Source organism: Polaromonas sp. A23 (assembly GCF_002001015.1).
GTDB lineage: Bacteria > Pseudomonadota > Gammaproteobacteria > Burkholderiales > Burkholderiaceae_C > Polaromonas.
Genome location: NZ_MUNO01000004.1, coordinates 53,968 through 109,738 on the forward strand (window position 1 = coordinate 53,968; position 55,771 = coordinate 109,738).

Consider the following 55,771-nt stretch of genomic DNA (forward strand, 5'->3'; position numbering starts at 1 on the left):
TTTGCCAGCGGTGCTTTGGGCACCTTCACGCTGTCGGATACGGCGGCTTCACCGCGCAGCTGGGAGCAGACCTCGGGCGAGGATCCTGCCTATCCGCGCTACGCCACGGAAGACTGCTACTTCATTGCAGGCACCCAGGGCTCCCTGGCCGTGCCCACGCTGCGCACCTGGACCTACGACGCAAGCGGGGCGGCGCCGGGTTGGTGGACGCCATTTACAGAAGAAACGCTGGCCCTCGATGCCGTAGACCCATTGCGGGCGCAACTGGATCACTTCTGCGATTTGATCGCCGGCAAGACGGCGCCGATAATCACGGTTGCCGATGCGTTGCAAAGCCTTTGTGCCGTGGAAGCGGTGCGGCGGTCGATGGCTACAGGCCAGACCGTGGCTTTGCGCGACGTGGTCTGATGCCTGAACGGCACGCCGAGGCAGCAATAGAACAACCGAAACTTGCGGAGAGATTTTGTCCTGAGCCGTCTGCTCAGTAACCCATCATGGTCACCTTGCTGAAATTTCCAGTGGACGAACGCGAGGTCGAGTTCAGCGCAATCAGGGCGCAGGGTGCGGGTGGGCAAAACGTCAACAAGGTGTCCAGCGCGATTCATCTGCGTTTCGACATTGCCGCCTCTTCCTTGCCTGACGTGATCAAGGAGCGCTTGCTTGCGCTCAGCGACAGCCGCATCACGCAGGAAGGGGTGTTTGTGCTCAAGGCGCAGCAGCACCGTACGCAGGAGATGAATCGCGCTGATGCGATGGCCCGCCTGCAAGAGGTGATTGACGGAGTGTCGGCGCCGCCCAAACCCCGCCGCGCCACCAAGCCGACCTATGGTTCGAAGCAACGGCGCCTGGCAGGCAAAAGCCAGCGCTCGGAGATCAAGGCTTCGCGCGGGAAGGGCGGCGACAGTGACTAGCCGGCTGAAAACTTTCTCGTTACCTCAGGGCCTGGCCCGGAAACTACGCAGGAAAAACCAGAGCTCTACCAGCACCACCGCCCAGAACAGGCTGTTAACCAGCAGGGGCAGGTAGCCCCAAAGCCCGGTGAACCAGCCCGGGACCAACTGTGCGAGATGCATGAATGGAAAGTACAAAACCTGTACAGCAGCTTCTGCAATCGTTTCCGGCAAAGTGGGGGCTGCGGCTGTCTCCATCCGCGCCATGCCCCTGCCAAAGGTGAAGAGAAACAAGCCAAAGCTCAGTGCCGCGTGCAGCACAGTGAAGACGAGAATCGCGATGGGTTTTTTCACTGGAGCCTTGGGCGCCGCAGCGCGTTGAAAGCAGTTGAAGGGTCAGTCGACATGTCAGGCGCGAGTGTCAGGCCTTCTGGCCCGGAGAAGCTGCGCCGCCAGCAGATAAAGAGTGACGGGCAGTAAAAAAGCCGCAGCGGCGACTTCTGAAAGGATGGTGACGTTGGATGCCAGCGTGTGCAGTTCAAGCGGTGCAAGTGCATAGTGGCCCAGGCCATCAAACCCAAGCGCCGCATAGATGGCCACCAGCAGCAGGCCCACAGTCACGTATTGCTTTCGGATCAGGAAAAATCCGAGCACGCCCACCGAGGTGATGGCAGCCCACGCGGCATAAACCTGCGTGCGGGTCAGCCAGGCGGGCAGGTTGGGGTACTCGCAGATGAACTCTGCGTTGTGGCTGAAGTGCCCCAGGCTGGTGAAGAAGTAGGCCGCAGCCAGCGCGAGAAACAGCTTCGGAAGGGCGGTGCGGTGACTGTTGGGGTGCATGAGCAGTTGGGGTCGGGAAGCAAGGAGGGCGGTTGGGTCACGACTGTAGCCCAAGCGGGCGCGGTCTTGTTCATTCTTCAGGTGGAGGGCCATCCGGTCCATTCGTCAGCACAGCCAGGCCCCGGGACCTCTGGTATTGCGCGGATTTGCAACGCAGCCATGGCACAAAAGACGCGTTTTGTGATCCGGATGGCCTGCAACACTGCACTAAGTGATCAAATCGGCATTTTGCCCTTTAACGACGGGAATAGTGTGCTATTTAAATAATAGCAGATGAGAGTGCTCGACTTCCTCTGGCTGGTCATCCCGGACCCCCGGATCGAGTCAGGGCAGGCCTGATCCAGAATCCGGGCCGCGCCAAGGCATGGAAGTTTCCAACTTGCATACCCATGACTGGAGCGGAACCGCAATTTGCCGTGCCCTGCGCCCGGGGGTACGATGCGTGAATTGTTCACTCCGTCGGTGGTTCCATGGAGTCACTTGTCGCACAATTCGATTCGCCCCGCCGGTTGCATCTAAGAGCCAGTGAGCGGCCGCATGATTGGCTTGGCACAACGCCGCTGCTGGACCTGGACGACCCCAAGCTGCGCCTGAAAGCCCGCTCGCTTGTCCAGCTGTGTCGCACCGACCGTGACAAGGCAATGGCCATCTATGGCTTCGTCAAGCGCCTGCCTTATACCAAGCGAATCAAGCTGGCCTACCCGACGGCCCGCGACGTGCTCGAGGCGCGCGGGGGCGACGGCGACGACAAGGCGACGCTGCTGATCGCACTGATGCGTTCGGCCGGTATCCCGGCGCGATTGCGCTACATGGAGATGCGCGGCGAGATGCTGCGCGGCCTGATCCCCAGAGCCACGCCGGCGGCACGCCCGCTGGCGGAATTCTGGCTGGGTCGTTGGGTGCGTACCGACACCTACATCTTCGATGGCGAATACGTGGCTGCCGCCCTCAAACGCCTGGAGGCGAACGGCTGGACGTGCGGCTGGGGCATCCACATCAATGCCCAACTTCTGTGGGACGGGAAGAACGACGCTTTCCTCGGCGGTCTGCCTACCGACCAGGACCCCATGCTCACGCGGCTACTGTGCGTGGTGAGCGATCCCCTGGAACTGGTGTCGGCGTCCCTGCGGAGCAACGGGTTGCGTTACCGTCGGTCATTGCGGGCGTTGCAATGGAACATGCTGGCGCCCACCATGATGCGGGCCATTCGCGAACTACGGACTGGCTACCGTTCCGATTGAGATGCGCAGCGCCTAAGGAAGCGCTGAATAAGTCCTTGCGGAAGTGCGGCAGCCGGATCGGGATGGGATTGCCAAGGCGGATTTCGCAGTCAATAGCCGGCTATTGGCAAGAAATTCAACGCCGCAGACCGCCCGAGTCCGGATGATCGCGCGCCGCAGGGGACTTGTTCAGCGCTTCCCTAACTTCAGTTTGTGGCGCCTCACGCACAAATCCGCAAACAAGTCCGCAACGGCAAGTTCTGAGGTTCCTCCCTCATCCCGGGATCCATGCCCCAAGGCACAGAAGTTGCTCGCACCTCTCCCATGTTGTCTACCAGTCCCCTGCGCTACTTCGCCTCGCTGAGCACGGGCAAAACCGTGCTCTGGTGTTACCTCATCTGGTACCTGGTCACGGTGGTCTACCACTTTGACCCATCACCGGCCATCTGGCTGAACTCTTTGGGCATCAGCGTGGTGATTGGCGTGGCCTTGCTCTTGAGCGTGGGAGCGGGTGGCAAGGGAAAAACAGATCGCTGGCAGACCTTCCGCCTTTTCCTCATGCCGTTTGGCGTGTCCAGCTTCTCGTCACTGATCAAGGGCCGCGGCTATATCCTCATCGTGCCGCCACAACTGGACGAGCAGCTCATGTCGGCGGGGCTGTGCGCGGCGTTTGTGTTGGGGGTTCTCACCCTCAAACGCCTCCTGCCACAGCCCGCCACGTGAATGCCGGGCACAATGCCCGCAGGAGTTTTGCCCATGCTTGATCTGCCTCTTTCCTTTTTGCACCGTCCCGCAGATGCGGCAAGTGCTGCCCCCTGGCTGCTGGTGCTCATGCACGGCGTCGGCAGCAACGAAGAAGACCTGTTTGGCCTGGCGCCCTATGTGCCGGCGCAGTTCCACGTCGTCAGTCTGCGCGCTCCGTATGTCATGGGTCCAAGCGCTTACGGCTGGTTCGAGTTCGCCGTCAACCGCGTGGGCGACCGCATCATCAACGAGCCGCAAGAGGCCGCCAGCCGCGCAACCGTGGCAAAAACCGTGACCTTTGCCGCGCAGCAACTGGGCATTCCGCCCGAGCGCGTGGTGGTTGGTGGCTTCAGCCAGGGCGGCATCATGTCACTTTCGCTGCTGCTGACACAACCCGCGCTGTTGAAGGGGGCGATGGTGATGCACAGCCGCCTGTTGACGCAGGTGGTGCCGCTGGTGGCAGCGCCTGAGGCACTGACGGGGAAGCAACTGTGGGTCAGCCACGGCATGCACGACCAGGTAATTCCGCTGGTCAGTGCACATGCAATTCGTGCGCTGGTGGAGACGCTGCCGATAGAGTTGAGTTACTCGGAGTACCCGAGTGCGCATGAGCTGATTCAGCAGGAGCTGGTTGAGGCTATGGGGTGGTTGCAGCGCCTGGCTGCCTAGGCCGTCATCCCGGACCCCGGGTCAAGCCCGGGGCAGGCCCGATCCGGGATCCTTCTCCGCAGTGCGAAGAATGCCGCACCCGATTGACAGAACTAAATCAGATGGGGCGTGACTTTCAATTTGAGTAGCTTCACCAGCGCAGGGTCCATGAACTGGTAGTTGTCCGGGATACCCAGGCACACGACCCTTTTTCCTGAAAGTTCGGACTTGAATCTTGCGGACAATTTGGTTTTGTGCGTTGTTTCCATCACAAAGATCAGCTGAGCCCATCCAACAAGTTCAGCAGATATCGGTGTGTTCGACTCCGGGCTCAAACCGGCTGAGGCGCATTCAATTCCCGGATGCTCAGCAAACATTTGCTCAGCCGTGGGGCTGCGCCACTTGTTTTTGCCGCACACGAAGAGGACGCTTTTCACGTCAAGAATTCCAGCAATCGGTTAACCGTCATTGCGCACGTGCTGTTTGTCCATGAATTCATTTTGCAATCACGTCTACTCAGGAATTTTCACCAGGTACCGCCAATGGACAGCCCTTTGTTTGGCGACGTCAATAAGGCCCATTGTCAGGGTGTCTTTCGGAATGCTCTTCCCGTCGAACTGCATGTCACGTTGAGTGAATGTTGAAACCCAACCGGTCGTCTGATTCGGGTCTTTTCTGACCAGAACAACGATGCCTGGCTGAGTAACTTGGTAGGCGATAACTTTTGGCAGTTCGGCGAATGCCGCTCTTAACTCTGCAGACTTGCCCTGAATAGGAATCGTTGAGTCGACGGTTCGCAAAGTCCCATCGGGTTCGAAGCAGAACACTTGATATCGAGCCTCGCGGTAGTCGATTTCGTTAATTTTTGACTTGGCCTGATCCGTGAAATCGACCTTGGACCAACATCCAACCAGATCACCAGTTGACGTGACTTGACGATTGTCCTGCGCGGCTGCGGAAAGCGAAAAGGCGACAAGGAGCAGAGCGATGGTTTTTGACATAGCGTGTGAGAATAGGTTTGACTCCGCGCGATTCTAGGGGGCGTTCGAAGGCGCGTCTATCCTGTAAATGGATGAGACACCGTGACGCCGCACTCAACCCAGTCGCCGCAACAAGCCCGGCACCGAAGAAGCCAGCAGCGCCACCCCGGTACACGTCAGCAAACTTAACACCAGCTTGCGAAAAGCCGTCTCGCTGATCCCGATGTACAGCCGCGCGCCCAGCAGTGAAGGAATCAACAGCGCCGGCGCGACGATGGCGAGGTAGGGCAGGGTGGCGGTGGTGATGATGCCGGTGGCAACGTAGGTGACGAAGGTAACCAGCAGCATCGACAGATTGAAGTTCTGGATGATGGCGCGCTGGGCGTCCTTGTCCATGCCGCGCAGCGTGCACCACAGTGTGGGCAGTACGCCGGTGAATCCGCCAAGCGCGCCCATGACGCCACCTCCAGCGCCAACCAGTGCATCAGCTACCCGGCCGCCGCGTGTGATGCGTGGCAGTTGCGCACTGAACAGCATGGCAGGGCACCAGACAGCGAGCAGGGTGCCAAGAAAGGCTTTGAACACCTGCACGTCCACTTGTGGCAACAGGAGCATGCCAAGCGGAAGGCCCAGCAAGCCACCCAGCACAAAAGGAGCGAGTTGCGTGAGGTCAAAGCCGCGTCGCACTGTGATGGCGGCAATGATCTGCCCGGTCAGCGCACCAAACACCGCCATGGCTGCAGCCAGGCGCGGATCAATCGTCCAGGCCCAGAAGGACATGGCGACCAGACCGAAACCAAACCCCGACAAGCCCTGTACAAAACCGGCGGCGACAGCGCCGGCGATGATGACCAGCGTTTGCGCTTCCATGAACTACCGCTCAGGCGGCGTAGTCGCTCACGGGCACGCAGCTGCAGAACAGGTTGCGGTCGCCGTAGACGTTGTCTACTCGGCCGACCGGCGGCCAGTACTTGACCTGCTTGAGTGTGGCCAACGGAAAGGCGCCGGTTTCGCGCGAGTAAGGTCTGTCCCACTCGGCGCCCAGCAGGCTGGCTGCGGTGTGCGGCGCGTGTTTGAGCGGGTTGTTGTCCTGCGGCCAGTCGCCGGCCTCGACCTTGCGGATCTCTTCGCGGATGGCGATCATCGCGTCGATGAAGCGGTCCAGCTCGGCCAGGGTTTCGCTTTCGGTCGGTTCGACCATCAGCGTGCCGGGCACGGGGAAGCTCAGGGTGGGCGCATGGAAGCCGTAGTCCATCAGCCGCTTGGCCACGTCTTCGGCGCTGACGCCACTGGTTTCCTTCAACGGCCGCAGGTCCAGGATGCATTCGTGTGCCACATGGCCGTTAGCGCTTGCGTAGAGGGTCGGGTAATGGTCTTTCAGGCGCGCGCTGATGTAGTTGGCGCTGAGGATGGCGACCTCGGTGGCCTGCTGCAGGCCTTCCGGGCCCATCATGCGGCAGTACATCCAGCTGATCGGCAGCACGGATGCATTGCCCAGCGGCGCTGCTGAAATGGCTCCCACGCCATTCGCCGGAATCCCTGCCGTCGTATGCCCTGGCAGGTAGGGCACCAGGTCGGCCACGACACACACCGGACCGACACCCGGGCCGCCGCCGCCGTGCGGGATGCAGAAGGTCTTGTGCAGATTGAGGTGGCTGACGTCGCCGCCAAACTCGCCGGGAGCCGCCACACCGACCAGCGCGTTCATGTTGGCACCGTCGACATAGACGCGGCCGCCATGTGAATGAACCAGGGCGCACAGCTCTTTCACCTGCGTCTCGAACACGCCGTGTGTGCTGGGGTAGGTGATCATCACGCAGGCTAATTTTTCGCTGTGTTGTTCGCACTTGGCTTTCAGGTCGGCCATGTCGACATTGCCCTGGGCATCGCAGGCAGTAACAACCACCGTCATGCCGGCCATCTGCGCGCTGGCCGGGTTGGTGCCGTGGGCCGACGATGGAATCAGGCAGATGTTGCGATGGCCCTGGCCCTGTGCCTCATGGAAGGCCTTGATGACCAGCAGGCCGGCATATTCACCCTGCGAGCCGGCGTTGGGTTGCAGGCTGATGCCGGCGTAGCCCGTGGCCTGGCACAGCCAGTCGCGCAACTGCCTGTCGAGTTCGGCGTAGCCCTCGAGCTGGTCTTGCGGCGCAAACGGGTGGATGTTGGCAAACTCCGGCCAGGTGACGGGAATCATCTCGCTGGTGGCGTTGAGCTTCATGGTGCAGCTGCCCAGGGGAATCATGCTGCGGTCCAGCGCCAGGTCCTTGTCGCTGAGCATGCGGATGTAGCGCAGCATGCCGGTTTCGGAGTGGTGCGTGTTGAACACCGGATGCGTGAGGAAAGGCGTGGTGCGGCGAAGATCTTCAGGAATCAGCGGCTCGATGCCTTTCTCAAAATCACTCAGGCGCGGCATGGGTTTGCCCGGCTTCACGAAGAAGGACCAGAGCATCTCCAGGTCTTCCCGCGTTGTGGTTTCGTCGAGCGACACACCCAGGTGATTGTTCAGACGATATCGAAGGTTTGCCCCCGATTGGCGGGCGCGATCAGCTATCGAATTGGTAGCGTCACCGGTCTTGATGGTGACCGAGTCAAAGGCGCTGGCATTGGTGATTTCGTAACCCATCTGCTGCATGCCGCGCACAAAAATCGCGGTGTAGCTGGCCACGCGCTGCGCAATGCGCTTGAGGCCCTGCGGGCCATGGTAGACCGCGTACATGCTGGCCAGCACGGCCGGCAGCACTTGCGCGGTGCAGATGTTGGAGGTGGCTTTTTCGCGGCGGATGTGTTGCTCGCGCGTCTGCAGTGCAAGGCGGTAGGTCGGGTTGCCGTGTACGTCCACGCTGACGCCGACCAGCCGGCCGGGCAGGGAGCGTTTGAACTCGTCGCGGCAGGCGAGGTAGGCCGCATGCGGCCCGCCGTTGCCCATGGCCACGCCGAAGCGTTGGGTGTTGCCCAGCACGATGTCGGCGTCCCATTCGCCGGGAGGGGCCAGCAAGGTCAGCGCCAACAGGTCGGCGGCCACGCACAGTGCGGCGCCGTCCACATGGGCCTGGCCGGCCAGGGGACGCAGGTCATGGATGCTGCCGGTGGTTGCCGGGTACTGGGCCAGCACACCGAAGTAATTGCCTTCGGCCATCAGCTGCGGCACGGTGATGGCAGCGGTGCTGACCTTGACTTCGATGCCCAGCGGTTTGGCGCGTGTCTGAATCACTTCGATGGTTTGCGGGTGGCAGTCACCGGCAACGATGAAGACATTGCTCTTGCTCTTGACGCTGCGTTTGGCAAGCGTCATCGCTTCGGCGGCGGCAGTGGCTTCGTCGAGCATGGAGGCGTTGGCAATCGGCATGCCGGTCAGGTCGCAGACCATGGTCTGGAAGTTGACGAGTGCCTCCATGCGGCCCTGCGAAATTTCAGCCTGGTAGGGCGTGTAGGCGGTGTACCAGGCGGGGTTTTCAAGAATGTTGCGCAGGATCACGCCGGGCGTGTGGGTGCCGTAATAACCCTGGCCGATGAAGCTCTTGAAGACCTTGTTCTTTGCGGCCATGGCTTTCAGTTCGGCCAGAGCCTGTGCTTCGGTGACAGGTGCCGGAATGGCCATGGCCTGGCTGCGGGCAATGCTGCGTGGCACGATGCCGTCGATCAGCGCGCGCCTGGAAGCGGAGCCCACTGCGCTGAGCATGTGGGCCTCGTCGGCATCGTCAATGCCGATGTGGCGGGCTATGAATTCGGAAGTATTTTCAAGCTCGCGAAGCGGCTTGGCGGTTGGCATCAGCATGGCAGGTTCCAGAATTCGTTCGCCCTGAGCTTGTCGAAGGGTCGGTGAACAATGAGGCAAGGCTTCGACAGGCTCAGCCAGAACGGTGTGGCAGGTAGGTTAATTTAGGCGGAGGCAGAAAAAGCGGTGTAGCTTGTCTCGTCCATCAGCGCGTCAAGCTGGCCCTTGTTGGACAGCTTGACCTTGAAGAACCAGCCGGCTCCCAGCGGGTCGGTGTTGGCCAGTGACGGGTCGTCGCGCAGCGCTTCGTTGACTTCAGTCACTTCACCGCTGACGGGCATGTAGACGTCTGCCGCAGCCTTCACGGATTCCACCACACCGGCGACTTCCTTCTGCGCAACTGTGCTGCCAACAGAAGGCAGGTCCACAAAAACAACATCACCCAGCGCGTCCTGGGCATGGTGGGTGATGCCCACGGTGGCGACGTCGCCTTCAACTTTGATCCATTCGTGGTCTTCGGTGTACTTGATCATGGGGTTCTCCAAAATAATAAAAATTCAACCGCGGAAATAGCGATTCGGGACAAAAGGCATGGCGCTGACTTCCATGGGCACGGGCTTGCCGCGCACGATGGCGTTCACGCGGGTACCGATGGCCGAGAACTCGGGCTTCACATAGCCCATGGCCACAGGCTTGTCGATGCTGGGGCCCAGCAAGCCGCTGGTGACTTCGCCAATCGGCGAGCCGTCCATGCTTTGCAAGGGTGTGTGGTCCCGCACGGGGATGCGCTCCAGCGCAACCAGGCCCACGCGCTTGCGCGTGAGGAGGGCCGGAGAAGCCAATTGGGCCAGCACTTTGTCGGCGCCCGGGAAGCCGCCGGCCCGTGCACCACCAGTGCGGCGCACTTTCTGGATGGCCCAGTTCAGGTTGGCCTCGACCGGTGTGGTGGTGGTGTCGATGTCGTTACCGTAGAGGCAAAGCCCTGCTTCCAGCCGCAAGGAGTTGCGTGCGCCCAGGCCGACCGGCTTGACCTCAGGCTGGGCCAGCAACGCCCTGGCCAGGGTATCGGCCTGCGCCGCAGGCACGGAGATTTCAAAACCGTCTTCGCCGGTGTAGCCGCTGCGTGTGAGGAAGCAGTCGCAGCCGGCCACGGTAAAACGCCCGCCGGTCATGAAGACCAGTTTTTCGACGCCGGGCGCCAGGCGCGACAGCGCGTTCACTGCCTGCGGCCCCTGCAGCGCCAGCAAGGCCATGTCGGGCATGGGAATGACCTTGCAGCGGCTACCGATTTTTTGCTGGATGTGCGCGATGTCGCCGACCTTGCAGGCGCCGTTGACGATGACGAATATGTCACCGCCGTTCAGGTAGTCGCGGTTGAAAAACATCAGGTCGTCGATGATGCCGCCGTCTTCATTGAGCAGCAGGCCGTAGCGCTGCTTGCCGGCGGGCAGGTCGATCACATCGACCGGAATCAGGGTCTCCAGCGCGGTTGCGGCGTCGGAGCCCACCAGGCGCAGCTGGCCCATGTGCGACACGTCGAAAAGCCCGGCGGCGCTGCGTGTGTGGTGGTGTTCGGCCATCAGGCCGGCCGGGTATTGCACCGGCATGGAATAACCGGCAAACGGCACCATGCGCGCGCCCAGTTCCATGTGCAGGTCGTACAGCGGTGTTTTCAGCAGTTCAGGGGCAATGGCGGACAAGGCGTTCTCCGGGGCAAACATACAACATGGCCATAAGCCACGGGCTGCCCCTGCTGTCCTCTTTACCTGAGAGATTCGCCTGGCGATGCAGGTTTGCTCCTTCGGTGGGCCGCCTCGAGGGGGCCTCTCTCCAGTAGGGAACGCCGCCTGGCAGGTGTTCGGCCGGGCGGCGGTTGCCAGTCCTTTTGCCTGAGCGTTCAGAGCACCATTGGGGTGCCGCATGCGCCTTCGGCGGTTTTCTCGGGGAAAACTCTCTCCTGACGGGCTCAAGTGTAGCCCAAGGTTCCGATAGTGGCCTGAAGCCAGCCGGCTCCAATAACCTTCGCTAGCGAAGGAGGATGAAGTGGCTCTTATTCAAGCAGGGGCCGCGGGCCCGGCTTCGCCGGCCCGCAGGCGCAGCGGCCCCCTCGGGGGGGGCAGGGCGCTACACGCAGTGAGCAACCGTGGGGGCTCTATATTTGTTCTATTTGTTATAGACCAGGTCCCGCAAAGTCAGCGAGATGGCCGGGAAGTAAGTGATCAGCATCAGGCAGGCAATGATCACGAGCACAAAGGGAATCAGGTGTTTGACAATTTGATCCAGTGATATTCGTGCCACCGTACACGCCGCAAACAGATTCACGCCAAAGGGCGGTGTGATCATGCCCAGCGCCAGGTTCACCACCATGACCATGCCGAAATGCACCGGGTCAATGCCAAAGTGCATGGCCACCGGGGCCAGGATGGGCGCCAGCACAATGATGGCGGCACTGGTTTCGATGAACATGCCGATGACGAAGAGCGCGGCGTTCACGCCCAGCAGAAAAAGGGCAGGCGACTGCAGCACGGCTTCCAGCCAGCGGCCGATGGCGTCAGGCACGCCGGCGCGCGTGATCAGGAAGGCAAACAGCCCGGCATTTGCAATGATGAACATGATGACGGCACTGGAAATCACCGACTTGCGCAGCACCACGATCAGGTTCGGCAGGCTGATTTCGCGGTAAATCACCACGCCCACCACCAGCGCATAAAACACCGCAACAGCGGCGGCTTCCGTGGGCGTGAAAATACCGCCGTAAATGCCGCCGAGGATGATGACCGGCATCAGCAATGCCCAGCCGGCCTGCCAGGTGGCCTTGAAAAACCCCAGTCGGCCATCGCCATCGTTCTTTCCCCAGCCTTTGATCCTGCAATAGACGTAGACGAAAGCCATCAGGGCGAGGCTGATCAGGATGCCGGGGCCGACGCCGGCGATGAACAGTTCGCCAATGGAGACTTCGGCGCTCACCCCGTAAAGAATCATGGGAATGGACGGCGGAATGATGACGCCCAGCTCGGCGCTGGTAGCTTGCAGGGCTGCAGCGTAACTCGTGGGGTAACCGTGCTTGATCAGCGCGGGAATCAAAATGGCACCGACAGCAAAGGTGGTGGCCACCGACGAGCCTGAAACCGCGGCAAAAATCATGCAGGTGAGCACGCAGGTCATGGGCAGTCCGCCTTGGACCCCACCCACAATGCTTTTTGCAAACTCGACCAGCCGGCGCGAGATCCCGCCGGTTTCCATCAGGTTGCCGGCCAGGATGAAAAACGGAATGGCGGCCAGCGGAAACTTGTTGATGGCGTTGAACATCTCCTTGACGGAGATCAGCATGTGGGCATTCGACGCCTGGATGCCAAAAACGGCTGCGAGGCCGATGGACACGGCAACAGAGATCGTGAGTGCAAAACACACGATCATGGTGGTCAACATGACGGCGGTCATTGCGCTGTCTCTAGTTCGTGGCGCTGGGGGTCGATCAGGTTGCCGATGATGCCGATGACGCAGAACATGGCGCCAATCGGCATGGCTACATAGCCCCAGAACATGGAGACAGACTCCAGGCCGGCCATGGACTGCACGCGCCCGCGCAGGGCGTAGTCCCAGCCCCACCAGATGATGACGCCAATCAGGATCAGGGCCGCCAGACAGACCAGCCAGTCCAGCACCCGCCTGACCTTGGGCGGGCTCCAGCGGTACAGCACGTCCACGCTGACCATGGCACCCTGGCGAAAGGCGGCCGGTATGCCCATGAAGACCATCCAGATCAGCGACAGGCGGATCAGGATTTCGGTCCACTCAGCGGGCTGTTCGAGCACGAAGCGCGTGACGATCTGGAACATGCCAAGCGAGGAAGCGATCACCAGCATGAGGCAGGCGATGAGGAGGGATAGCCCCGTGGTCCAGCGTTCCAGTTTGAGGAAGGTGTTTTTCATGGGAATACCGGTTCTACAAGGAAAACGCCCGCAGGCCCAATGGCTGCGGGCGTGTTAAGCTATAAAAAAAGTAGCGAACGAAGCGGTTTATTTGACGCTGCGAATTTTCTCTATGTTCGCTTTGCCGAACTGCTTCTCGAACTCGGCATTGACAGGTGCCAGGGCGGCAACGAACTTGCTTTTGTCCACGTTGTCGATCACGGTCATGCCCTTGGCGCGCAGGTCGGCGACACCCTTGGCATCGTCTTCGTCGACGCGAGCGCGGTTGGCTTTGGTGCCTTCTGCGGCTGCTTCGAGAAAAGCCTTTTTGTCGGCAGCGCTGAGCTTCTCAAAGACCCCTTTGTTCATGACCCAGATGCAGGGTGAATAAACGTGGCCGGTCAGGGACAGGTGTTTTTGAACCTGGTCGAACTTGGCCGCAATGATGACGGACAGCGGATTTTCCTGGCCGTCAACCGTGCCCTGCTGCAGCGCGGTGAACACTTCGGGGAAAGCCATGGGCGTGGTGACAATGCCGAAACCCTTGTAGGCCGCGATGTGCACCGGGTTTTCCATGGTGCGCATTTTCAGACCCTTCAGGTCCTCAGGCGCTTTCACGTCGCGCTTGCTGTTGGTCATGTGGCGGAAGCCGTTCTCTGCCCAGCCCAGCGCCTTGAAGCCTTTGGCGTCGAACTTGGTCAGCAGGTCCTGACCGATAGGTCCGTCCAATACGGCGCGTGCATGGGGCTTGTCGCGAAACAGGAAAGGCACATCCAGGATTTTGGTGTCGGGCACAAAGTTGGGAACGGGGCCCGTCGACGAGAAAGCCAGTTCCTGGGTACCGAGTTGCACAGCTTCTATGGACTCGCGTTCACCGCCGAGCGAGCCGTTGTAGAAGGTTTGAACCTTGTAGCGGCCACCGGTGCGCTTTTCCACTTCCCGGGCGAAGGTATCAATGGCCACGCCCTGATGGGAGTTTTGTGCCGTCGAGATGCTGATTTTCATCGTCGTCTGCGCGGCGGCACCAGCCACCAGGCCAAGCGCGAGGGTGACGGCCATTGCAACCCCGGAAAGCGTGGGTTTTAAAAAAGTCATTGATGTCTCCTTGGTGAAAAAGGGTGGCGCTAAAGTTGTCATACAACTTTCAATTTTCACCGTACTGGCACTTTCACCGCATAGGGGTTTTCGCTGACGTAGGCCCGAATAATGTCGTCAAAGCTCTTTTCGGGCAGCAGTCCAAGGCCTGCGGCGCGTGCGGCGTGGATATGCGCAGGCCAACTCGTCACGATGCCGGCAATGGCCGGATCGGGCGTCCAGTCGATCAGGGCTGCCACATCGTTTCCGGCAACCCGCTCAAGGGCGGCGGCCATTTCACCGGCCGTGGTTTTGATGGCCGGCAAGTTGATGGCGGTTCGTGCACCCCAGTCGGTGTCGCTGGCTTCGATCGCACGAATCAGGCCGGCTATGGTATTGCCCGGCGAGGAAAGGGCAACAGGTGTTTCAGGGGTGACGGGACAGACCGCTCGCACACCTGCCAACGGCTCGCGGATCATCCCACTGAGGAAGCTGGAAGCGGCGCCATTCGGCTTGCCCGGCCGAACACTGACTGTCATCAGTTGTACATTGCGCCCTCGCACAAAACCTTTGCGCGCGTAGTCGGCCACCAATTGTTCACCGATGAATTTCTGGATGCCGTAGCTGTTTTGCGGCGTGGGAAGCGTGGTGTCTTCAATGACCTCCGGCAGAGGTTGTTCCGGCGAGTTGCCAAAAACAGCCAGAGAACTGGCGAAAAGCAGCATCGGTCTGGTTTTCAGCCGGCGGCAGGCCTCAAGCAGTGCGCGCGTGGCGTCCAGGTTGCTGCGCATGCCCAAGTCGAAATCGGCTTCGCATTCACCGCTGACGGCAGCCGCAAGATGAAAAACGACATGCGCGTCACCGGCGATCACGGCGCTGGAGAGGCTACCTGCCTCAAGAAGCGCGTTCAGATCACCTTCGATGACGTGCACCCGACTGTCTGCCACGAGATCCGCAGGGGGTGCTGCACGGTCAACCAGCGTCAGACGGGAAATCGCTTGCGCCGGGCTCCCAGCCAATGAGATTTCGCCCCGCGAGAGAAGCGTGCGCGCAAGACGAACGCCCAGAAAACCGGCGCCGCCGGTGATGACGATATTCATGAGTTGATGGCTTTCATCTGTGTGTTGAACGATCTCGCTTCGTCGAAGGATCATCTGTGCGGCACAGTCTATCGCGAGGGGGCTATTTTGGTGCGTCGTGGATTTGCGCCCTGGTCGAATTTGGTGCCGGGGACTGCGCTAGACGCTTCGCGAAACCTGGGAGTCTGCGCGGCAGAAGGAGCGCCGGCTGTAAAGCGGCCGCGACGACCCATTTTTCACAGGCCTTTTGCTGCGCAGATTCCTAGGCGGTTGCTTGCCTGCCGGTGGGTAACGCCGTCTTCACCCTGGACGTGCTTCCCAGCAACCAGAGATTCAGGGTTTCGCTGCGGCCGATGAGCTGTGCACAAACGATGGGGCCGAAAATTCCAGCGAAAGCGCCAGGGACCAACAGGGCGTAAATATCGTTGATGCCGGCTCTTTGTAGAAAGATGCGGCTGCCAGCGGTGAAGAAAACATGCAACAGATAAATGGCAAAAGAGTAAGCACCGATGTAGGCGAGAGGCCGTGACTGCCAGCCGCTCCTCAAAAGCAGCAAACCTGCGGAGACACCAATGGAAACAGAAGCCAGGGCCGCCAGAGTGTTCTGCTTGCCCATCTGCTCGGGAAACAACACAACGATGGCGAGCCCCCCCACCAATGCCGCAGCAGCCAGAAGAAGAGCCGAAGGCTGCACGATTTCAAAACGCTTGCAAGCCAGTCCTGCCAGGAAAAACGGCATCAGGTAAACCGCGCCCCGCGCTCCAAAATAATTGGTGAAATCAACCAGGCCAAACAAAACAGCACTCGCGATCCACACGGCCGAAAACCCGGCGACGGTGGAAAGGGCCTTGAAGTGTTCAAGAAGAATGATCACCAGGAAAATGATGAAGAGCGCTTCGAGAAACCAGAAGTGGCCTACCGGCATGATGTGCAACAACCACCAGTTCTCAACGCTGGCATTGGCGCCCGGTGTCAATGCCTGCACGATCGCGTAGAAAGTTCCGACGGTCAGCAAAGGAAGCAACAGGCGCCTGACTTTGCCCTTGACGAATCCTTGTGGATTGCCCTGGTAAGGGCGGAAAGCGTAAACGTACCCTGAGATAAAAGAAAAGAGCGGCATCCGGAAATAAACAAGGAATTCGTTGAATGTCCGCAACCAGTGTCCTTCTGCGATCCTCAGTCCTTCGGTCGGTGTGCTGCCCACTGCATGAAAAAAAACCAGCAGGAGGCATGCAATGCCCCGCAAGGTATCAACTTCCATGCTTCGTTTCATCTTCGCGCTTGCCATCGGATATGTGCCTATTCCTGAAATCAATCGTCTAGCGTAATCGCCAGAAGCTGGATTTGTCCTTTCTGTGTGGTGATTTGCTGATTCAAACTGTTGCAAGTCGTATCGTGTTGCAAATGGTATCGGCCGCAGCCGGCTGGCCTGCTTTTGTCTGACACCGAGGTCGCTTTCTCTCCTACGTAGAACGGCCAGCCAAGCCACTACGCTCTCCATGGAGTTCAGGTTTTCAGTCCTGAATGGTTACGCCGTCATGCGCTTTATCGCCAAGAATGAAAAACGGGATCTCGATACACAACAATGAACATTCATCTTCAGCCGCCGCCCATGGACGCCGCGCGTTATCTTGAACTTGCAGCGCATACCCCCATGCTCGAGCGGCATGCCGACTTGTTGCATTGGCTCCAGGGAGATGTCCAGCAGTACATCCCGCATGACATTCTTCTCGCGGGATGGGGCGACTTTCAGGAAGGCACGGTTCGGCATGACATTCTGTCGCCGCTGCCGGGTGCACGGTCTTATAGCGCGGGTACCGACAGCCTGCCTTTTATTCTGGGCAAATTTCACGACCACTGGATTGCGGCGGGCAGACGTCCCTGCATGCTGGATTTCCGGACTTTTGAATATCTGCTTGGCAGCGCCAGTCTGCCGGGTTCGTTTCCCAGCGAGCTGCGCAGGATGCGCTCGGTGTTGATTCACGGTCTATGCGACGAGCGCAGTGGCCACGATTGCCTCTATGTTGTTTTGAGTGCAGAAAATATTCCGCCGGAGCCCGCCAGTACCGCTTTCAGGGTGTTGATGCCCTTTATTGACGCTGCGTTGCGTCAGATGACGCACTTGCCACAACAACGCAACGCGGCTGCAAAGCCCGCGAAAAATTTACCGGAAGACACCTGCGGCCTGAGTGAGCGGGAGACACAAATCATGGCCTGGGTTGCAATGGGAAAAACCAACTCCGAGATCGGGACCATCCTGAACATCAGTGGTTTCACGGTGAAAAACCATATGCAGCGCATCTTCCAGAAGCTGAATGTTTATAGCCGCGCGCAGGCGGTTTCCAAAATGACAAGGGTGATGGTCGATGGCTGATATAGAACAAACCGTTTCCGCTTCTGCCTGGCTGAATCGGCGCGAGCCCCGCTCCGTCGGGCTGGGGCGGAGTAATGTTTTTTCAGTCATAGAAGCAGCGCTCGATCCGCTGGTTCTGGTGTTTTCGCTTTGGGGGCTGGCCTTTTATTTCGAGGACTCGGTCAGCCCCTCTTACCTGATTCTCTCGATCATTGTTTTTTCGCTGGCATTTCCTGGAAGCTCGCAACTTCGCGCACCTGTCTGGCGGGTACTGTTCAACATTGCTTTTCAGTGGATATGGATTGCAGGATTGTTGGTCTTGACAGGGTACGCAACGGACTACATTTACAAGTTTTCTCCGGCTGTGGTGGGCAACTGGTTGTGGCTGGCGCCCGTTACCCAAGCTGGCGCGCATCTGGTTCTTCGGGCTGCTGCGCCCCGGTTGCTGAAGTTGCAGGGCTCCGCCTCCCAGGCCGTGATTGTCGGAATGAATGACCAGGGCTTGTCGCTGGCGCGCCATATTTTCGACTCCAAATACTCCGGCATTGAGTTGATGGGATTTTTTGACGATCGCGGAGAGGAGCGTCGGGGAGAGCAGGCGGAGCACACGCTGATTGGAAAAATTGAGGATCTGCCAGCGTACGTGAAACGCCACAGGATCCAGTTCATTTATCTTTCCCTGCCCATGGCTGCACGCCCGCGCATTCTTCAGGTACTCGATGGGCTGAAAGACACCACAGCATCGATTTATTTTGTTCCCGACATGTTCATCACGGACCTGATTCAGGGCCGCAGCGATTCAGTGTGCGGCGTAACCGTGATCTCTGTTTGCGACACGCCGTTTCGTGGCGTTAACGGGTTTCTCAAGCGTGGTAGCGATGTTGCCTTGTCGCTGCTGATTCTTCTGCTTGTGTTTCCGGTCATGTTATTGATTGCGTTATTGGTAAAGCTGGATTCGCCCGGGCCTGTCATTTTCAAGCAGCGGCGCTATGGCCTGGATGGGGAGGAAATCCTTGTCTACAAGTTTCGGTCCATGGCGGTCACAGAAGATGGTGGATCGATCAGGCAAGCACAAAAAAACGACATGCGGGTGACACGGCTGGGAGCTGTTTTGCGCAGGACCTCGCTCGATGAACTCCCGCAATTTGTGAATGTGCTGCAAGGCCGAATGAGCATCGTGGGCCCCCGGCCTCATGCGGTTTCGCACAACGAGATGTACCGGACCCTTATCAAGGGTTACATGGTTCGCCACAAGGTCCGGCCGGGGATCACGGGCTGGGCGCAAGTCAATGGCCAACGCGGGGAAACAGACACGCTGGACAAGATGCAGGCAAGGATCGATTGCGATCTGGACTACCTGCGCAACTGGTCTTTGAGGCTTGATTTTTTCATTATTTTCAAAACAGTGCGCTTGATCTTCAAAGACAGTTCTGCGTACTGAAATCATCACCGAGTCACCCAGTATTAGGGCGAAAGAGCTATTGCTCCTAAAGCCCTCCAAAAACTACCATCAATGATGTCTGCACCTCAGTTCCAAAACGGTTTTTCCAGAGTCCATGTGTCGCTTTGCCAAGTGCAGAAGAAGGGGCGTTGATGACCTGCCGCAAACTTGCTCCTTTTCCTTTGGCGGCTGTGTGGCTTCTTTCGTGCCTTGCGCATGCAGATCAGCTCGACACCCTTCAGTTTCAGGCGGGGCAGTCGGTTGAACACGACAGCAACGTGTTTCGGCTTTCCGACTCTGCCAACGCGCAGGCGTTGATCGGGTCTTCAGATCGCTCGGATACCGTTGCTGTCACTCATTTGGGGCTGAAGCTGAACAAGCCTTATGGACTGCAGCGGTTCGAGCTTGATGTCAACGCTCAGGACCATCACTACCAGCGGTTTTCGAACCTGGATTTCACAGCATTCAACTATGCAGCTGCCTGGCGGTGGAGCTTCACGCCAAGGCTTCATGGAAATCTGACCTCGGACCGGCGCGAGTATGTGGACACAACGGCTGATGTGCAGAACTTTGGGCAGGTGAGCCGTCGGACCACGCGCTCAACCGTATTCGACGCGGAGTACGAAATCGACGGTGCCTGGCGGCTTGTGGGCGGCGTGTTTGACCGCAGCAGTACCAGTAGCCAGGCGTCTACCTTCGAGGCAGACACCAAAATCTCAGGCGCGGAAGCTGGCGTGCGTTATGTTTTCCCTTCCAACACTTCCATGGCCTACCGCTTCAGAAACGGCAACGGTGAATATCCCGGTCGTTTGCCATCCCCCTTGTTTGCCCGGAGCTTTACTGATCGTGAGCACGAGTTCCGGCTCGATTGGGCCCCGACCGGAAAAACAGCAATTCGGGGGAAGCTCTCTCATTTCGAGCGGTCGCATGATGATTTCGCCGCGCGAGATTTTTCCGGATTCACCGGGCAGGTAGACGCCACCTGGACCATCACCCCTAAAACCAGTCTCGCGGGAGGCGCCGCCAGGGAGCTGGGAAGTTACCAAGCGGTCACAGCGAGCCACTATGAGGGCTACCGCCTTTTTGTCGCGCCGACATGGAAACCGAGCGAAAAAACTGCATTACGCGCGAACTACAGCCACGGCGTGCGTACCTATAGCGGCGCACTTCCTGGCTTCGTGGAGAGCAACCGCCGCGATACCACCCGACTCGCATCTCTTGCGTTTGACTGGCTGCCCTGGCGCGCACTCAAGTTAACCGCATCCCTGGAGCGGGACAGACGCACTTCCACGGAGCCCGGCTTTGACTACAGGAGCAACCGTATCGGGCTCTCCGCTCAAGCCAGTTTTTGATCTCCCGCGGGCAGTTTCTGCCACGCACTTTTCATGAGGCCTTTCGATGAAACACGCGACTTCCTATCTGTTTGCAACATGTTTGCTTCTATTCTCAACACTGGGCTTTACGCAGCCCGCTCCAGCGGTGCCATCACCGGTAGCCGCAGCCACGCCGTCGGGTAACCAGCCGGTGATGCAAGCCAGTCAGGACTATCGACTCGGTCCTGGCGATGCGATCGGTGTGCAGGTGTATCAGAGCCCTGACCTTTCGGTGGACGCCCGCGTTTCCGAAAGCGGGGTGATCAGTTACCCATTGGTGGGTAATCTGCAGCTGGGCGGGCTAACCATTGCTGAAGCCGAAAAGAAGATCGCTGATGCCTTGCGCAACGGCGGCTTTGTCAAGGTGCCCCAGGTCAACATCGTTTTGCGCCAGGTGCGGGGCAATCAGGTTGCGGTGCTGGGGCAGGTCAGTCGCCCCGGACGTTTTCCGCTGGAGACTTTCAATACTCGCGTTAGCGACATGCTGGCGGCCGCTGGCGGTACGACCCCGACCGGGGACGATGTGCTGATTCTCACGGGTCAGCGTGACGGCAAGCCGTTTCGCAAGGTCATAGATATTCCGGCTCTGTTTTTGAACGAAAAATCTGCCGATGACGTGATGGTCGCAGGCGGCGATACGCTTTATGTTGCCAAGGCCCCCATGTTCTATATCTACGGTGAAGCGCAAAAACCCGGCCCCTACCGGATTGAGCGCGGCATGACGGTGATGCAAGCCCTGGCCCAGGGGGGCGGGCCTACGGCGCGCGGCAGCCAGAACCGGCTGCGCATTCATCGGCGGGATGCAAACGGCAAAGTGGTGGAAGCAGTGCCGCAGCTGACTGATCTCGTGCGGGCCGAAGACGTGATTTATGTTCGTGAAAGCATCTTTTAAATCATGACTTTCCATCAATTTCTTCTGATGCTTCGCGCCCGGTACCAGGTCGCGGTCCTGATTTTTCTTCTCACCATGCTCGCAGCGGTGACTGTCAGCCTGCTGCTTCCTAAAAAATACACAGCCGAGACGGCGGTGCTGGTGGACATGCGCTCGCCGGACCCGGTGGCTGGAAGCAATGTGATGCAGGGTGTTATTGCGCCCAGCTACATGGCGACGCAGGTGGACATCATTGGCGGCGACCGCGTGGCGCGGCAGGTGGTCAAATCCCTGAAGCTTGATCAGGCGCCTGGGATCAGGGAAAAATGGCAGGAGGCAACGGACGGCCGCGGCGAACTGGACGCATGGCTTGCCGGGTCCTTGCAACAAGGTCTGGACGTACGACCGGCCCGTGAGAGCAATGTCATCAACATCACCTACAAGGCCAACGATCCCGAGGCTGCTGCCGAAATAGCCAACGCATTTGCACAGGCCTACCTCGACACCACGTTGACACTGAAAACCGAACCGGCCCGGCTTTATGCGGAATGGTTTGACGAGCAGACCAAAACCTCCCGCGCCAAGCTGGAAGACGCCCAGGCACGCCTGTCGGACTTCCAGCAGAAGGCCGGGATTGTCTCGAGTGACGAGCGTGTTGACTATGAAACAACCAAGCTCGCTGAAATTTCTTCGCAATTAACGACGGTTCAAGGTGAGACCACAGACAGCCACAGCAAGCGCAATTCACGCGGAGATACCGTTGCAGAAGCCATGCAAAGCCCGTTGATCAATGGATTGAAGACCGACATTGCACGCCTGGAGGCCAAAGTTCAGGAAACCAGGGTGCGCCTTGGTGCCAATCACCCGGAACGCCAAAGCCAGGAGTCTGAGCTGGCCTCCTTGCGCAGCCGCCTGGCCAGCGAGGTGGGACGCATCTCCAGCTCCATCGAAACAACCTATCGTGTGGGCAAGGATCGCGAACGCGAACTGCAGGGAGCGCTGGCCGCCCAGAAGGAACGCGTCATGCAGTTGAACAAGCAGCGTGACGAACTCAGTGTCTACAGGCGCGATGTGGAGTCGGCACAGAAGGCGTACGAAACCGTTACCCAAAGCGCATCGCAGACCCGCTTGCAAAGTCTGTCCAATCAGACCAATGCGGTCAGGTTGAACACGGCCACGCCGCCTACGGCGCCGTCCAGTCCGAAAATGCTGATGAATCTCCTGATTGCTGCTTTTGGCGGCACCTTGTTGGGCATTGCATGTGCCCTGCTACTCGAACTGGTTAACCGGCGCGTGCGATCCGCAGAGGACCTGGTCCAGATGCTGGATCTGCCAGTCCTGGCCAGCATTACTTCAGCGGGCCCTGGCCGACTGCCTGGCTCGCACCGCCTTACCCTGGGAAGGTCCACATGAACAGAGCGTCTCCGCAAATTGTCAGGTCAGTACCGCTGACAGTCCCCAGCAAGCCGGCGGTCGGTGCCGGACGCTCCATTGGCACCATTCTGGTTGATTCAGGTCGCCTCTCACCGACAGATGCCCAGCGTGTGCTGGATTTTCAGCGGGAGCGGGGTGTCCGTTTCGGGGACGCTGGCATTGCCCTGCGCGTATTGAGCGACGACGATGTCCGGTACGCTTTGTCCATCCAGTTTGGCTATCCTTATCTCGCACGCGGAAGCAACCTGAGCCGCGAGCTGGTGGCTGCTTACCAACCCGGCAGCCGTCCTGTCGAGCAACTGCGTGAGTTGCGCAGCCAGCTGATGCTGCGCTGGTTCGATACAGGCGCAGACCGCAGGGGTCTGGCTATCGTCAGCGCGGGATCCGGTGATGGGCGCAGCTATATCGCAGCCAATCTGGCCATCGTTTTTTCGCAGCTTGGAGAGCGGACCTTGCTGATCGATGCTGACATGCGTGCGCCGCGCCAGCACCATCTGTTTAACCTTGGCAGGACGGCCGGGTTGTCGGACATGCTCGCTGGTCGTGCCGGCCTGGAGGCGGTGGTGGGGATTGAAACCTTGCAGGATCTCTCGGTGTTGTCCGCAGGCGCCATTCCTCCCAATCCTCAGGAATTGCTCGGGCGCCAGGATTTCTCAAAGCTGTTGCAATCCCTTGGAGAAGACTTCAGTGTGATCATCATTGACACGCCGGCTGCAAACACTTGTGCGGATGCCCATACGGTGGCGGTTCGTGCAGGAGCTGCGCTGGTGGTTGCCCGGCAAGACAAAAGCTCGATTCCCCAGCTAGCCCGTTTCACGCATGGACTGAGAGAGTTTGGTGTGGCCTTGGTCGGCTCGGTGCTTAACGATGTCAAGTCCGGCGATGTACCAGCCAGCACTCCAGCCTGAGCAGGGCTGCGGCCAGCACACCGCCTGCGGTATCGGCCAACAAATCGACCCAGCTGGCGTTTCGCCCGGGCAGGTAGGCTTGGTGCCATTCGTCCAGGGCACCTGCAAGGACGGCGCCCGCGACACAGCAAATGGCTCTGCGCCAGCCGCGCGTACCGGTTGCGAGACCGAAAGCGCCGCCTATCAATGCGAAGGCCATCACATGCGCCAGCTTGTCCCACGGCGAAGAGAACAGCCCCACGGCAAAAGCCTGCGCGCCCAGCACATGCAGACCGGCAAAACTCAACACCACCGAAGCGCCTGCCAGCATACGAATATTGCGCTGGAGGGCAGGGTTGTAGATTGTTTCGTTGCCATTCATCAAAAAAGACCTTTATCTGGGGCCGTGTCATGCTGAGTAGTCATGCGCAGGATCACACCGATTGGCGGCACCGCTGGAACTGCCTGGTTCGCAAAATCGAGCGTGTGGAAACTACCGCGCAAGAGCAGCAACTGGTGGCCGGATTGGGGCAGCCGGATCGGCCGTTTGTGCTGGCTTTCGCCAACGCACATGCCATGAATTCGCTTGTCCATTCTGTGCCGTTTTTCGATGCATTGCATTCGGCGGACATGGTGCTCAGGGACGGGTCGGGCATGGCCACCCTGTTCAAGCTGCTTCGTCTGGACCCGGGTCGCAATCTGAACGGCACCGACCTGATTCCAAGATTGGTACGGGAGTTTGACGGCCGCTGCATCGCGTTTTTCGGCACGCAGGAACCTTATCTGCAGCGTGCTGTGCAGGCTGGTGAGCGGGAGCTTGCACCCCGCAGTCGCTTTGTCAGTGCCCATGGATTTCATGATAACGGCGTTTATGTCGGCATGGCTTTGCTGCATAAGCCAGCTCTGATCGTTCTCGGCATGGGTATGCCTCGGCAGGAGAACGTTGCTGCGGCACTGCGTGCTTCCATCACTTTTCCTTGTCTGATTGTTTGCGGCGGCGCCATTATTGATTTTCTCGGCGGCAAGACGCCACGTGCGCCGCTGTGGTTGCGCCAGAAGGGCCTGGAGTGGTTGTACAGGCTGGCCATCGAGCCAAAGCGCCTGTTCCAGCGCTACGTGATCGGCAACCCGCTTTTTCTGTCACGGGCGTTGCGGCTGGCGTCGTTTCGTCGCAGTTGATTTGTCCGCCGTCGTGAAATCTGCGGCGTCTGGGTCTGGCGTTGAGGGGTTGGCGTCGCTTTGAGAGGGCTCCCAGCGATTGTCGACATCAGGCGTGCAATGGCTCTTGACGACCTGGCCCGGATTGCCCAGCACGACGCTGTAGGCAGGGATGCTTCTGAAAACATAAGCCCCTCCGGCGATCCTGCTGCCTCTGCCAATCGTCACCCCGCCCACCACAATGGCTTGTGGGCCTATCCAGACTTCATCTTCAATGACCGGGTAGGTGGTGAACCTCCGGCCTTCGCTGTCAATATGGTCGCGCTGTCCCAACGTAACACCGTGAAAGAGCGTCACATTGCTGCCGATGCGGGTGCCGACGTTGATCACAATTCCTCGCCCATGTGTCAGCGCCAACCCCGGGGCTATTTCCGTTCGCCAGGGAAGCTCTATGCCGGACCATTGGCATGCGAGGCCATGCCATAACCTCGCAAAGACGAAGGCTGGCCAGCGCAAGGTGGGGTGGCATTGCTGCGCTGCCTGGCAGCACCGAAAGGTGACGAGGACACGGTACGTGGGGCTTGCCAAAAACCCCTTGGCCACCAGCCACCAGTTGAAGTGCCCGAATTGGCGAACAGTGTCGGCCTTCAATGCGTCCATAGGGGTTTCTCAAGTACCTTCCGTGCCAGCTGATGTTCCTTCAGGAACCATGCTGCCGAACTTTGAAGACTCTCTGTGTAAGGCGTCCAGTTCAGGCCAAGTTTTTTCGTCGCGGCACGCGTATCGAGCTGGATGTGCTGCTTCCAGAGGCGAAGCAGCCCCGGCGGCATGGGGTCCGGCACGCTGTTGGGGGATACGCCAAAGCGTTTCAGTAGCAGCTCGGCAACCTTCAGCGGTGGTCCGGCCCCCCAGGCATCGAGCAGCAGTTGACGCTGAGAGAGGCGTGGCACCGGTGTGGCGCCGGTCGCCAGAGCCAGATCCAGGAAGTAATCGTTCCATCTCGGGCTGTCCGGAGCTGCCAGATTAAAAGCTGCGCTTTGGTGCGGGGCTAGCGGCAACTGAAGCGCGGCGATGACGGCCTGGCAGACGTCGTCGACGTGAACCAGATTCGACCAGCCATCGCCTGCAGCGCCCAGGTCACCCAAGCGCCGGGAATTCAACCACCGTCCTGTTCTTCCTACCCAAAGTTCGCTGCCGGGCCCGAATACACAGCCGGGCCGCAGGATCACTGCCTGGCCCCCCCCGCGGACAAAGTCGGACAAGTGTGCTTCGGCCTCGCATTTGGCGCGGCCATACCATCCCAGGCCTGGATCCAATGGGGCATCCTCGTTGATCAGGCCTTCTGCCGGCCCATAGACCGACATCGTGCTCAAGTGCACGATCCTTGTGCATTCAGCGGTTTGGCATGCCTGGGCAAGCGACAGCGAACCTTCGGAAATGGCGCGGGCACTGCCGGCAACACAATTGACCACCGCGTCAAATCCCCGGAGGGCGGCCGCTAAAGAAGCCGGGTCACGTGTATCCACCCGAAGCGACTCAAGGCCAGGTGCGGTATATCCGCGCGAAGCTCCCACAGGTTCGGCCCACGATGTGTTCGCGAGCAGGTTGACCAGTCGCTGGCCCACGTACCCGGTGGCTCCCAATACCAACACCCTCATGCCGGCACTCCGTCCAGCTGCAGGGCATGACTGGGGCGCAGTCGGCGCGAGAGCGTGTCGCCCAATCTCAGCGAAAGGGCGATGAGCGTGAGCGTCGGGTTGGCCTGGCTCGACGTGGGAAACACTGCACTTCCCGCCACGAACAGGTTGTGCACAGAATGCACCTGGCAGTCGGCGTTGACCACGCTGGTGCGTTCATCAAGACCCATGCGCGCAGTCCCGATGTGATGTCCGCCGTAAGCGCCAAAACGCATGAGGTCTTCTTCCAGCGTGGAGCGGTTGTATTCAAGCCGGGCGGTACCGCTTCGCTCAAACTCCTGCGCAAAAACGTCGAGAGATCGCGCGACAGATTCAATATCCGTCTGGCTATAGTGCCAGTCCACACGCAGCTGCGGCATACCGAAGGCGTCTACTTTGTCCGAGAGCATGACCCGGCTTCGGGCTTGCGGTACCTGTTCGCCGTGCATCTCCAGGCTGAAGCGGTTGGTCCGGTTGCGCAGGATCACCGAAGGGAACTTGCGGCTGGCTAGGGTGCGGCGAGTCAGCCAATGTGCCAGAAAAGCGGTGGTGTCGATCGGGTCCCTCACCACATTGAGCGCATGTCGCGCGTAGGTGCCCAGTGTGGGCGGGGTGCCGTCGTTCAGTCGTTTGCTGTACTCATAGCTGATCAGCTTGCGTGCCAGGAACAGGCCGGACAACACGCCGCTGCGGTGCGATGGGTCGGTAATGCGCGGAAAGTGCAGGCGACCCACTGCATTGGCCAGGCCGAGACGGCGTTGTTCGCTGGCGGTGACCGATAGCCGGCGCCGGCAATACACCCCTTCGGGTGCCAGTTCATAACCGTGCCGCACACGACTCGGGGTACCGCGAACCGTGAGGGTGCCCACATTGCCGGCGATGTGGCACATGTAGTAGCGACCAACCACATCATGATGGTTGCCGACACCGGTAGGTGTCACCTCACGCGAAGCCAGCAGCAGACGTGCGGTCTCCAGTCCACCTGCAGCCAGCACCGTTGCGCGTGGCATCACGGAAAAACGCTTTCCGGACAGCGTGGCCACTTCGATGGAGCGTACTGCACGGCCATCGGCCTGCAGATGAATACCCGTGCAATTCGCCCCGAGCAGGACCTTTACGCCCGGCGCCAATTCCAGCCGTTTGGCATAGCGGGTACCAAAGTGGGTGGGGCAGGAGAAGCGCTCGAGACCGTTTGTGCGCACGCGACTGCTGTCGAAGCCGCGAATCATGGGAGCAACGTCAGGGCCAAGTGCCTCTTCGGCGTTGTAACTGAAACGTCCGGCTTCTGCCAGGGCGTTGGCTGCCGGGTAGTAGGGCAGCAGATCTTCATAGGAGATCGGCCAGCCGCTGTCGGGTACATGGTTGCGCGTTTCAAAATCGAGCGAGTCGAATGGCATGCAACGTCCACCCCAGATGGCGGTTGATCCCCCCAATCTCCTGTGCCTGTATTTGTCTGGCGGGCTATGCAGGTCCTTGTCGGTCACCTCGCCCTCATAGAGAGCCTGGGTTTTTTCGTCCGCTTTCAGAAAACCCGATTCCAGCAGCAAGACGGAGAACCCCTGCTCGGACAGGGCCAGGGTGAGGGCGATGCCTGCAGGCCCTCCACCCACGATGCAAACATCAGTCTGGAGGCAGGCGCCATGAGGCGTGTTGTTGGCGTTCGAAATCAAAGTGTGGCCTCCGTGATGCGGGCGTGGCTTTCCAGCGGCTGGCCGGCAATGCCAAAGTGCCGTTGGTGAATGCGCGCAATGCTGGCCGCGAAACGGGTCAGGGAAAATTGCAGTTCGTACAGCGCGCGTCCGTTGCGTTCAAGCGTTTCCCGCAAGGCAGGTTGTGCCAGTACCTGCTGCAGAGCCGTTGCGATTCCGGGTACGTCACCGGGCTGGACAAAACAGGCATTGACGCCGTTTGTCAGCACGAAAGGTATCTCTCCGACCGGACTGCAGACAACGGCAACACCGTTGGCCATTGCTTCGAGGATGACCAGCGGCAAGCCTTCGTCATACGATGGAAGCACCAGCACGTCCGCCTGTGCCATCAGGCGCGCGACTTGCTGCTGGTCCGACCAACCCGCAAACCGCACAAAATGGTCGACTCCAAGCTCACGGGCTTTTTGCTCGTAGCTCTGGACCTCTCCTCCCCCCGCAAAGGTAAGTTCGACGCGGGATGCATCGAAGCCAGGTACAGCCATCGCATGCAGAAGGTCTGACACACCTTTGCGTTCCGTCAAATTTCCTACAAACAGAATTCTCTGGCGGGTCTGCGCGGCTACATCACGCCGCGTCTCGGTCGGTTCCGGAACACCGTTGATGACCACTTCGATGCGGTTGGCCGGGACTTTCAGTTCCTCATTGACAAAGCGCCGCGCCGCGCTGCCGAGAACCACGCAGCTGGACGGCAAAGAAAAGGCCCAGCGTGCCAAGGCTTGCAGCGGCTGCGGCCAGGCACGGTAAGCGTGGTGGAGTTGCGCAGCGTGCAGATGCAGAACCACGGGGACACGAAGCAGCCGGCATACGGCCATGACTGCCACCTTCCGAAAGAAGCTCAGGCGCTCGGCCATGTTCACATGCACGCCGGCCAGCTTGCCGTTTAGCTTGCCTTGCAGGAGTTTGCCAAGAGCGGTAGCAAGAACCCAAAAGGAGTAGAGGGCATTGGCTCCTCCCCGCGTATCCAGCGGACGCAGTTCGGCTATGTCGGCGCGGGCGTTGAAGGCCTGTGCCTGAATGAGGTAATCCGCGACCTTGAACATGCCGCCGCCTTTGTGGGTCCAGGGGCAGGCAATGTAGATATAGCGCTTGTCGTGGGCAGAGGACGCTGGGAGGTTTTTTTGCATGGTCACTTTCCAAGAGGCTGGGCAGACAACGCGAGAGGCTTGAACAGCGCGCGTTTGAGATAGGAGGTCATGGGCCGTTCCAGCCACAGATAGGAGACGCAACCGGCAATCAGCACCACGAGGCACACAACCGGAACAATGATCATGCTGTCCCGCAAGCCAAGTTGCCTGAGCGCCAGGACAACTGCCGGAACCACGAAGGTGTGCGAAAGATAAATGGAATAAGAAGCATCACCCAGAAAAGACAAAGGAGCAGCGATGCGGGCATGCGCTATCCAGGGCTCCAGCCAGACCGCGCCCAGGACCATGAACGCCGCGGCTATGCCCCAGGTGAAGAAGCGATTGGCCGACACATCCCAGGCGATGCCGAACATCAGAACCAGACCGGCTGATATGGCGAGCAGACCTGTGGCAGGGGGAATGGGGCGATAGTGAAGCAGCGCGTGGGCGATACAGACGCCCAGGAGGAATTCAAACACAATCGGCTGGGCATAAAAAGCCAATGGCGCGGATGTCGAGATGGCCTGTCCGGCGATAAAAATTGTCAGAAAAACCAGGAGGCAAAACCGTATGCGTGGCGCACCCCACGCGATAGCCAGGGCGAAAACAGCATAGAAAAGCATTTCGAAATTCAGTGTCCAGCCTACCGGCAGCGTGGGTTCGATCAGGCCCCACGGGCTGAGGGATGGAATGAAAAGCAGGGATGCCGCCAGATGACCCGGCTCCAATGATGATCGGACTGCCAGGCCGGGCAAAGCCAGCAACAGCGTCACTTTCAGCAGGGTGCAAAACCAATAAAGAGGAGCTATTCGCAATATGCGCCGCTTCATGAACATCCATGCCGCCTGCAGGCGGGCTGTACTGCTTGCGAAAGAGTTGCGGGTAGACATGGCCATGACAAACCCGCTGATCACAAAAAAGATGTCGACCCCCGCGGAGCCGTTTACCCAGTAGTGACCGTGACCCTGCCCGCTTACGTAAATCGAAACGGCCTGCGTGGCGTGCATCACCACCACCAGCATGGCGGCGACAAGCCTGAGGATCTGAACGCCCGTGAATTGCTGCGTCATGTGAAATCTTTGTGGCCTCGGGAGCTCAGGGCGCAGAACCCCGGGCAGCCTGCCTTGGCGTCATGACCGGCTCCCGGATCACGCGGCTGGAAATAGCTTCACGTGCAGGATGCCGGTGCTGCAGCAGTCCCCGCAGCAGGCCGGCCGCATTGAAACACCACGACACCACGGAATAAAGGGCTTTGGTGAATGAACGCTTTCTCCAGGCCATCAGAGCGAGGGGCATGATGGCCAACAGGCCTAGCGATGTGACGCGCCAAAGCGGAGGCAGCGGCCAGAAAGGTACGCTAGCCAGCAGGCACCACCAGGCGATTACAGCCAGATAGATGCGCAACTCGCGCAGGCCTTGCAGGATGAGGCGCATGCGCGACTGGCCTGCTGCCGCCCGAACCAGCTCGCCCAGCCCGCAGATGTAGCGGGTGCGCCAGCGCCGCAGCAACAGGCTGTAGGGCGGAGCATCATGGCCAAAGTGGTCTGCGGCATCCAGCGGCAGACGCCAGAGCAGCCATCCCAGCGAGCGCAGCCGCACCGCCAAGTCGAACTCCTCATAACTATGCAGGTTGCGGTCCGAGAAATAGCCCGCCGCCTCAATCGCCTTACGCCTGTAGAGGCCGCCGCCATCCAGACGGTCAACGGCCCCGGGCAACTGATGAGTCGCAACCCGTTCGGCACGGGAGCGGTACTCCAGGCTCTCCGTGTTGTTCTCGACGATGCGGCCTCCGACACCGGCGACTGACTCATGGGTATTCAGAAAGGCCAGAGCCTGCTCCAGGAAGCCGGGCCGCATCTGCATATCACCGTCGAGAATGTAGATGAAGTCGCCGCGTGAATGCTGGTACCCCAGCTGTGGACCGGCGCCGCAGCAACGCTCCTCAGGATGAGCCAGCTGTACGATGCGTATCGGATAGGCGCACGCAAGGTGAACCGTCCGGTCGGTTGAGCAGGAATCGGCAAGTATTACTTCGCCGCCCACAGCTGCTGCCGCCCGCAGCGCGCTTTCGATCGTGGATGTGATGCGCTGTTCCTCGTTCAACGCCTTGATGACAATCGACACGGGGCAGGAGGACGGGGACGATCGCTGACCTCCCGAGAAGTTTTCCGGTTTCATTTCTTTATCCAGCATCAGGGGAACCTGGCGTTCGGCTCACGCGCCAGAGTTCCCAGTTACGCAGAGTCTGGCCAGGCAAAAACAGGGCGATCAAAGCCGTCAGCCACCAGCGGCCACTGTTGATGGCACGCCGCCCCTGGAACAGGTAACGCAGTGCCTGGAGCCGGCGGCCAGATGTCACAGCCTCGCGGGCCAACGTCACATCATGCTGTGCCGCCAACCACAGGCTTGACCCGCGTAATGAAGGAATCATGGCGCCGGATATCGCGCGGAGCCGCATTCGCTGCAAAAACGGGGGAACAGTTGAGCCGATGTGGCTCGCCGTCAAACTGCCTTCGGCCGCAACCCGGTACGCCATCAGCGGTGCCCGAACCAATGCGATCGGGGTGCTCTCCGCCAGGCGAAACCACAGGTCAAGGTCTTCTCCTTGCGACTCCCCCGGAGGAAAGCAAGGTTGCATGGCCTGTAACCGCGACGTTCGCACGCAAACTGCACTGGTGCAAAGCGAGGGGCCCCTCATCCAGCGCACTGGAAGGTTCGTGATGATTTCAATCTCGGGTTGCCCGGCCTGGACGGGCCAGCGAGGCGGCCACAACTCCGGCTTGTCCTGTAGGAAGATGAATCCCGTCGCCACAGTGTCTGCCTGGGGAGCGGCAGACTGGGCGATCAGCAGGTTGGCGAGATAGCTGGGATGATGCCAGTCATCAGCATCGAGAAAGGCGACCCATTCGCCTCGGGCCAGAGCGATCCCATGGTTTCGCGCTGCGGAAACACCGGCGTTGGCCTGCCGTACCATGCGCACGCGCGGGTCGGCCACCGCTTCTACCAGTGCCGGGCCGCCGTCCGTTGAGCCATCATCAACAACGATGATTTCAAAGTCGGTGAAGCTTTGAGAAAGTGCCGACGTCAGCGTGCCGATGATGTAGGTCGCCTTGTTGTAGAGCGGGATGACGATGGAAAATTTCATGGGTCGAATCAGGTTGCTTTGGGTATGCCTGCTGCAAAGGTTGCGGTTGCGGGGCGCCCCGCAACGGTCCTTGGCCGCGCCAGCCGCACCGCACTGGCCGACGCTGCCAGGGTCATCAGCAACAGCATGTGGGTGACCAGTTCGGAGCCGTAACCGAACAGCAGCAAGGGAACTTCGCTGATTGCACGCATCGTCAATGCCAGGAACAAGGCCAGCGATATTCCTTTGCTGACACGGGCATAACGGATCGACAGCACTAGCAGTACCAGTGCATACAGCACCAGCGCTGAGGCTCCGACCACACCAGCACGCGACAGCGTGTCCATGAACTGGTTATGCGCGTGGGTTGCTGCGGGCATACCGATGCTCGCCCTGAAGCTGGCATCCCACATGGAAGGGCCATAACCAAAAACAGGATTGCGTTCCCATTCGTCCCAGGCGACGGCCCAAATACGATCACGGCCGGTCAGCGAGGCGAGCTGGGCGCCCTCGGCACTGTCAAAGAAACTGCTCAACTTGCCGCCGACATCTCCCAGCATCAGCACCAGCACCAGCGCTGTGACAGCGGCCATGAAGCCCAGTATCGACGCGATGCCAAACTCCGGACGCACAGGGTCACCGACTCGGCGCCAGAAAACCGGCCCGTTTCGTACAGCGATGATGCAAGCCGAACAGAGAAAAAAGGAAATCCAGGCGGTTTTGGATTGGGCCATGAAGAGCACTCCCAGTCCCACTGCCCATGCCAGCCGGTTCAGCCAGGTGCGCCGGAAGGGTTGTGCCAGCAGGCAAAGCATGCAAATTTGTGCCAGCATTCCAAGAGACACCGCATGTGTTGCCAGTCCGGCCAGCCGCGGTACACCGGGCAACAGGCCCTGTGTGTAAGAGGTTTCGAGGACCATGTTGGTCTTGAACGGAATCAGCAGCAGGCCGGCGACCATAAAAAGCAGCAGGGCGTTGCGCGCGGCCCTGAATGCATGCTCAAGTTCGTCGCCCTCGGTCAATACGGCGGCCATTCCGATGACCAGCGGATAAACATAGGCATGGGACATCTTCGGGTGGGCACCCAGCAGTGCAGGCGCCGCCACCGTGCCCAGCCAGAAAACAACAAAGCCTACGAGAATCGCAGAGGGCAGGAACGCGGCTTTGTCCCGCTTCAACCAATGCGTGAGGATGCGTTCGCAGGCTATGGTCAGCAGAATCAGCGACACCAGGGGCTGGGCCAGGGTTTGCAGTGGGTGATGGATGGGCACATCGAGCTCGCTCACGCTCAGAGGCACAGTGAGGTCGCGACCCGACAGCAGAAGCGAAAGCGCCTGCATGAACAGGATCGCATAGAACGCCCAATGCAGGTAGCCATGGTTTCGGTGGGAGGTCAGGTGGACAGCTCCGGCCATGCCCAGTGACGCACCAAACGCTGCAAGCACGGCGCCGGTTAGCAGAACGGAAATGATGATGACTTGTTCCATAAGCGTCGCTCAGAGCCGCTGCTCGCCCAGGGTATCCCGAAGTGGCACCGGGCTGGCCCGGCGCAGCAGATGCCCCAGCCAGGGTGCAAACCTGAGCACCATCGCGGCCGCCTCCTCTCCAAGGAACTGCGGACGCACAGCCACCAATGCCCCCAGCATGCCAAGGGCGATCACGCCACTGGCTGCCAGCGAGAGCAAGGGCTGGTCGAAGCGGCTCATGATTTCGTGTCCGGACAGGGCTCCCGCCGCTGCAAGAATGCTAAGCAGCAGTCCGCGCGCGAAGTGCGGCCATAGTCTGCCGAACCCGATTTGCAATGCACGGCATGCGGCGCTTGCCACAACGATTGCCCGCAGCAGGAGCAACAGGGCCGCTACCGTTGCTGCCACGCGTATGCCTTGTCCCGCGAAGACATAAAAGCCGGCGGCGCCCGCAAGTACAAGCGGCAACTGCAGGGCAAACTCCAGGTGTTTGCGGCCTGTGTTCCAGAGCACGGGTGTGGACAGCCCCCAGACCACATAGGCCGGCATGCTCAGAAACAGAATGCCCAACACCCAGGCTGCGCCACTCCACTGCGGCCCATACAGCAGGTGCACGAGGTCGGCCGAGATGACAGCAAGAAAAACAAAAGCCGGGAGTCCCAGGACCAGAACGGTGGCCAGCATCTGAACATAGGCGTTGCCAAACCTCTGCAATTCGTTTTGCAGGCGTGCCCCGGCTGCCAGGAAAGCGGGTTGCAGTGCCCCGAGCAACAGGGTATTGGGCATGGTGGCCAGGTTGTAGGCGACGTTGTACAGACCCAGTGCCTGGGCGTTGAGCATGCGACCTATCAGAATGCGGTCCATGTTGTTGAGCACCCAGTTGATGATGTTGGTCAAAAAGACCATGCGGCCGGTGCCTATGGCGCTGGATGCCTCGGCGTACCACAGCAAAGGGCGTGCGGGGTGGGGCTTGAGCCAATAGCTCGCAACCAGCTGAACGGCGGCCTGTACCAGCCATGCAGCCACCAGTGCGCTTGCCCCCCAGCCCATCAGCGCCATAGGCACCCCCACAGCGACATAGCCGGCGGCATAACTGCCAACCTGTATCAGTCCGACAGCGCGAAAGTTCAGGTCGCGCTGCAACAGATAGGTTGCCGGCGCAGCTGCCGCGGTTAGCAGGCATGCCAGGGACAGCCATTCAATGACCGACTGCGCCCGGGGTTCCTTGAAGTACTGCGCCAGCAGAGGTGCCAGCAAGTACAGGGCTACCATGGTCATTACGCCCACCATCACCTGCCATGTCCAGGCAAAGCGGACGTCCTCGTCTTTCAACGAGGTTTTCTGCAGCAGGCTCCAGCTGAAACCGAAGCCTGAAACAAAGTTGGCGAAAGTCAGGACGACCATGCCGATGGCGAAGACCCCGAAAATATCCGGCCCCAAGGTGCGCGCAAGCACCACCTGCGCCAGCAACTGGAGCACGAAACGTGCAGCGGTGGAGACTGCACTCCACTTGACCGCTGCCACGCCAGGCCGGCCAAGCCCGCTCATGCTCAAGGTCTTCCCGCTCTTGATCGCCGGACAGCGATGGCTGCCATCAAAACCAAGGTAGCCAGCAAGGTGCCGTAAGGCAGGCCTTCTCCTTCTGCCTCATTCGTATCCTTGAGGTCAGATGGGTTCTGAGCCGTTTGGCGAGTCTGTGGTGTGCTGTGTGCTGTATTCAAACGGACAGCTTCCTGGCTCGGCTGGAATTTCATGCGTGTTGCTGTGGCTCCAGGCGGGTGAGCGCTGGCGACAGCTTTTTTTGCTGGTTTGTCGGTGGCTATCGGCGCTGCAGCGAAAGTCTGGCTGTGGAGCAAAAAAACGATAGTGATCAGGGCTAGACGCATAAATGTCCTCAATGGAGGCGAAAACCAAGTTTGTTGTGCAGTGCAGCAAAGTGCAATAGTCCAAATGGGCCATGGCCGGTGAAGCTCACTTCAGGCCGTGCCGGCGACGGTCGGCTGGAGGGGCATGGCCGGCTCCTGGTTCCTGTGGCTTGACGCTGGCTGCATCGAAGACATGGAGGTTCGGTAACCGTCAGGATTTTTTTGTTGCCAGTGCCACGAGTCGCGGCACATGTCCTCTATCGTGCGAGTCGCTCGCCAGCCCAGCAGGGCTTGCGCCTGGGAGACATCGGCGAAATACTGCGCGACATCCCCGGCACGGCGAGGCACGAACTCAAAAGGAACCGGTCGTCCACTTGCCCTGCCGAACGCGCTCAGGACACCAAGCACACTGATGCCTTCACCCGTGCCCAGATTGACCGTGAAACTCTGGTTTTTGGCGATCAAGGCACGCAGCGCTGCGACATGACCCTCGGAGAGATCGGTCACGTGGAGGTAGTCGCGCACGCCGGTTCCGTCAGGAGTCGGGTAGTCGCTTCCAAAAACACGGAGCTTGTCGCGCATGCCAACGGCCACCTGCGTCACGTAGGGCATCAGGTTGTTGGGCACGCCATGGGGATCCTCGCCGATCAGTCCGCTGGCGTGTGCCCCGACGGGATTGAAGTAGCGCAGAATTCCAATCCGCCAGGCGGGATTGGATGCCGCGAGTGAATTGAGCATGTCTTCGCATGCCAATTTGGTGCGGGCATACGGGCTTTCCGGTGCACATGGGAAGTTCTCTTTGATCGGGACGCTGGCGGGGTCGCCGTACACCGTCGCGCTGGAAGAAAAAACCACGGATCGGCAGTCCACACTGTCCATGGCCTGCAGCAGGCTGAGCAGGCCGCTCACGTTGGTGTGGTAGTACCTGAGTGGCTGCTGCACACTTTCCCCGACGGCCTTGAGGCCGGCAAAGTGCACGGCTGCAACGCAGTGATAGCGTTTGAGCACCTCTGCCACCATCCCCGTTTGCAGCACATCACCGCGCTCGCACAGGACGCGCTGGCCGGTCAGATGCGCGAGCCTGTCCAGCACCACGGGATGGCTGTTGGAAAAGTCGTCAAGAATGACCGGCCGGTAGCCGGCTTCGGTCAGCGCGACATAGGTATGGCTGCCGATATAGCCGGCGCCGCCAGTCAATAACACACTGGGTTTGTCTAGAGTCATGTAGAAAGAACCAGAAGGAGCCGGCAAGCCGACGAGTTGGACGGAATGTAAGGAAACGGACGATGCAGCGAGTACGCATTACAGCGAGTACGCATTACGCGCGGCAACGATGGCCTGTCGATGGCATTAACGAAGGCTCGCTGATGACCGCAAGGGTCGATGTCGGAGAGAAACCATTGTGAATGTCAGACAGGGGCCAACCCGTGCTCAGAGACGTGTCAGGCGTATCGAATCGTGTGTGCGAGGCGGTTCCGGTTTTCTGCTGAAACATCCGGAGCGCAGGCTTTCATGGGAAAAATCGGAAAACTTCCCGCCCACTTCGGGATGACAGAAAGTCACACTTCGGCAGCGTTCTTTTTCATGCGCATCTTCAGTGTTGCCATTGCAGACAAACGCAGCGCAAAAAAAAGAGCCTGCAGAGGAGGCTCTTTTTTTGGAGGGAAGAAGATTTACATTCCGCTGTAGTTTGGACCGCCGCCGCCTTCCGGCGTGACCCAGACAATGTTCTGGGTCGGGTCCTTGATGTCACAGGTTTTGCAATGCACGCAGTTCTGCGCGTTGATCTGTAGACGGTCGCTGTTGTCAGGATTTTTCACAAATTCATACACACCGGCCGGACAGTAGCGCGACTCCGGTCCGGCATAAGTCGCCAGGTTGATGTTGACCGGCACGCTGGCATCCTTCAGGGTCAGGTGCGCGGGCTGCTGCTCTTCGTGATTCGTATTGGAAACAAAAACCGAGCTCAGGCGGTCGAAGGTGATCTTGTTGTCCGGCTTGGGGTAGACGATCTGCGGGTACTCCGATGCTGGCTTGAGCTTGGCATGGTCGGGCACCTTGTTGTGAATGGTCCAGGGCGGCGCCTTGAACCCAAGCTTGGGCAGCAGCCACAGCTCGATGCCGTTCATGATGGACGACAGGTACAGGCCCTTTTTCATCCACTGCTTGGTGTTGCGCGAGACCTCCAGCTCTTCAAACAACCAGCTCTTCTCGAATGCTTCGGGGTAGGCCGTGAGTTCATCATGCTGGCGCCCTGCGGTCACCGCCGCATAGGCTGCTTCTGCGGCCAGCATGCCGGTCTTGATCGCTGCATGGCTACCCTTGATGCGCGCGAAGTTGAGGAACCCCGCTTCGCAGCCGACAAGGGCGCCACCTGGGAAGACGGTTTTGGGCAGGCTCATCAGGCCGCCGCAAGTGATGGCGCGTGCGCCGTAGCTGATGCGCTTTCCGCCTTCGAGGTATTGGCGAATTGCCGGGTGTGTCTTCCAGCGCTGCATTTCCTCAAAAGGGCTCAACCACGGGTTGCTGTATTCCAGGCCGGTGATAAAGCCCAGCGTGACCTTGTTGCCTTCGAGGTGGTACAGGAAGCCTCCGCCATAGGTCTTGCTGTCCATGGGCCAGCCCAGTGAGTGCACCACATGGCCGGCCTTGGCTTTGGCCGGATCGATTTCCCAGAGCTCCTTGATGCCCAGTGCATAGGTTTGTGGGTCTTTACCGGCGTCAAGCTTGAATTTGGAAATCAGCTGCCGGCCCAGGTGGCCGCGCGAGCCTTCGGCAAAGATGGTGTACTTGCCGTGCAGCTCCATGCCCAGCTGGAAATGGTCACTCGGCTGGCCGTCTTTACCAATGCCGAGGTTGCCGGTTGCGACGCCCTTGACGGAGCCATCATCGTTGTAAAGAACCTCCGCGGCAGGAAAGCCGGGGAATATCTCCACGCCCAGCGCCTCCGCCTGCTCGCCCAGCCAGCGGACCACATTGCCGAGGCTGATGACATAGTTGCCTTCGTTGTGCAGGCACTTGGGAATGAGGAACTGCGGAGTGCTGATTTTGCCGGTCTGGCTCAGGAACAGCATCTCGTCGCCCGTGACGGGTTGGTTCAGCGGAGCGCCACGCTCTTTCCAGTCGGGAAACAGTTCGGTGATCGCGCGTGGATCCATCAGGGCGCCGCTCAGGATGTGCGCGCCGGGCTCTGAGCCCTTTTCAAGTACCACCACCGAGAGTTCCGTGCCTTTTTCGACGGCCAGCTGTTTCAGCCGGATCGCTGTGGCCAGGCCACCGGGGCCGCCTCCGACAACGACCACGTCGTATTCCATCGCTTCGCGGGGGCCGAACTGGGCCAGGATTTCTTGGTTATTCATGGTGGACTCGCTGATAATGATTTTCAGGAACGGTGGCCCTTGGGTAACGGCCGCAGGTGTCGCGCCTGATTTTATGTCGTGAATCCTGTGCATCGAACGACCGTTCGTATTCGTACACTTTTATTGAGAGGAGCCTCTAATGGCCTACAGCCTGGATCTTTCAGGACGTGTCGCACTCGTGACCGGCGCATCGGGTGGACTCGGTGCGCAGTTCGCCAGGACCTTGAGCAGTGCCGGTGCCGCGGTGGTGCTGGCCAGCCGCAGGATGGACAAGCTCAAGGCCTTGCGTGCACAGATCGAGGCCGACGGCGGCGATGCCCACGTGGTCATGCTGGATGTGACAGACCACGCCAGCATCAAGTCAGCGGTTGCCCATGCGGAAACCGAGGTCGGTCCCATCGATATCCTGGTCAACAATTCGGGCGTGAGCACCACGCAGCGCATCCAGGACGTGAACGAAGAAGACTACGACTTCATTTTCGGCACCAATGTCAAAGGGGCATTTTTTGTGGCCCAGGAAGTCGGCAAACGCATGCTCGCACGTTCGCGTGGCATGGCGCCAGGTACCTTTTCCGGGGGCCGCATCATCAACATCGCGTCGATGGCGGGCCTTCGCGTGTTGCCGCAAATTGGTGTGTACTGTATGAGCAAGGCCGCTGTGGTGCAAATGACCAAGGCCATGGCGCTGGAGTGGGGCAAGTTCGGCATCAACGTCAACGCCATCTGCCCGGGCTACATCGACACCGAGATCAATCACCACCACTGGCAGACCGAGCAGGGCCAGAAGCTGGTGCAGATGCTGCCGCGCAAGCGCATAGGCAAGCCCGAGGACCTTGATGCCTTGCTGGTGATGCTGGCCAGTGGACAAAGCCACTTCATCAATGGCGCCGTGATTGCGGCGGACGACGGCTTCGGTGCCTGAACCCGGGTGAGGGGTTTCCTGTTTCAGCCAGATTGCCGCCCATGCTGACGGGCGTCCTGGCGGGCTTGGCGGCCGGCGCTTTGTGGGGCCTTGTATTTGTTGCCCCGCGCATGTTGGACACCGGTCCGGGCGGCTATTCGTCGATAGACCTCACGGCCGGACGCTTTGCGGTATACGGGGTGTTGGCCGCAGCGGTGATGCTGATGGGTTGGCGCCGCCGCCGCCTGCCAACCCTTCGCCAGGCCGGCGCCGCGTTGGCCATGAGCGTGTTGGGTTTCAGCGGGTATTACCTGTTGCTGGTGCTCGCCATCCGCGATGCAGGCACGGAAGTGCCTTCCTTGATCATCGGCACCATTCCCCTGTGGGTCATGCTGTTCGGCAAGCCGCAGGGGCTGCGCTGGGGTGCATTGCTGCCGGGGCTGGCGTTGACGCTGGCCGGGTTGGCGCTCATGATGGGCTCCACGCATGAGACGGGCCAGGGTGCGGCCACGCATTTCTGGCGCGGCATGCTGTTTGTCACAGCCTCGCTCGTATGCTGGACAGCGTTTGCCATTCTCAACTCCGCATGGCTCAAGCGGCACCCCGAAGTCAATGCCACCGACTGGGCCAACTGGCTGGGCGTGGCCACAGGTTTGGGCGCCTTGCTGATGTGGCTGGCAGGGGGCTCGGACTGGCCGGTGCTGGCTGTGCGCGAAGACCGGGGGATGTTTGTTCTCCTGTGCGTGGCGGCCGGGGTGGGCTCGACCTGGCTGGCCACGATTTTGTGGAACATGGCCAGCCAGCGGCTCAGCGCCAGCCTGTGCGGACAACTCATCGTCAGCGAAACCATTTTTGCGCTGTTGTATTCTTTCATGTGGGACGGTCATTGGCCCACCTTGACGCAACTCGCCGCCTGTGTGCTGTTCACACTGGGCATTCTGGCTTCCATCCGGGCGCACCGCTGAGCTGCCCTTCATCCTGACCAACACGCCCTCGTCATGAAAATCGAAATCCCCGAATCAAAAAAACTGGTGTTTGAAATGCGCATCGCCATCCGTTGGGGCGACATGGATGCGATGGGCCATGTCAACAATGCCAGCTATTTCCGTTATCTGGAGACGGTCCGCATCGATTGGATGCATTCCATCGGCTGTGTGCCCGACCCCCAGGGTGAAGGCCCGGTGATCGTCAATGCGTTTTGCAACTTCTACAAGCAGCTCGAATACCCGGGTGATGTGCTGGTGAAGATGTACGTCAGCGACCCGGGCCGCACCACTTTCGAAAGCTGGGGAACGATGGAGCGCGTTGACCAACCTGGCGTCATCTGCGCTGCGGGCGGTGCCACCACCATCTGGGTGAATTTTCCGAGCCAGAAGGCGGCTGAGTTGCCGGATTGGATGCGTGCCATCGTCAGTTAGTGATAAAAAAGGCCTTTAGCCCTTTGTCTGCGGGAATACTTCGCTATCGAATGAGGAGCAACCCGGCGCGGTGGCGGCTTCCTATTTTTGCTTGGGTACCCGCCCCATCAGGTAAAACTCGGGGTTGGGCAGCATGTTCGAGAAGCTGGCGATGCGGTTGGACAGGCCGAAGAACGCCGTGATTGCCGCGATGTCCCAGATGTCCTCATCGTTGAAGCCGTGCGCACGCAGGGCGGCGAAGTCGGCTTCCTCGATCTCGTGGGATTTCTCGCAAACCTTCATCGCAAAGTCCAGCATCGCGCGCTGGCGCGGCGTGATGTCGGCCTTGCGGTAGTTCACCGCGACCTGGTCGGCCACCAGCGGCTTTTTCTCGTAGATGCGGAGCAGGGCGCCGTGTGCCACCACACAGTAAAGGCACTGGTTGGCGGCGCTGGTCGTGGTGACGATCATCTCGCGGTCGCCTTTGCTGAGACCGGACTCTTCCCGCAGCATCAAGGCGTCGTGGTAAGCAAAAAACGCGCGCCATTCGGCCGGTCTGCGGGCCAGTGCCAGGAAAACATTCGGCACAAACCCGGCCTTTTCCTGGACCTCCAGGATTTTCCCCCTGATGTCATCGGGCAGTTCATTGAGCGACGGGGTGGGGTAGGGCGCGAACATCATGGGGCTCCTTCAGATCAATGGCGGGCGGGTGATGGACCGGATGATACGTCCGGCCTCTCACCCGCCCCGGTCAGAGGGTTACGGTGAAGCAGGCGCCCTGGCCAGGGGCGCTGCGCACATCAATGCTTCCGCCGTGCAGCTCGACCGAGTTCTTCACGATGGCCAGGCCCAGCCCGGTGCCCTGGATGTCACCCACATTGCTGGCGCGGTGGAAGGACTGGAAAAGATGGGGAATTTCTTCGGTCGGAATGCCGATGCCCCGGTCCTGCACCTCGAACACGGTGCGGCCGTCCTGCCTGGAAACGTCCAGGCTGACCTTGCCACCCTGCGGCGAGTACTTGATGGCGTTGGACAGCAGGTTGCCCAGGATGTGACGCAGCAGCTTGGCATCGAAGACACCGGCGGACACCTCCGGGGAAAACTGCGTCTCTATTTCGCAGTTGGTCTTGGGCAGGAGGAAGCGCGCTTCTTGCACGATGTCGCGGCAAAGCGCCAGGAGGTCCGTCTGCTGCGGCCGGAACTCCAGCATCTGCGCGTCCACCTGGCCTATCAGCAAGGCGCGGTCCAGCATCCTGGCCATGCGCTGGACACCGGCGCCTATGCTGTTGAGTATTTCAAGTCTCTCTTCCGCAGGCATCCGGTCGCTGTAGTCCCTGACGAGCTCCGACGCCGACAGGATGGCCGCGAGCGGTGTCCTGAACTCATGGCTGGTCATGGACACAAAACGCGAGCGCAGGTCGTTGAGTTCCTTTTCACGTTCCAGGGCGGCGCGGATGTTGTCTTCCGCGCGCCGGCGCTCGGTGATGTCCAGCAGCGTCCAGATCACGCCGGCCGAAGGGGTGCGGTCCACCACGCAGCGGCCGGCCAGCTGCATCCACACCGCCTCGCCGCCGCGGCGCAGGAAGCGCCGCTCGTCCACGTAAACACCATCACGCAACAAGGCTTCGCGCGTCACGCGGCCATCGGCTTCGAAAGTCTCGTCGTCCGGGTAGAGCAGCCGCGACGACTGACCTACCAGCTCCTGGCGCGAGTAGCCCGTTATTTCCAGATACTTGTCGTTTATCCACTGGATGCGCCGGTCCACGTTGAAGCTGATGCCCACCAGCGCGCTGTTGAAGATGGCTTCGCGTTCCGACGAGGTTTTCTCGAGCGCGGCTTCCAACGCCTTGCGTTCCGTGATGTCCATCACTGCCCAGACCGTTCCCTGGGTCCTGTCGAGAATGCTGACGGCCTTGCCGGAGGCGGTGACCCAGAACAGGCTGCCGTCAAGCTTGCGCATCCGCAGGTCGTTCTGGTAGGCGCGGCCCTCGCTCATGCAGTCCGCGATATCCCTGGCCACACGGGTGTATTCGGCCTCTGACTCGAACAGCTCGCTCCAGTGGGCCGGTGCGGTTGCGCCGGGGGCGATGCCGAAAATTTTCGACAGCGCCTGGTTGGACCAGCGGAAAGTGTCGGCACTCGTGAGGAAGGCAATGCCGACCAGCGAGTTTTCAAGAATGGTCTCTCGCTCTTCCAGGGTGTCGCGCAGCTTTTCCTCAAGGGCTCTTTTTTCGCTGATGTCCGAGAAAAAGGTGAGGGTGGCCTGCTCGCCGTCCCAGGGAACCACCGTCACGCTGATGCCTATCCAGCGGATGGTCCCATCGGGCAACAGCAGCCGAAGTTCATAGCGGCTGGGCGCATCTTCGCCGGCCAGGCGTTTGCGCTGGCGCTCCAGCACCAGGGCGTGGTCATCGGGGTGGATGCGGTGCAGGAAACCGATCTGCTGCATGTCCTGCGGAGACATGCCGGCTATCTCGGCAGCCCTTGCGTTGGAATAGGCCACCTTCTGGTCTTTCACCACAATCATGCCTTCACTGACATGTTCGACCACGGCACGGTACTTTTCCTCCGAGCCGCGCAGTGCCTGCTCCACCGAGCGCCTGCCGGAGACGTCGCGGATGAAGGCGCCGAAGCTGTTGGTCCCATCGCCCCGCACGGTGAAGATGGAAAGTTCGATGGCGATCAGCGAGCCATTCTTGTGCAGCGCTTCGATCTCCAGCAGCCGGTTGGCGGTGTTTGCCTCGCCGGTTTCCAGGTGCGCCGCGAAACTGGTTTCGTACGCTTCGCGGTATTTGTCCGGAACGATCAGGTCGCCCATCTGCCGGTCAACAGCCTCCCCGGCGTTCCAGCCCAGCATCCGTTCGGCACTGAGATTCCAGTGGGTGATGGTTCCGCTGGCGTCCAGTTCCAGCACCGCATCGCGTGCGGAATCCAGCAGTGAGGTGAGGTGGCGTTGCCTGGCCTCCAGCGCCTTGATGGTCGCTGCCTGGCTGGCGATGACATCCTCTGCGGATCCGGGCTCCGGCGGCGCGGTGGCTGCGGGTCGTGGGGACTGTTTATTCATGGATGGCCAGGGCGGGGACGTGCCTTGTGCGGCCGGTCCGGGGTTGAATCGGTAACGGGATTCTCTGCGATAGCCATCCGTTCGGTCAAATCAGGGAAGCCCGCAGTGCCGTCAAGGTGTGTCGCGACGGTGTACGGTCCATCGGTTAGACGTTATGCTTGGAAAAAAACGTCAACAACAGCTCTGCCAGCCTGAGGTACGTGCTTGATCAACGGGGAACTATGGCGCGTATTCTGATCGTCGACGACGACCCGGCCCTGCTGAGGCTGCTGTCCCTTCGCCTTCATTACGAAGGCCACACGGCCATAGAGGCGGGCAGCGGTGCGGCCGCGCTTGCCCGGTTGGACCAGGAGTTGCCGCACATTCTCATCACCGATCTGCGCATGCCCGGCATGGACGGCTTGCAGCTGTTCGAGGCTGTTCACCGCCGTTTTCCGCTCTTGCCGGTTCTGATCCTGACGGCCAATGGCACGATTCCAGACGCGGTGCATGCCATGCAGCGCGGTGTTTTCGGCTATGTGACGAAACCCTTTGAAGGCCTGGACCTGATGCGCGAAGTGGACCGGGCACTGGAGGCGTCTTCCACGCTGGGCGCGGACATGCCCGGTGAGTTGCCCGGCGAAGCCTGGCGGGAAGCCATCATCACGCGCAGTCCGCGCATGGAAAAACTTCTGGCCGAGGCACGTCTCATGGCACAAAGCGATGCCTCGGTGCTGATCCACGGCCAGAGTGGCACCGGCAAAGAGCTGCTGGCGCGCGCCCTGCATGCTTCCAGTGCACGGCATCAGGAAGCGCTGGTGGCCGTGAACTGCGGCGCGATACCGGAAAACCTGGTCGAGTCGGAGCTCTTCGGCCACGTCAAGGGTGCCTTCACCGGTGCGGTGCGCGACAGCGTGGGTTTGTTCACCAGCGCACACCGCGGCACGATCTTCCTGGATGAAGTGGCCGACCTGCCGCTGGCCATGCAGGTCAAGCTGCTGCGTGTCCTGCAGGAGCGGGAAGTGCGCCCGGTAGGGGCGGCCAAGTCCCACAAGGTCGATGTGCGCGTGATCTCGGCTTCCAACCGCAGGCTGGAGGACGAAGTGGCAGCCGGCCGTTTCCGCGAAGATCTTTTTTACCGCCTCCATGTGGTGGGCCTGAACCTGCCGCCGCTGGCCGAACGCCGCGAGGACATTCCCCTGCTGGCCAACCATTTCATGCGCAGCCTGTCGCTGCGCTACGCCAAATCACTGACCGCGTTTGCGCCGGGCGCGCTTGAACAGCTCAGCACCGCGCCCTGGCCGGGCAATGTGCGGCAACTGCAAAACGTGGTCGAAAAATGCGTGGTGCTGTGTACCGGATCGCTCATTCCGGCTGCCCTGGTGCAAAGCGCGTTGACCAGCCAGGGCGGGGAAATGCTGCCGCTGGACGAGGCCCGCAAGGAGTTTGAACGTGACTACTTGACGCGGCTGCTGAAGATCACCAATGGCAATGTCACCCAGGCCGCCAAGCTCGCCCGCCGCAACCGGACGGATTTTTATGCCTTGCTGGCCCGCCACCAGCTAGACGCCGCCAGCTTCAAGGCCTGAGCGCGCCTTGCGCCGTGTTCAGCTGTCTGTATTGACAGACAGGCTACATCTCTGATTTCACACGCTTTTTTGCTAATGGCCACCCTGGCTGTCGGTGAAACCCGACACTGTTGCCAAGGAGGGGCGCGTGCAAGTCATTGATTTCATTGGAAAAGGGGGGTGGCACGCATCTTGGGTAGCAGTGGGGGTCCAACCCGCTTACCCAAGGAAACCCATGAACTCCGAACAAATCAATCTTGTGCAATCCAGTTTCAAGGATGTGCGCCCCATCGCTGCGCTTACAGCTGACATTTTTTATACCCGCCTGTTTGTGCTGGACCCGTCGCTGCGGACCATGTTCAAGGGCGACCTGGTCGACCAGGGACGCATGTTGATGTCCATGCTCAGTACGGCCGTCAACGGCCTGACGAACCTGGACGCCACTGTGCCGGTTGTGCGCCAGCTGGGCATGCGCCACGCGAAGTATGGCGTGCAGGACGAGCATTTCGACACGGTGGGCAGTGCACTGCTCTGGACGCTGGAGCAGGGGCTGGGCGAAAAATTCACGGCCGATGTGCGTGAAGCGTGGACTGCGGCCTACGCACTGCTGGCCAGCGTGATGCAGCTGGGTCTCATCGAAGCCCGGTCGCAGCAAGCGGCCGCGGCCTGAGCGAGGCCTTCTGCCATGAAAGCTATTGCCAATTTCAAAAGCGATTCAGGCTACCGCGTGAACGCCCACACCATGCGCACCACCGCCTTCCACCGGCCACGCGGCACCGGCCTCGTGCTTGCGCTCGTGGCCATCATCCTGGTTGCAGGCTCGGCCCTGATCGCCCATGGCATTGCCCAGGCTGGCGGGATCGAACCGTTTGAGAAACCCGCTGCTTCCGCCAAACCGGTTCCAGGTGCTGCCGTGGTGATAGACCACTCATCCCTGGCCACATCGACCCTGTTGCCCGAGCCCGATGCGTCCCTGCTGCATTCGGATCCCACTGCGTATCTGAATGCGAATGGGCCGGCGCCTGTCAAGGCGCTTCGGGCCGCTTTGTGAATGCCTGGGTCGCCGCGTTAGCGCCGTCGGAAGGGGTGTTTCAGGTTTTTGTAAAAAACTATCGGTTGAATTTATTTAATTGACTTTGTTTATTGATGAGGTGCTTCTAGCATTCGTGCATGCCCCACCTTTTTCAACAGCAGGAGTCCTTTTCATGAGTCAACACCCCCCTCTGACCACCGCGTCCGGCATCCCCGTCGTCGACAACCAGAACAGCCTCAGCGCAGGTCCGCGAGGCCCGCTTCTGCTGCAGGACTTTCACCTGATCGAGAAACTCCAGCACTTCAACCGCGAACGCATTCCCGAGCGCGTGGTCCACGCCAAAGGCTCCGGCGCCTACGGCACTTTCACAGTGACCCATGACATCAGCCGGTACACCAAAGCCCGTTTGTTCAATGCCGTGGGCAAGAAGACGGAAACCTTTGTCCGCTTTTCCACGGTGGGCGGTGAAAAGGGCAGCGCCGACACCGAACGCGATCCGCGCGGCTTCGCCATGCGCTTCTATACCGAAGAGGGCAACTGGGACCTGGTGGGCAACAACACGCCCATGTTCTTCATCAAGGATCCGATCAAGTTTCCCGACTTTGTGCACACGCAAAAGCGCGACCCACAGACCAACCTGAAGTCGGCCCAGATGATGTGGGACTTCTGGAGCAAGGCGCCCGAGTCACTGCACCAGGTCACGATGTTGTTCAGCGACCGTGGCACGCCCGACGGCTATCGGCATATGGATGGTTTCGGCAGCCATACCTTCAGCCTGATCAACGCTGCGGGTGAGCGTGTCTGGGCCAAGTGGCACCTGAAGACGAAGCAGGGCATCAAGAACCTGAGCGCCGACGAAGCCGCGCGCCTGGCGGGCACTGACCCCGATCACGCGCAGCGTGACCTGTTTAACGCCATTGCCGCGGGCAACTTCCCGCAGTGGGACGTGTCCATTCAGGTCATGACCGAAGCCGAGGCTGTGGCCTGGGAAAACCGCACGGGCTGGAACCCGTTTGACCTGACCAAGGTCTGGCCATACGGCGATTTCCCGCGCATTCCCGTCGGCGTGCTCGAGCTCAACCGCAACCCCGACAACTACCACGCGCACGTCGAGCAGGCGGCGTTCTCGCCGGCCAACATCGTGCCGGGCATGGGCTACAGCCCCGACAAGATGCTGCAGGGGCGCCTCTTTGCGTACCACGACGCGCAGCTGTACCGCGTGGGCACCAATCACCAGCACCTGCCGGTGAATCGCGCGCGCTGCCCCTTCCACAACCAGCAGCGCGACGGCCAGATGGCGATCGACAACGGCGGTTCAGCGCAAAACTATGAGACCGTTGCGGCGGCCGGTACTTCGCCGAGCGGGCTGGGCCATGGCGACGCGGGCCTGTCACTCAACGGGATGGCAGGGCGGTATGACGAGCGTGGCACCTCGGACGATTTCACCCAGGCGGGCAACCTGTTCCGCGTGATGAAGCCGGACGCGCAGGACCGACTGACCAGCAACATTGCGGGTGCCTTGAAGGATGTGAGCAGGGACGTCCAGCAGGTGCAGATCGGCCACTTCACCAAGGCCGACCCGGCCTATGGCGCGGCAGTGGCGCGCAAGCTGGCGGCCCTGGCGGCGGCGAGTGTCCAGGCAGCCAAGCCGCTGTCCGTGGCAAAAGAGGCCGTGGCATGAAGGCGCTGCGCCTCTCCGTCGGCGCCGCCATCAACAGCGCGGGCCTGCTGGCGATGCTGGCCAACCTGGCGCAGTGGCACGCGGGCTGACCCGCTGGCCGCAGGACGTGCTGCTGCACGCCAGCATTGACTGTGGCCTGTCCGCTGCCGTGGACGCTTTCCACACGGCCGCGGAGGTGGTCGACGTGCCCAGGGCTGTTTGAGCGCTGAGTGTTGATGATTTTGGCCATTTGCCCAATGGCTGCGGACACAAGTAGCTATTGAATTGATAGCGAATGCATAACCGCCGAAATTTCGAACCGCGGCTGAATGCGGCGGGAAATGCGCTGTGGGGCTGTCCATTTTCAATAAACGCAGGCCTTACCCGGGCATGCGAATGAGGACTACAGCCCGCGCGGCTTGCAGGCGCACAATGAATTTTCCGGCCTCCATTTCGGGGGCTTGCTGGCCGCACACCTGTTGCTTTGCGCTGCTGCAGCCTGAAAGGAAAAACATAGATGCAAATTCAAGTCAACTCCAATCACACCGTCCACACCGGCGAGTCGTTTGAGCGATGGGCGAATACGGAACTCAATGAATCCTTGCGCCGCTTCAAGGACGACATCACCCGCGTTGAAGTGCACATGAGTGAGGAGAACAGCGACAAGGCCAGCAACGGCCACAAGCGTTGCACGATGGAAGCCCGGCTTGCCCATCACGAGCCGGTGGCCGTGAACCACGACGCTTCCAGCCAGGACCTGGCTTTCCGCGGCGCCAGCGACAAGCTCAAGCGTTTGCTCGAACACACGCTGGACAAATTGCGCGACCATCGCTCGCGCGAATCGATCCGTCGCGCCGAAGATCTGGACGCCGTCTGAACTTCGCGAGAGTACAGCGCAGGGCGTGGGCAGGGCCGCAGAGGTGAGCTTCGTCAGCGGCAATTTCCTGCTTTTTCCTGCTTTCAGTAAAAAATTCAGGTACTTTCGGCTTCCGGCCCTTGTCGTACGGTACTAGGTAGCTATCAATATCATAGCGATTGAGGCAGGCGTCTCCGATAGGCAGAAGGTGCAAAGGCGGACGCGTTGAATGCAAGTTTGGCATCAGCTTGCAGCACGATGATGGGCCAAGCCCGGAATCGATCATGAAAATTGCGCTGCTGTCCGACATTCACGCCAATCTGCACGCCTTTGAGGCGTGTGTAAGCCATGCGCGCGCGAATGGGGTCGTCCGTTTTGCCGTGCTCGGTGATCTGGTGGGTTATGGCGCGCAACCGGCCGAGGTGGTGCGCCGCGTCCGGGCGCTCGCGGAGGAGGGCGCCATCGTCCTTCAGGGCAATCACGACGCGCTGGCGGTGAATCCTCTCGCGCAGGCCGGCACGCTGGAGGCCGGTGGCGCCGCATGGACCCGTTCCCAGCTGGATGCCTCCGCGCTGGAATTCCTCGATGGTCTGCCGATGACTGCCACCGACGGAGAGGTTTTTCTGGTGCACGCCAGCGCAGACGCGCCGCAGCGGTGGCTGTATGTAGACAGTGTGCATCGGGCCGCGGCCAGCCTCAATGCGGCCTGCGAAGACGCAGGCGTGCGTTATGTCTTTGGCGGTCATGTGCATCATCAAACACTGTATTTCCGCAATGCAAACCAGGCGCTCATGCGCTTTGATCCGACACCGGGCAGCCCCATCCCGTTGCCGCCACATCGTCGATGGATAGCCACCGTAGGATCGGTCGGGCAACCGCGTGACGGCGCCACGCCTGCCATGTATGCCATGTTTGACGCAGGCCGGGCCGAGATGACCTTTTACCGGGTGGCCTATGACCACCTGGCCGCTGCCGCCTGCATCCGGGCGGCGGGGCTGCCGGAGCCTTTCGCGCAGCGGCTGGAGCGCGGTCTGTGAAGCTGCTGGAGCCCGGCACGGTGGTTGATGGCTTTCGCGTAGGCACCTGCCTGCATGCAGGCGGCATGGCGCATATCTACCAAGTGGCTTATGCCGCTGCTGCGCAGCGGAGGCCTTTTCCCATGGTCATGAAAGTGCCACGCATGACCGCGGGCGACGGTGCTGAAAACATCGTCGGGTTCGAGGTGGAACTGCAAATCCTCTCGGTGCTGACGGGCGCCCACGTGCCGCGTCTGGTGGCTGCTGGCGATCTGGAAAAGCTGCCCTATCTGGTCATGGAGCATGTCGCCGGCCAAACCCTTCAGCAGCGGCTGGATGCCAACGCTGAGCCCCTGCCGCTTGAGGAAATTGCGCGGCTGGGCGCGGCCGTGGCGCAGGCCGTGCACAGCCTGCACCTGCAGGACGCCTGCCATCTCGACCTCAAGCCGGCGAATGTACTGATACGGCCGGACGGCCTTGCGGTGTTGCTTGATTTCGGGTTGTCCTGTCACGCCCGCTACCCCGATCTTCTGGCCGAAGAGCTTCGGCCCGCCGTCGGGTCGCCCACCTGGATGGCGCCCGAGCAGGTGGTGGGTGTGCGCGGCGATCCGCGCAGCGACATCTTTGCCATCGGTGTCATGCTTTATGAGCTGGCCACGCGTGAACTGCCGTTTGGCAATCCGCTGACCAAAGGCGGGCTGCGCCAGCGACTTTGGATGGACCCGGTGCCGCCGCGCAGGCTGCGACCGGACCTGCCCGAGTGGCTGCAGCAGGTGATCCTGCGGTGCCTCGAACCCGAGGCTGATCGCCGTTACGCGTCGGCCGCACTTGTGGCTTTTGACCTGTCCCATCCCGGCCAGATCGAGGTGACCGAACTCGGACGCCGCGAGCAGCCGACGGGCTTCTGGGCACATTGCAAACGCTGGGTGCGCGCCGCCGGCATGCACTACCGGCCCAGCGCGATGCCGTCACGCCAGATCGCTGAAGTACCCATCATCATGGTGGCTGTCCCGAACCGTGACGTGAGCGATGCCACGCTGTATTCACTGCGCATGGCGGTGGCGCGTGCGCTCGGTACCGCGCCCGGCGCGCGGCTGGCGTGCGTCAGTGTCATCAGTCCCGGCGAGACGCCAGGCCATGACACGGCGTCGAGCGAAACCACGGTTCACCGGCGTTACCTCGGCATGTTGCGGCAATGGGCCCAGCCGCTGGAACTGAACGGGCAGAGTGTGTCTTTCCATATCCTCGAATCCGGCGATGTTGCGCAGGCCTTGCTGCGTTATGCCGAAGGCAATCATGTGAGCATGATCGTGATGGGCGCGGCCACACATGGCTTGCAGATGCAGCGATTGCTGGCGACGGTCCCCATCAAGGTGGCCATGGCTGCACCTTGCACGGTGGTTCTGGTCAAGCAGGCGCTGCCTTTCGGCCATCTTGATGCTCTCAATGAGCAGGGCCTGCTGCTCTCCTGAGGCTGTACCGCTAGCAGCCAAGGCAGGCGTCAGCCTTCCATCAATTTATGCACAAGGTCGGCGGTGGTGGACGCCTTGTACTTTCGCATCAGGCGCGCGCGGTAGATTTCCACCGTGCGATGGCTGATGACGAGGGCGCGGCCGATCTCCTTGGAAGTCATGCCGTCCAGCAGGTGCGCAGCGACCTCGCGCTCACGCGCGGTGAGTTCGGCCTTCACCGGTCGGCGCGAGCTGAGGTCTTCGAAGGTCCAGATTCCGGCCTCATGCGGCGCCGCGCGGTTGAGCGCACGCCCGGTCACGTGGCACCAGAAGGTTTCGCCTTTGAGGCGGCCGTCCACCCGCTTCATGATCCGGTCGTCCGCGTAGTGGCCTTTGGTATTGAGGATGGGCAACATGCGTGCGCCTATGCGCTCATATTCATCCGCGCTGGGATAAAGAATCTGAAACGATTGCCCGATCAGTTGCTCGCGCGTTGCACCAAACATCTCACACACGTGCTGGTTGCAATCAACAATGGAGCGGTTGCGCGACAGCACCAGGCCTACAGGCGCCATGTCGAAAGCCAGGCGGTAGTCAATGTCCATGTTGTTGCGATGCGTCCGGGCTGCGGGTTAGACTTTAGGGAGAACTACGTATAAAGATAGGTAGTATCGTAAAGCTTTTGAAGTTCGTGTTGAAGTTCTCCAGGAGATTTTTGTGAACAAACTTTTTCCCTCCGCTGCCGAGGCCCTGAAGGGCGTCGTCAAGGACGGCCAGTTGATGGCTGTGGGCGGTTTCGGCCTGTGCGGCATTCCCGAGGCGCTGATTGAAGCGCTGAAGGCCAGCCAGGTCCAAAACCTCACCGTGATCTCCAACAACGCAGGGGTCGACGGCTTCGGCCTGGGCAAGCTGCTGGAGACACGGCAGATCAAAAAAATGATTTCCAGCTACGTGGGCGAAAACAAGGAGTTCGAGCGCCAATACCTGGCCGGCGAGCTGGAGCTGGAGTTCACGCCGCAGGGCACGCTGGCCGAGAAGCTGCGCGCCGGCGGCGCCGGCATCCCGGCATTTTTCACGAAAACCGGTGTCGGCACCCTCGTTGCGGAAGGCAAGGAACTGCGTGAGTTCGATGGCGAAACCTATCTGATGGAGCGTTCCCTGGTGCCTGACGTGGCGCTGATCAAGGCCGACATCGCCGACCGCTCGGGCAACCTGCGCTTCAACCTGACGGCGCGCAATTTCAACCCGGCCGCAGCGATGGCGGGCAGGATCTGCATCGTGGAAGTGGAGCGCATCGTCGCCACCGGCGAGCTGGCGCCTGACGACATCCACCTGCCCGGGATCTACGTGCACCGCATCGTGCACAACCCCACGCCCGAGAAGCGAATTGAAAAGCGCACCACCCGCGACCGTAAAGTTTGAGGAGCACGAACATGGCATGGACCCAGGATCAAATGGCCGCACGCGCGGCGCAGGAACTCGAAGACGGTTTTTATGTGAACCTCGGCATCGGCATCCCGACGCTGGTGGCCAATTTTGTACCCGACCACATCGAGGTGTGGCTGCAAAGCGAGAACGGCATGCTCGGCATTGGCCCGTTCCCGTATGAAGACGAGGTGGACGCTGACCTGATCAACGCCGGCAAGCAGACCGTCACCACCATCAAGGGGTCGGCGATTTTCGGCAGCCACGACAGCTTTGCCATGATCCGCGGCGGCAAGATCAACCTCAGCATCCTCGGGGCCATGCAGGTCAGCGAACACGGCGACCTGGCCAACTGGATGATTCCGGGCAAGATGATCAAGGGCATGGGCGGCGCGATGGACCTGGTGGCCGGCGTCAAACGCGTGATCGTGCTGATGGAGCATGTGGCGAAGAAAAAAGACGGCACGGAGGACTTGAAGCTCCTGGAAAAATGCACCTTGCCGCTGACCGGGGTTGGCGTGGTGGATCGCATCATCACCGACCTGGCCGTCATGGACGTGACGCCGGAGGGCCTCAAGGTGGTTGAACTGGCGCCAGGCGTCACGCGGGAAGCCCTGCAGGCGAAGACTGGCTGCAAACTGCATTAAAAAAGCAGGGCCGCTGCAACAGGCGGTTGCGATGAAAAAAGAAAAGGCCCGGAAGGGCCTTTTCATTTTGTCTGGAGCGGGTGATGGGAATCGAACCCACGCTATTTGCTTGGGAAGCAAAAGTTCTACCATTGAACTACACCCGCGTGGCCTGATTGTAAAACCATCAGCGCGGTTTTCAGAACAAAAACTCAGGGCCGCAGGTAAGCCCAGCCTTCACCCTGTTTTTTCATGATTTCTGTCACGCCTGCCGGCACGTAGCTGATGGCGGGCAGCATGTCGTCCTTGCCCAGCTTTTGGGCGCGCATGGTGTTTTCACAGGCAACGACCCGTACATTGGCTTTCATTGCGTCGGCGACACGCGCCCCGGTGGGTGATTCGAGCTTGAGCATGCCTATGCCGGGGCCGTAGGCGACGATGGCGATGTCCACGTTGGCGGCGCCCACATCGTCCTGTACGTTTTTGGCGTTGTTGAGCGCCAGGTTCCATTTGGCCGGGTCGTTGTCGCTGACCTGGATCACCAGCTTGTAACGTTTTTGGCCGCTTGCCCCCGTCCCCTGGGCATAAGCAGCTATAAAAACAGGAGCAAACAGCGTTGCGGCCCCGGCCAGGCCGGCCTGGAGAAGAAGTCTGCGGTTCATTTGAGGATGTCTCCCATGCAAAGGTATTTCATTTCCAGGTACTCGTCCATGCCATGGCGCGAGCCTTCGCGGCCCAGACCCGACTGCTTGACGCCCCCAAAGGGTACATGCTCGGTTGCAATGACGCCAGCGTTGATGCCCACCATGCCGTATTCGAGTGCCTCGGCCACCCTGAAGATGCGGCCCACGTCGCGGCTGTAGAAATAGCTGGCCAGGCCGAACTCGGTGTTGTTCGCTGCGTCAATGGCTTCCTGCTCGTGCTTGAAGCGGAACACCGGTGCGAACGGACCGAAGGTTTCTTCCCGGGCGCAAAGCATGCCTGCAGTGGCTTCAGACACCACCGTGGGTTCAAAGAATTGACCCTTGATGTGGTGGCCCCCGGCCAGCAGCTTGCCGCCTTTGGCCAGCGCGTCTTCCACATGGCGCTGGACTTTCTCGACGGCCGAGTCTTCAATCAGCGGACCTTGCACCACCCCATCCTCGAAGCCGTTGCCTACCTTGAGCAGTTTCACCTTGGCGGCAAACTTTTCGACAAACTGGTCATACACGCCGTCCTGCACATAAATGCGGTTGGCACACACGCAGGTCTGGCCCGCATTGCGGTACTTGCTGGCCATCGCGCCTTCAACGGCGGAGTCGATGTCGGCATCGTCAAACACGATGAAAGGAGCGTTGCCGCCGAGCTCGAGTGCGAGTTTCTTGACCGAGGGTGCGCTTTGCGCCATCAGGATGCGGCCGACCTCGGTGGAGCCGGTGAAGCTGATGTGGCGCACCACATCGCTGGCGCAAAACACCTTGCCGATGGCGATGGAGTTGTTGCTGTCGGCTGTCAGGATGTTGAGCACGCCAGCCGGGATACCAGCGCGAATGGCCAGCTCGGCGGCCGCCAGGGCGGTCAGGGGGGTCAGCTCGGCCGGCTTGATGACCACCGGGCAGCCGGCGGCCAGGGCCGGGGCGACCTTGCGGGTGATCATCGCCAGCGGGAAGTTCCAGGGTGTGATGGCGGCGCACACGCCGATGGGTTGCTTGAGCACCATCAGGCGGCGGTTGTTGTCGAACTGGGGCAGGGTTTCGCCGTTGACGCGTTTTGCTTCTTCGGCAAACCATTCGACAAAACTCGCGCCGTAGGCGATTTCGCCCTTGGCTTCGGCAAAAGGCTTGCCCTGTTCGGCGGTCATGATGCGGCCCA

The 55,771-nt window shown here is 60.4% G+C and carries 56 protein-coding genes, 1 tRNA gene and 2 riboswitches (2 of these 59 running past the window's edge); of the genes, 25 read left to right on the plus strand and 32 right to left on the minus strand.

Going from position 1 to position 55,771, the window contains the following annotated elements; translation table 11 throughout:
* Both B0B52_RS01095 and arfB read left to right on the plus strand, forming a co-directional pair.
* A protein-coding gene (locus tag B0B52_RS01095; protein WP_077591760.1) for a Gfo/Idh/MocA family protein crosses the window boundary here: on the plus strand, positions 1-408 show its final stretch. It extends 681 nt beyond the left edge of the window; only the last 408 of its 1,089 coding nucleotides appear in the window; the start codon falls outside the window, past its left edge; the stop codon is at positions 406-408.
* 86 nt (positions 409-494) lie between these two features.
* Positions 495-911: an alternative ribosome rescue aminoacyl-tRNA hydrolase ArfB gene (arfB, locus tag B0B52_RS01100; protein WP_254425596.1), complete on the plus strand. Its 417-nt coding sequence runs from the start codon at positions 495-497 to the stop codon at positions 909-911.
* Positions 912-935: 24 nt separating this feature from the next.
* Here the strand turns inward: arfB and B0B52_RS01105 are convergent, their stop codons facing one another.
* Complete coding sequence (locus tag B0B52_RS01105) at positions 936-1,244, minus strand: hypothetical protein (RefSeq protein ID WP_077591761.1); 309 nt, start codon at positions 1,242-1,244, stop codon at positions 936-938.
* A 54-nt stretch (positions 1,245-1,298) separates the two neighbouring features.
* A complete protein-coding gene (locus B0B52_RS01110; protein WP_139351773.1) occupies positions 1,299-1,730 on the minus strand; it encodes a hypothetical protein in 432 nt (143 codons plus the stop codon).
* A gap of 470 nt (positions 1,731-2,200) precedes the next feature.
* Between B0B52_RS01110 and B0B52_RS01115 the strand changes: the two genes are divergently transcribed.
* The 3 genes from B0B52_RS01115 (at position 2,201) to B0B52_RS01125 (ending at position 4,363) form a co-directional block, all read left to right on the plus strand.
* Positions 2,201-2,971, plus strand: a complete 771-nt coding sequence (locus tag B0B52_RS01115; RefSeq protein ID WP_077591763.1) for a transglutaminase family protein — start codon at positions 2,201-2,203, stop codon at positions 2,969-2,971.
* 267 nt (positions 2,972-3,238) lie between these two features.
* A complete protein-coding gene (locus tag B0B52_RS01120; protein ID WP_217349763.1) occupies positions 3,239-3,673 on the plus strand; it encodes a hypothetical protein in 435 nt (144 codons plus the stop codon).
* A gap of 33 nt (positions 3,674-3,706) precedes the next feature.
* On the plus strand, positions 3,707-4,363 hold the full coding sequence (locus tag B0B52_RS01125) for an alpha/beta hydrolase (protein WP_077591765.1): 657 nt from the start codon (positions 3,707-3,709) through the stop codon (positions 4,361-4,363).
* A 92-nt stretch (positions 4,364-4,455) separates the two neighbouring features.
* On the opposite strand, the gene B0B52_RS01130 is transcribed toward B0B52_RS01125, so the two are convergent.
* The 11 genes from B0B52_RS01130 to B0B52_RS01180 all read right to left on the minus strand — a co-directional run bounded on the left by B0B52_RS01130 (position 4,456) and on the right by B0B52_RS01180 (position 16,605).
* Complete coding sequence (locus tag B0B52_RS01130) at positions 4,456-4,779, minus strand: low molecular weight protein tyrosine phosphatase family protein (protein WP_077591766.1); 324 nt, start codon at positions 4,777-4,779, stop codon at positions 4,456-4,458.
* 75 nt (positions 4,780-4,854) lie between these two features.
* A complete protein-coding gene (locus B0B52_RS01135; RefSeq protein ID WP_077591767.1) occupies positions 4,855-5,343 on the minus strand; it encodes a hypothetical protein in 489 nt (162 codons plus the stop codon).
* Between the two features lie 93 nt (positions 5,344-5,436).
* Positions 5,437-6,192 (minus strand): sulfite exporter TauE/SafE family protein, encoded by a 756-nt coding sequence (locus B0B52_RS01140; RefSeq protein ID WP_077591768.1) that lies wholly within the window; start codon positions 6,190-6,192, stop codon positions 5,437-5,439.
* Between the two features lie 10 nt (positions 6,193-6,202).
* On the minus strand, positions 6,203-9,100 hold the full coding sequence (gene gcvP, locus B0B52_RS01145; protein ID WP_077591769.1) for an aminomethyl-transferring glycine dehydrogenase: 2,898 nt from the start codon (positions 9,098-9,100) through the stop codon (positions 6,203-6,205).
* Positions 9,101-9,204: 104 nt separating this feature from the next.
* Positions 9,205-9,573 (minus strand): glycine cleavage system protein GcvH, encoded by a 369-nt coding sequence (gene gcvH / locus B0B52_RS01150; protein ID WP_077591770.1) that lies wholly within the window; start codon positions 9,571-9,573, stop codon positions 9,205-9,207.
* A gap of 24 nt (positions 9,574-9,597) precedes the next feature.
* Positions 9,598-10,761 carry a glycine cleavage system aminomethyltransferase GcvT gene (gene gcvT / locus B0B52_RS01155; protein WP_174575460.1) on the minus strand — a complete coding sequence of 388 codons (1,164 nt, stop codon included), beginning with the start codon at positions 10,759-10,761 and terminating at the stop codon, positions 9,598-9,600.
* Between the two features lie 22 nt (positions 10,762-10,783).
* Positions 10,784-10,884: riboswitch (glycine riboswitch) on the minus strand.
* Between the two features lie 23 nt (positions 10,885-10,907).
* A riboswitch (glycine riboswitch) is annotated at positions 10,908-11,010 on the minus strand.
* A gap of 193 nt (positions 11,011-11,203) precedes the next feature.
* Positions 11,204-12,481 carry a TRAP transporter large permease gene (locus B0B52_RS01160; protein ID WP_077591771.1) on the minus strand — a complete coding sequence of 426 codons (1,278 nt, stop codon included), beginning with the start codon at positions 12,479-12,481 and terminating at the stop codon, positions 11,204-11,206.
* Positions 12,478-12,972, minus strand: coding sequence for a TRAP transporter small permease (locus tag B0B52_RS01165; protein ID WP_077591772.1), 495 nt, complete (start codon positions 12,970-12,972; stop codon positions 12,478-12,480). Before B0B52_RS01165 ends, B0B52_RS01160 begins: the two co-directional genes overlap by 4 nt.
* 87 nt (positions 12,973-13,059) lie before the next feature.
* Positions 13,060-14,010 (minus strand): TRAP transporter substrate-binding protein, encoded by a 951-nt coding sequence (locus B0B52_RS01170; protein WP_371327350.1) that lies wholly within the window; start codon positions 14,008-14,010, stop codon positions 13,060-13,062.
* Between the two features lie 92 nt (positions 14,011-14,102).
* Positions 14,103-15,125 (minus strand): D-erythronate dehydrogenase, encoded by a 1,023-nt coding sequence (gene denD, locus B0B52_RS01175; protein ID WP_077591774.1) that lies wholly within the window; start codon positions 15,123-15,125, stop codon positions 14,103-14,105.
* Positions 15,126-15,366: 241 nt separating this feature from the next.
* Positions 15,367-16,605: an acyltransferase family protein gene (locus B0B52_RS01180; RefSeq protein WP_254425597.1), complete on the minus strand. Its 1,239-nt coding sequence runs from the start codon at positions 16,603-16,605 to the stop codon at positions 15,367-15,369.
* A 111-nt stretch (positions 16,606-16,716) separates the two neighbouring features.
* On the opposite strand from B0B52_RS01180, the gene epsA reads away from it, so the two are divergent.
* From epsA to epsG, 6 genes are all read left to right on the plus strand, one after another.
* Complete coding sequence (epsA, locus tag B0B52_RS01185; protein ID WP_254425598.1) at positions 16,717-17,478, plus strand: XrtB/PEP-CTERM-associated transcriptional regulator EpsA; 762 nt, start codon at positions 16,717-16,719, stop codon at positions 17,476-17,478.
* The gene (locus tag B0B52_RS01190; RefSeq protein WP_077591777.1) at positions 17,471-18,898 is read left to right on the plus strand and encodes an undecaprenyl-phosphate glucose phosphotransferase; all 1,428 of its coding nucleotides are present in this window, start codon (positions 17,471-17,473) and stop codon (positions 18,896-18,898) included. Before epsA ends, B0B52_RS01190 begins: the two co-directional genes overlap by 8 nt.
* Positions 18,899-19,050: 152 nt before the next feature.
* A complete protein-coding gene (gene epsL, locus B0B52_RS01195; RefSeq protein WP_077591778.1) occupies positions 19,051-20,250 on the plus strand; it encodes an XrtB/PEP-CTERM-associated polysaccharide biosynthesis outer membrane protein EpsL in 1,200 nt (399 codons plus the stop codon).
* A 46-nt stretch (positions 20,251-20,296) separates the two neighbouring features.
* Positions 20,297-21,163 (plus strand): polysaccharide export protein EpsE, encoded by an 867-nt coding sequence (epsE, locus tag B0B52_RS01200; RefSeq protein ID WP_077591779.1) that lies wholly within the window; start codon positions 20,297-20,299, stop codon positions 21,161-21,163.
* A 3-nt stretch (positions 21,164-21,166) separates the two neighbouring features.
* Positions 21,167-22,555 (plus strand): chain length determinant protein EpsF, encoded by a 1,389-nt coding sequence (gene epsF / locus B0B52_RS01205; RefSeq protein WP_077591780.1) that lies wholly within the window; start codon positions 21,167-21,169, stop codon positions 22,553-22,555.
* Positions 22,552-23,484 carry a chain length determinant protein tyrosine kinase EpsG gene (gene epsG, locus B0B52_RS01210; protein WP_077591781.1) on the plus strand — a complete coding sequence of 311 codons (933 nt, stop codon included), beginning with the start codon at positions 22,552-22,554 and terminating at the stop codon, positions 23,482-23,484. The genes epsF and epsG overlap by 4 nt, the downstream gene beginning before the upstream one ends.
* Here the strand turns inward: epsG and B0B52_RS01215 are convergent.
* Positions 23,447-23,845 carry a VanZ family protein gene (locus tag B0B52_RS01215; protein WP_077591782.1) on the minus strand — a complete coding sequence of 133 codons (399 nt, stop codon included), beginning with the start codon at positions 23,843-23,845 and terminating at the stop codon, positions 23,447-23,449. The genes epsG and B0B52_RS01215 overlap by 38 nt on opposite strands.
* 167 nt (positions 23,846-24,012) lie before the next feature.
* Between B0B52_RS01215 and B0B52_RS01220 the strand changes: the two genes are divergently transcribed.
* Positions 24,013-24,642, plus strand: a complete 630-nt coding sequence (locus tag B0B52_RS01220) for a WecB/TagA/CpsF family glycosyltransferase (protein ID WP_254425599.1) — start codon at positions 24,013-24,015, stop codon at positions 24,640-24,642.
* On the opposite strand, the gene B0B52_RS01225 is transcribed toward B0B52_RS01220, so the two are convergent.
* The 12 genes from B0B52_RS01225 to B0B52_RS01275 all read right to left on the minus strand — a co-directional run bounded on the left by B0B52_RS01225 (position 24,604) and on the right by B0B52_RS01275 (position 38,944).
* Entirely contained in the window at positions 24,604-25,281 is a 678-nt protein-coding gene (locus B0B52_RS01225) for a serine acetyltransferase (RefSeq protein WP_077591784.1), read from the minus strand. The genes B0B52_RS01220 and B0B52_RS01225 overlap by 39 nt on opposite strands.
* Positions 25,269-26,279 (minus strand): NAD(P)-dependent oxidoreductase, encoded by a 1,011-nt coding sequence (locus B0B52_RS01230; RefSeq protein WP_077591785.1) that lies wholly within the window; start codon positions 26,277-26,279, stop codon positions 25,269-25,271. Before B0B52_RS01230 ends, B0B52_RS01225 begins: the two co-directional genes overlap by 13 nt.
* Positions 26,276-27,967 (minus strand): FAD-dependent oxidoreductase, encoded by a 1,692-nt coding sequence (locus tag B0B52_RS01235; RefSeq protein WP_077591786.1) that lies wholly within the window; start codon positions 27,965-27,967, stop codon positions 26,276-26,278. The genes B0B52_RS01230 and B0B52_RS01235 overlap by 4 nt, the downstream gene beginning before the upstream one ends.
* On the minus strand, positions 27,964-29,130 hold the full coding sequence (locus B0B52_RS01240) for a glycosyltransferase family 4 protein (RefSeq protein WP_077591787.1): 1,167 nt from the start codon (positions 29,128-29,130) through the stop codon (positions 27,964-27,966). The genes B0B52_RS01235 and B0B52_RS01240 overlap by 4 nt, the downstream gene beginning before the upstream one ends.
* Positions 29,131-29,132: 2 nt before the next feature.
* On the minus strand, positions 29,133-30,200 hold the full coding sequence (locus B0B52_RS01245) for an acyltransferase (RefSeq protein WP_077591788.1): 1,068 nt from the start codon (positions 30,198-30,200) through the stop codon (positions 29,133-29,135).
* Between the two features lie 25 nt (positions 30,201-30,225).
* Positions 30,226-31,254: a glycosyltransferase gene (locus tag B0B52_RS01250; RefSeq protein WP_254425600.1), complete on the minus strand. Its 1,029-nt coding sequence runs from the start codon at positions 31,252-31,254 to the stop codon at positions 30,226-30,228.
* 58 nt (positions 31,255-31,312) lie between these two features.
* Positions 31,313-32,275, minus strand: coding sequence for a glycosyltransferase family 2 protein (locus B0B52_RS01255; RefSeq protein WP_077591789.1), 963 nt, complete (start codon positions 32,273-32,275; stop codon positions 31,313-31,315).
* Positions 32,276-32,283: 8 nt separating this feature from the next.
* Positions 32,284-33,741: an O-antigen ligase gene (locus B0B52_RS01260; protein ID WP_077591790.1), complete on the minus strand. Its 1,458-nt coding sequence runs from the start codon at positions 33,739-33,741 to the stop codon at positions 32,284-32,286.
* Between the two features lie 9 nt (positions 33,742-33,750).
* Positions 33,751-35,268 (minus strand): lipopolysaccharide biosynthesis protein, encoded by a 1,518-nt coding sequence (locus B0B52_RS01265; protein ID WP_077591791.1) that lies wholly within the window; start codon positions 35,266-35,268, stop codon positions 33,751-33,753.
* 2 nt (positions 35,269-35,270) lie between these two features.
* The gene (locus B0B52_RS21965) at positions 35,271-35,606 is read right to left on the minus strand and encodes a hypothetical protein (RefSeq protein WP_139351774.1); all 336 of its coding nucleotides are present in this window, start codon (positions 35,604-35,606) and stop codon (positions 35,271-35,273) included.
* Between the two features lie 90 nt (positions 35,607-35,696).
* On the minus strand, positions 35,697-36,809 hold the full coding sequence (galE, locus tag B0B52_RS01270; RefSeq protein ID WP_077591792.1) for a UDP-glucose 4-epimerase GalE: 1,113 nt from the start codon (positions 36,807-36,809) through the stop codon (positions 35,697-35,699).
* A gap of 449 nt (positions 36,810-37,258) precedes the next feature.
* Positions 37,259-38,944: an electron transfer flavoprotein-ubiquinone oxidoreductase gene (locus B0B52_RS01275; RefSeq protein ID WP_077591793.1), complete on the minus strand. Its 1,686-nt coding sequence runs from the start codon at positions 38,942-38,944 to the stop codon at positions 37,259-37,261.
* Between the two features lie 139 nt (positions 38,945-39,083).
* Here B0B52_RS01275 and B0B52_RS01280 point away from each other — a divergent pair, with 139 nt between their 5' ends.
* The 3 genes from B0B52_RS01280 to B0B52_RS01290 are packed head-to-tail and all read left to right on the plus strand — an operon-like array spanning position 39,084 to position 41,263.
* Entirely contained in the window at positions 39,084-39,866 is a 783-nt protein-coding gene (locus tag B0B52_RS01280; protein WP_077591794.1) for an SDR family oxidoreductase, read from the plus strand.
* 41 nt (positions 39,867-39,907) lie between these two features.
* Positions 39,908-40,810, plus strand: a complete 903-nt coding sequence (locus tag B0B52_RS01285; RefSeq protein WP_077591795.1) for a DMT family transporter — start codon at positions 39,908-39,910, stop codon at positions 40,808-40,810.
* 33 nt (positions 40,811-40,843) lie between these two features.
* Complete coding sequence (locus B0B52_RS01290; protein ID WP_077591796.1) at positions 40,844-41,263, plus strand: thioesterase family protein; 420 nt, start codon at positions 40,844-40,846, stop codon at positions 41,261-41,263.
* An 81-nt stretch (positions 41,264-41,344) separates the two neighbouring features.
* On the opposite strand, the gene B0B52_RS01295 is transcribed toward B0B52_RS01290, so the two are convergent.
* Together B0B52_RS01295 and B0B52_RS01300 are read right to left on the minus strand one after the other, a co-directional pair.
* On the minus strand, positions 41,345-41,920 hold the full coding sequence (locus B0B52_RS01295) for a peroxidase-related enzyme (RefSeq protein ID WP_077591838.1): 576 nt from the start codon (positions 41,918-41,920) through the stop codon (positions 41,345-41,347).
* Between the two features lie 73 nt (positions 41,921-41,993).
* Positions 41,994-44,306, minus strand: a complete 2,313-nt coding sequence (locus B0B52_RS01300) for a PAS domain S-box protein (protein WP_077591797.1) — start codon at positions 44,304-44,306, stop codon at positions 41,994-41,996.
* A 221-nt stretch (positions 44,307-44,527) separates the two neighbouring features.
* Here B0B52_RS01300 and B0B52_RS01305 point away from each other — a divergent pair, with 221 nt between their 5' ends.
* The 8 genes from B0B52_RS01305 (at position 44,528) to B0B52_RS01335 (ending at position 51,890) form a co-directional block, all read left to right on the plus strand.
* Positions 44,528-45,874, plus strand: coding sequence for a sigma 54-interacting transcriptional regulator (locus tag B0B52_RS01305; protein WP_077591798.1), 1,347 nt, complete (start codon positions 44,528-44,530; stop codon positions 45,872-45,874).
* Positions 45,875-46,088: 214 nt separating this feature from the next.
* Entirely contained in the window at positions 46,089-46,523 is a 435-nt protein-coding gene (locus B0B52_RS01310; protein ID WP_077591799.1) for a globin family protein, read from the plus strand.
* 15 nt (positions 46,524-46,538) lie between these two features.
* A complete protein-coding gene (locus tag B0B52_RS01315) occupies positions 46,539-46,904 on the plus strand; it encodes a hypothetical protein (protein ID WP_077591800.1) in 366 nt (121 codons plus the stop codon).
* Positions 46,905-47,058: 154 nt separating this feature from the next.
* Positions 47,059-48,567: a catalase gene (locus tag B0B52_RS01320; protein ID WP_077591801.1), complete on the plus strand. Its 1,509-nt coding sequence runs from the start codon at positions 47,059-47,061 to the stop codon at positions 48,565-48,567.
* A gap of 73 nt (positions 48,568-48,640) precedes the next feature.
* Complete coding sequence (locus tag B0B52_RS21970) at positions 48,641-48,769, plus strand: hypothetical protein (RefSeq protein WP_371327349.1); 129 nt, start codon at positions 48,641-48,643, stop codon at positions 48,767-48,769.
* Positions 48,770-49,063: 294 nt separating this feature from the next.
* Positions 49,064-49,423 carry an HPF/RaiA family ribosome-associated protein gene (locus B0B52_RS01325; RefSeq protein ID WP_077591802.1) on the plus strand — a complete coding sequence of 120 codons (360 nt, stop codon included), beginning with the start codon at positions 49,064-49,066 and terminating at the stop codon, positions 49,421-49,423.
* Between the two features lie 263 nt (positions 49,424-49,686).
* Positions 49,687-50,439: a metallophosphoesterase gene (locus tag B0B52_RS01330; RefSeq protein ID WP_077591803.1), complete on the plus strand. Its 753-nt coding sequence runs from the start codon at positions 49,687-49,689 to the stop codon at positions 50,437-50,439.
* A complete protein-coding gene (locus B0B52_RS01335) occupies positions 50,436-51,890 on the plus strand; it encodes a bifunctional serine/threonine-protein kinase/universal stress protein (RefSeq protein WP_077591804.1) in 1,455 nt (484 codons plus the stop codon). Before B0B52_RS01330 ends, B0B52_RS01335 begins: the two co-directional genes overlap by 4 nt.
* Positions 51,891-51,919: 29 nt before the next feature.
* Here the strand turns inward: B0B52_RS01335 and B0B52_RS01340 are convergent, their stop codons facing one another.
* On the minus strand, positions 51,920-52,474 hold the full coding sequence (locus B0B52_RS01340; protein ID WP_077591805.1) for a PAS and helix-turn-helix domain-containing protein: 555 nt from the start codon (positions 52,472-52,474) through the stop codon (positions 51,920-51,922).
* Between the two features lie 112 nt (positions 52,475-52,586).
* On the opposite strand from B0B52_RS01340, the gene B0B52_RS01345 reads away from it, so the two are divergent.
* Positions 52,587-53,291, plus strand: coding sequence for a CoA transferase subunit A (locus B0B52_RS01345; RefSeq protein ID WP_077591806.1), 705 nt, complete (start codon positions 52,587-52,589; stop codon positions 53,289-53,291).
* Between the two features lie 11 nt (positions 53,292-53,302).
* Positions 53,303-53,941 carry a CoA transferase subunit B gene (locus B0B52_RS01350; RefSeq protein ID WP_077591807.1) on the plus strand — a complete coding sequence of 213 codons (639 nt, stop codon included), beginning with the start codon at positions 53,303-53,305 and terminating at the stop codon, positions 53,939-53,941.
* A gap of 72 nt (positions 53,942-54,013) precedes the next feature.
* On the opposite strand, the gene B0B52_RS01355 is transcribed toward B0B52_RS01350, so the two are convergent.
* The 3 genes from B0B52_RS01355 to B0B52_RS01365 form a co-directional block, all read right to left on the minus strand.
* Positions 54,014-54,087 (minus strand) — tRNA-Gly (locus B0B52_RS01355).
* A 45-nt stretch (positions 54,088-54,132) separates the two neighbouring features.
* Positions 54,133-54,582 (minus strand): DsrE family protein, encoded by a 450-nt coding sequence (locus B0B52_RS01360; protein ID WP_077591808.1) that lies wholly within the window; start codon positions 54,580-54,582, stop codon positions 54,133-54,135.
* Positions 54,579-55,771 carry the 3' portion of an NAD-dependent succinate-semialdehyde dehydrogenase gene (locus B0B52_RS01365; protein WP_077591809.1) on the minus strand. It continues 286 nt past the right edge of the window, so the window shows 1,193 of its 1,479 coding nt (coding positions 287-1,479); its start codon lies off the right edge, out of view; its stop codon occupies positions 54,579-54,581. Before B0B52_RS01365 ends, B0B52_RS01360 begins: the two co-directional genes overlap by 4 nt.

Excerpts from the sequence above, each read along its gene's own strand:
- arfB (WP_254425596.1), top strand. The coding sequence starts at position 495 with ATGGTCACCTTGCTGAAATTTCCAGTGGACGAACGCGAGGTCGAGTTC.
- B0B52_RS01110 (WP_139351773.1), bottom strand. The coding sequence starts at position 1,730 with ATGCACCCCAACAGTCACCGCACCGCCCTTCCGAAGCTGTTTCTCGCG.
- B0B52_RS01115 (WP_077591763.1), top strand. The coding sequence starts at position 2,201 with ATGGAGTCACTTGTCGCACAATTCGATTCGCCCCGCCGGTTGCATCTA.
- B0B52_RS01120 (WP_217349763.1), top strand. The coding sequence starts at position 3,239 with ATGCCCCAAGGCACAGAAGTTGCTCGCACCTCTCCCATGTTGTCTACC.
- B0B52_RS01125 (WP_077591765.1), top strand. The coding sequence starts at position 3,707 with ATGCTTGATCTGCCTCTTTCCTTTTTGCACCGTCCCGCAGATGCGGCA.
- B0B52_RS01135 (WP_077591767.1), bottom strand. The coding sequence starts at position 5,343 with ATGTCAAAAACCATCGCTCTGCTCCTTGTCGCCTTTTCGCTTTCCGCA.
- B0B52_RS01140 (WP_077591768.1), bottom strand. The coding sequence starts at position 6,192 with ATGGAAGCGCAAACGCTGGTCATCATCGCCGGCGCTGTCGCCGCCGGT.
- gcvP (WP_077591769.1), bottom strand. The coding sequence starts at position 9,100 with ATGCTGATGCCAACCGCCAAGCCGCTTCGCGAGCTTGAAAATACTTCC.
- gcvH (WP_077591770.1), bottom strand. The coding sequence starts at position 9,573 with ATGATCAAGTACACCGAAGACCACGAATGGATCAAAGTTGAAGGCGAC.
- gcvT (WP_174575460.1), bottom strand. The coding sequence starts at position 10,761 with ATGTTTGCCCCGGAGAACGCCTTGTCCGCCATTGCCCCTGAACTGCTG.
- B0B52_RS01160 (WP_077591771.1), bottom strand. The coding sequence starts at position 12,481 with ATGACCGCCGTCATGTTGACCACCATGATCGTGTGTTTTGCACTCACG.
- B0B52_RS01165 (WP_077591772.1), bottom strand. The coding sequence starts at position 12,972 with ATGAAAAACACCTTCCTCAAACTGGAACGCTGGACCACGGGGCTATCC.
- B0B52_RS01170 (WP_371327350.1), bottom strand. The coding sequence starts at position 14,010 with ATGGCCGTCACCCTCGCGCTTGGCCTGGTGGCTGGTGCCGCCGCGCAG.
- denD (WP_077591774.1), bottom strand. The coding sequence starts at position 15,125 with ATGAATATCGTCATCACCGGCGGCGCCGGTTTTCTGGGCGTTCGTCTT.
- B0B52_RS01180 (WP_254425597.1), bottom strand. The coding sequence starts at position 16,605 with ATGGAGAGCGTAGTGGCTTGGCTGGCCGTTCTACGTAGGAGAGAAAGC.
- epsA (WP_254425598.1), top strand. The coding sequence starts at position 16,717 with ATGGACGCCGCGCGTTATCTTGAACTTGCAGCGCATACCCCCATGCTC.
- B0B52_RS01190 (WP_077591777.1), top strand. The coding sequence starts at position 17,471 with ATGGCTGATATAGAACAAACCGTTTCCGCTTCTGCCTGGCTGAATCGG.
- epsL (WP_077591778.1), top strand. The coding sequence starts at position 19,051 with ATGACCTGCCGCAAACTTGCTCCTTTTCCTTTGGCGGCTGTGTGGCTT.
- epsE (WP_077591779.1), top strand. The coding sequence starts at position 20,297 with ATGAAACACGCGACTTCCTATCTGTTTGCAACATGTTTGCTTCTATTC.
- epsF (WP_077591780.1), top strand. The coding sequence starts at position 21,167 with ATGACTTTCCATCAATTTCTTCTGATGCTTCGCGCCCGGTACCAGGTC.
- epsG (WP_077591781.1), top strand. The coding sequence starts at position 22,552 with ATGAACAGAGCGTCTCCGCAAATTGTCAGGTCAGTACCGCTGACAGTC.
- B0B52_RS01215 (WP_077591782.1), bottom strand. The coding sequence starts at position 23,845 with ATGAATGGCAACGAAACAATCTACAACCCTGCCCTCCAGCGCAATATT.
- B0B52_RS01225 (WP_077591784.1), bottom strand. The coding sequence starts at position 25,281 with ATGGACGCATTGAAGGCCGACACTGTTCGCCAATTCGGGCACTTCAAC.
- B0B52_RS01230 (WP_077591785.1), bottom strand. The coding sequence starts at position 26,279 with ATGAGGGTGTTGGTATTGGGAGCCACCGGGTACGTGGGCCAGCGACTG.
- B0B52_RS01240 (WP_077591787.1), bottom strand. The coding sequence starts at position 29,130 with ATGCAAAAAAACCTCCCAGCGTCCTCTGCCCACGACAAGCGCTATATC.
- B0B52_RS01245 (WP_077591788.1), bottom strand. The coding sequence starts at position 30,200 with ATGACGCAGCAATTCACGGGCGTTCAGATCCTCAGGCTTGTCGCCGCC.
- B0B52_RS01255 (WP_077591789.1), bottom strand. The coding sequence starts at position 32,275 with ATGAAATTTTCCATCGTCATCCCGCTCTACAACAAGGCGACCTACATC.
- B0B52_RS01260 (WP_077591790.1), bottom strand. The coding sequence starts at position 33,741 with ATGGAACAAGTCATCATCATTTCCGTTCTGCTAACCGGCGCCGTGCTT.
- B0B52_RS01265 (WP_077591791.1), bottom strand. The coding sequence starts at position 35,268 with ATGAGCGGGCTTGGCCGGCCTGGCGTGGCAGCGGTCAAGTGGAGTGCA.
- B0B52_RS21965 (WP_139351774.1), bottom strand. The coding sequence starts at position 35,606 with ATGCGTCTAGCCCTGATCACTATCGTTTTTTTGCTCCACAGCCAGACT.
- galE (WP_077591792.1), bottom strand. The coding sequence starts at position 36,809 with ATGACTCTAGACAAACCCAGTGTGTTATTGACTGGCGGCGCCGGCTAT.
- B0B52_RS01275 (WP_077591793.1), bottom strand. The coding sequence starts at position 38,944 with ATGAATAACCAAGAAATCCTGGCCCAGTTCGGCCCCCGCGAAGCGATG.
- B0B52_RS01280 (WP_077591794.1), top strand. The coding sequence starts at position 39,084 with ATGGCCTACAGCCTGGATCTTTCAGGACGTGTCGCACTCGTGACCGGC.
- B0B52_RS01285 (WP_077591795.1), top strand. The coding sequence starts at position 39,908 with ATGCTGACGGGCGTCCTGGCGGGCTTGGCGGCCGGCGCTTTGTGGGGC.
- B0B52_RS01290 (WP_077591796.1), top strand. The coding sequence starts at position 40,844 with ATGAAAATCGAAATCCCCGAATCAAAAAAACTGGTGTTTGAAATGCGC.
- B0B52_RS01295 (WP_077591838.1), bottom strand. The coding sequence starts at position 41,920 with ATGTTCGCGCCCTACCCCACCCCGTCGCTCAATGAACTGCCCGATGAC.
- B0B52_RS01300 (WP_077591797.1), bottom strand. The coding sequence starts at position 44,306 with ATGAATAAACAGTCCCCACGACCCGCAGCCACCGCGCCGCCGGAGCCC.
- B0B52_RS01305 (WP_077591798.1), top strand. The coding sequence starts at position 44,528 with ATGGCGCGTATTCTGATCGTCGACGACGACCCGGCCCTGCTGAGGCTG.
- B0B52_RS01310 (WP_077591799.1), top strand. The coding sequence starts at position 46,089 with ATGAACTCCGAACAAATCAATCTTGTGCAATCCAGTTTCAAGGATGTG.
- B0B52_RS01315 (WP_077591800.1), top strand. The coding sequence starts at position 46,539 with ATGAAAGCTATTGCCAATTTCAAAAGCGATTCAGGCTACCGCGTGAAC.
- B0B52_RS01320 (WP_077591801.1), top strand. The coding sequence starts at position 47,059 with ATGAGTCAACACCCCCCTCTGACCACCGCGTCCGGCATCCCCGTCGTC.
- B0B52_RS01325 (WP_077591802.1), top strand. The coding sequence starts at position 49,064 with ATGCAAATTCAAGTCAACTCCAATCACACCGTCCACACCGGCGAGTCG.
- B0B52_RS01330 (WP_077591803.1), top strand. The coding sequence starts at position 49,687 with ATGAAAATTGCGCTGCTGTCCGACATTCACGCCAATCTGCACGCCTTT.
- B0B52_RS01340 (WP_077591805.1), bottom strand. The coding sequence starts at position 52,474 with ATGGACATTGACTACCGCCTGGCTTTCGACATGGCGCCTGTAGGCCTG.
- B0B52_RS01350 (WP_077591807.1), top strand. The coding sequence starts at position 53,303 with ATGGCATGGACCCAGGATCAAATGGCCGCACGCGCGGCGCAGGAACTC.
- B0B52_RS01360 (WP_077591808.1), bottom strand. The coding sequence starts at position 54,582 with ATGAACCGCAGACTTCTTCTCCAGGCCGGCCTGGCCGGGGCCGCAACG.